This is a genomic window from Veillonella parvula (assembly GCF_040097785.1).
In the GTDB taxonomy this organism is placed as follows: domain Bacteria; phylum Bacillota; class Negativicutes; order Veillonellales; family Veillonellaceae; genus Veillonella; species Veillonella parvula_D.
The window spans coordinates 57,672-115,342 of the sequence record NZ_JBBNNS010000005.1 but is presented as its reverse complement, the minus strand read 5'-3'; the positions used below and the strand labels follow the sequence as shown (position 1 = coordinate 115,342).

48 protein-coding genes and 1 pseudogene (2 of these 49 cut by a window edge) are annotated in these 57,671 nt (G+C 39.1%); 3 read left to right on the top strand and 46 right to left on the bottom strand.

What is annotated here, in order from left to right; translation table 11 throughout:
- Together ffh and ylxM are read right to left on the bottom strand one after the other, a co-directional pair.
- Positions 1–931: the 5' portion of a signal recognition particle protein gene (gene ffh, locus AAA071_RS08750; protein ID WP_012864101.1), read on the bottom strand. Its footprint begins 422 nt before the window's first position; 931 of the gene's 1,353 nt are visible here — the first part of the coding sequence; its start codon is at positions 929–931; the stop codon falls past the left edge of the window.
- The gene (ylxM, locus tag AAA071_RS08745; RefSeq protein WP_004698456.1) at positions 921–1,256 is read right to left on the bottom strand and encodes a YlxM family DNA-binding protein; all 336 of its coding nucleotides are present in this window, start codon (positions 1,254–1,256) and stop codon (positions 921–923) included. The genes ffh and ylxM overlap by 11 nt, the downstream gene beginning before the upstream one ends.
- A 299-nt stretch (positions 1,257–1,555) precedes the next feature.
- Here ylxM and AAA071_RS08740 point away from each other — a divergent pair, with 299 nt between their 5' ends.
- Complete coding sequence (locus AAA071_RS08740) at positions 1,556–2,881, top strand: FAD-containing oxidoreductase (RefSeq protein WP_060919895.1); 1,326 nt, start codon at positions 1,556–1,558, stop codon at positions 2,879–2,881.
- A gap of 188 nt (positions 2,882–3,069) precedes the next feature.
- On the opposite strand, the gene AAA071_RS08735 is transcribed toward AAA071_RS08740, so the two are convergent.
- Together AAA071_RS08735 and AAA071_RS08730 are read right to left on the bottom strand one after the other, a co-directional pair.
- On the bottom strand, positions 3,070–3,597 hold the full coding sequence (locus AAA071_RS08735; protein ID WP_008603416.1) for an ECF transporter S component: 528 nt from the start codon (positions 3,595–3,597) through the stop codon (positions 3,070–3,072).
- 207 nt (positions 3,598–3,804) lie between these two features.
- Positions 3,805–5,979, bottom strand: coding sequence for a heavy metal translocating P-type ATPase (locus AAA071_RS08730; RefSeq protein ID WP_287518698.1), 2,175 nt, complete (start codon positions 5,977–5,979; stop codon positions 3,805–3,807).
- Between the two features lie 408 nt (positions 5,980–6,387).
- Here AAA071_RS08730 and AAA071_RS08725 point away from each other — a divergent pair, with 408 nt between their 5' ends.
- Positions 6,388–7,041, top strand: coding sequence for a YigZ family protein (locus AAA071_RS08725; RefSeq protein ID WP_287518695.1), 654 nt, complete (start codon positions 6,388–6,390; stop codon positions 7,039–7,041).
- A 23-nt stretch (positions 7,042–7,064) separates the two neighbouring features.
- On the opposite strand, the gene AAA071_RS08720 is transcribed toward AAA071_RS08725, so the two are convergent.
- Positions 7,065–7,250, bottom strand: a complete 186-nt coding sequence (locus AAA071_RS08720; RefSeq protein WP_004698441.1) for a hypothetical protein — start codon at positions 7,248–7,250, stop codon at positions 7,065–7,067.
- A gap of 195 nt (positions 7,251–7,445) precedes the next feature.
- On the opposite strand from AAA071_RS08720, the pseudogene AAA071_RS08715 reads away from it, so the two are divergent.
- A pseudogene (locus AAA071_RS08715) lies at positions 7,446–8,336 on the top strand (LysR family transcriptional regulator).
- A 188-nt stretch (positions 8,337–8,524) separates the two neighbouring features.
- Here the strand turns inward: AAA071_RS08715 and AAA071_RS08710 are convergent.
- From AAA071_RS08710 to AAA071_RS08510, 41 genes are all read right to left on the bottom strand, one after another.
- Entirely contained in the window at positions 8,525–9,475 is a 951-nt protein-coding gene (locus AAA071_RS08710; protein WP_004698485.1) for a dihydroorotate dehydrogenase, read from the bottom strand.
- A complete protein-coding gene (locus tag AAA071_RS08705; protein WP_287518231.1) occupies positions 9,475–10,242 on the bottom strand; it encodes a dihydroorotate dehydrogenase electron transfer subunit in 768 nt (255 codons plus the stop codon). The genes AAA071_RS08710 and AAA071_RS08705 overlap by 1 nt, the downstream gene beginning before the upstream one ends.
- A 4-nt stretch (positions 10,243–10,246) precedes the next feature.
- Positions 10,247–13,447 (bottom strand): carbamoyl-phosphate synthase large subunit, encoded by a 3,201-nt coding sequence (gene carB, locus AAA071_RS08700; protein WP_287518230.1) that lies wholly within the window; start codon positions 13,445–13,447, stop codon positions 10,247–10,249.
- A 1-nt stretch (position 13,448) separates the two neighbouring features.
- Entirely contained in the window at positions 13,449–14,516 is a 1,068-nt protein-coding gene (gene carA / locus AAA071_RS08695) for a glutamine-hydrolyzing carbamoyl-phosphate synthase small subunit (RefSeq protein WP_008715755.1), read from the bottom strand.
- Positions 14,516–15,802: a dihydroorotase gene (locus AAA071_RS08690; protein WP_123138508.1), complete on the bottom strand. Its 1,287-nt coding sequence runs from the start codon at positions 15,800–15,802 to the stop codon at positions 14,516–14,518. The genes carA and AAA071_RS08690 overlap by 1 nt, the downstream gene beginning before the upstream one ends.
- Positions 15,786–16,736, bottom strand: coding sequence for an aspartate carbamoyltransferase catalytic subunit (locus tag AAA071_RS08685; RefSeq protein WP_287518229.1), 951 nt, complete (start codon positions 16,734–16,736; stop codon positions 15,786–15,788). Before AAA071_RS08685 ends, AAA071_RS08690 begins: the two co-directional genes overlap by 17 nt.
- Positions 16,737–17,088: 352 nt before the next feature.
- Positions 17,089–20,136: an ATPase gene (locus AAA071_RS08680; protein WP_302132483.1), complete on the bottom strand. Its 3,048-nt coding sequence runs from the start codon at positions 20,134–20,136 to the stop codon at positions 17,089–17,091.
- A gap of 12 nt (positions 20,137–20,148) precedes the next feature.
- On the bottom strand, positions 20,149–21,096 hold the full coding sequence (gene whiA, locus AAA071_RS08675; protein ID WP_287518226.1) for a DNA-binding protein WhiA: 948 nt from the start codon (positions 21,094–21,096) through the stop codon (positions 20,149–20,151).
- A gap of 15 nt (positions 21,097–21,111) precedes the next feature.
- Positions 21,112–22,461: a gluconeogenesis factor YvcK family protein gene (locus AAA071_RS08670; RefSeq protein ID WP_287518224.1), complete on the bottom strand. Its 1,350-nt coding sequence runs from the start codon at positions 22,459–22,461 to the stop codon at positions 21,112–21,114.
- Between the two features lie 12 nt (positions 22,462–22,473).
- Positions 22,474–23,388 carry an RNase adapter RapZ gene (rapZ, locus tag AAA071_RS08665; protein ID WP_004695526.1) on the bottom strand — a complete coding sequence of 305 codons (915 nt, stop codon included), beginning with the start codon at positions 23,386–23,388 and terminating at the stop codon, positions 22,474–22,476.
- Positions 23,389–23,400: 12 nt separating this feature from the next.
- Positions 23,401–24,213 (bottom strand): Cof-type HAD-IIB family hydrolase, encoded by an 813-nt coding sequence (locus tag AAA071_RS08660; protein ID WP_349234139.1) that lies wholly within the window; start codon positions 24,211–24,213, stop codon positions 23,401–23,403.
- A gap of 286 nt (positions 24,214–24,499) precedes the next feature.
- Positions 24,500–25,741 carry a putative porin gene (locus tag AAA071_RS08655; RefSeq protein WP_004698453.1) on the bottom strand — a complete coding sequence of 414 codons (1,242 nt, stop codon included), beginning with the start codon at positions 25,739–25,741 and terminating at the stop codon, positions 24,500–24,502.
- A gap of 609 nt (positions 25,742–26,350) precedes the next feature.
- Entirely contained in the window at positions 26,351–27,613 is a 1,263-nt protein-coding gene (locus AAA071_RS08650; protein WP_004695518.1) for an S-layer homology domain-containing protein, read from the bottom strand.
- Between the two features lie 577 nt (positions 27,614–28,190).
- Complete coding sequence (gene lepB, locus AAA071_RS08645) at positions 28,191–28,775, bottom strand: signal peptidase I (RefSeq protein WP_004695516.1); 585 nt, start codon at positions 28,773–28,775, stop codon at positions 28,191–28,193.
- 9 nt (positions 28,776–28,784) lie between these two features.
- A complete protein-coding gene (locus AAA071_RS08640) occupies positions 28,785–29,654 on the bottom strand; it encodes a YitT family protein (RefSeq protein WP_039965494.1) in 870 nt (289 codons plus the stop codon).
- On the bottom strand, positions 29,644–30,171 hold the full coding sequence (locus AAA071_RS08635) for a RuvC family protein (RefSeq protein WP_008603431.1): 528 nt from the start codon (positions 30,169–30,171) through the stop codon (positions 29,644–29,646). The genes AAA071_RS08640 and AAA071_RS08635 overlap by 11 nt, the downstream gene beginning before the upstream one ends.
- A gap of 117 nt (positions 30,172–30,288) precedes the next feature.
- A complete protein-coding gene (locus AAA071_RS08630) occupies positions 30,289–31,503 on the bottom strand; it encodes a DUF3084 family protein (RefSeq protein WP_039965495.1) in 1,215 nt (404 codons plus the stop codon).
- Between the two features lie 33 nt (positions 31,504–31,536).
- Entirely contained in the window at positions 31,537–32,628 is a 1,092-nt protein-coding gene (locus AAA071_RS08625) for an LptF/LptG family permease (RefSeq protein ID WP_008603435.1), read from the bottom strand.
- 8 nt (positions 32,629–32,636) lie between these two features.
- Positions 32,637–33,356 carry an LPS export ABC transporter ATP-binding protein gene (gene lptB, locus AAA071_RS08620; RefSeq protein WP_008603437.1) on the bottom strand — a complete coding sequence of 240 codons (720 nt, stop codon included), beginning with the start codon at positions 33,354–33,356 and terminating at the stop codon, positions 32,637–32,639.
- 9 nt (positions 33,357–33,365) lie between these two features.
- A complete protein-coding gene (locus AAA071_RS08615; protein ID WP_008603439.1) occupies positions 33,366–34,088 on the bottom strand; it encodes an LptA/OstA family protein in 723 nt (240 codons plus the stop codon).
- A 12-nt stretch (positions 34,089–34,100) separates the two neighbouring features.
- The gene (gene lptC / locus AAA071_RS08610; RefSeq protein ID WP_004698432.1) at positions 34,101–34,637 is read right to left on the bottom strand and encodes an LPS export ABC transporter periplasmic protein LptC; all 537 of its coding nucleotides are present in this window, start codon (positions 34,635–34,637) and stop codon (positions 34,101–34,103) included.
- The gene (locus AAA071_RS08605; protein ID WP_004698446.1) at positions 34,624–35,556 is read right to left on the bottom strand and encodes a lysophospholipid acyltransferase family protein; all 933 of its coding nucleotides are present in this window, start codon (positions 35,554–35,556) and stop codon (positions 34,624–34,626) included. The genes lptC and AAA071_RS08605 overlap by 14 nt, the downstream gene beginning before the upstream one ends.
- Positions 35,557–35,570: 14 nt before the next feature.
- Complete coding sequence (locus tag AAA071_RS08600) at positions 35,571–36,092, bottom strand: KdsC family phosphatase (RefSeq protein WP_008603441.1); 522 nt, start codon at positions 36,090–36,092, stop codon at positions 35,571–35,573.
- The gene (locus tag AAA071_RS08595; protein WP_004695498.1) at positions 36,092–37,063 is read right to left on the bottom strand and encodes a KpsF/GutQ family sugar-phosphate isomerase; all 972 of its coding nucleotides are present in this window, start codon (positions 37,061–37,063) and stop codon (positions 36,092–36,094) included. The genes AAA071_RS08600 and AAA071_RS08595 overlap by 1 nt, the downstream gene beginning before the upstream one ends.
- A gap of 11 nt (positions 37,064–37,074) precedes the next feature.
- The gene (gene kdsA / locus AAA071_RS08590; RefSeq protein ID WP_004695496.1) at positions 37,075–37,893 is read right to left on the bottom strand and encodes a 3-deoxy-8-phosphooctulonate synthase; all 819 of its coding nucleotides are present in this window, start codon (positions 37,891–37,893) and stop codon (positions 37,075–37,077) included.
- Positions 37,894–38,625, bottom strand: a complete 732-nt coding sequence (gene kdsB / locus AAA071_RS08585; protein WP_004695494.1) for a 3-deoxy-manno-octulosonate cytidylyltransferase — start codon at positions 38,623–38,625, stop codon at positions 37,894–37,896.
- Between the two features lie 44 nt (positions 38,626–38,669).
- Positions 38,670–39,782 (bottom strand): tetraacyldisaccharide 4'-kinase, encoded by a 1,113-nt coding sequence (gene lpxK / locus AAA071_RS08580; protein WP_118091617.1) that lies wholly within the window; start codon positions 39,780–39,782, stop codon positions 38,670–38,672.
- A 54-nt stretch (positions 39,783–39,836) separates the two neighbouring features.
- Positions 39,837–41,141 (bottom strand): 3-deoxy-D-manno-octulosonic acid transferase, encoded by a 1,305-nt coding sequence (locus AAA071_RS08575; protein ID WP_118091616.1) that lies wholly within the window; start codon positions 41,139–41,141, stop codon positions 39,837–39,839.
- 2 nt (positions 41,142–41,143) lie between these two features.
- On the bottom strand, positions 41,144–42,874 hold the full coding sequence (locus tag AAA071_RS08570; protein WP_024061012.1) for an ABC transporter ATP-binding protein: 1,731 nt from the start codon (positions 42,872–42,874) through the stop codon (positions 41,144–41,146).
- The gene (lpxB, locus tag AAA071_RS08565; RefSeq protein ID WP_021147885.1) at positions 42,867–44,009 is read right to left on the bottom strand and encodes a lipid-A-disaccharide synthase; all 1,143 of its coding nucleotides are present in this window, start codon (positions 44,007–44,009) and stop codon (positions 42,867–42,869) included. The genes AAA071_RS08570 and lpxB overlap by 8 nt, the downstream gene beginning before the upstream one ends.
- Positions 44,009–44,845 (bottom strand): LpxI family protein, encoded by an 837-nt coding sequence (locus AAA071_RS08560; protein ID WP_118091615.1) that lies wholly within the window; start codon positions 44,843–44,845, stop codon positions 44,009–44,011. Before AAA071_RS08560 ends, lpxB begins: the two co-directional genes overlap by 1 nt.
- Before the next feature lie 329 nt (positions 44,846–45,174).
- Positions 45,175–45,987 carry an acyl-ACP--UDP-N-acetylglucosamine O-acyltransferase gene (gene lpxA / locus AAA071_RS08555; protein WP_349234138.1) on the bottom strand — a complete coding sequence of 271 codons (813 nt, stop codon included), beginning with the start codon at positions 45,985–45,987 and terminating at the stop codon, positions 45,175–45,177.
- A 20-nt stretch (positions 45,988–46,007) separates the two neighbouring features.
- On the bottom strand, positions 46,008–46,433 hold the full coding sequence (gene fabZ / locus AAA071_RS08550) for a 3-hydroxyacyl-ACP dehydratase FabZ (RefSeq protein ID WP_004695477.1): 426 nt from the start codon (positions 46,431–46,433) through the stop codon (positions 46,008–46,010).
- A complete protein-coding gene (gene lpxC, locus AAA071_RS08545; protein WP_118091614.1) occupies positions 46,430–47,269 on the bottom strand; it encodes a UDP-3-O-acyl-N-acetylglucosamine deacetylase in 840 nt (279 codons plus the stop codon). Before lpxC ends, fabZ begins: the two co-directional genes overlap by 4 nt.
- Before the next feature lie 263 nt (positions 47,270–47,532).
- The gene (locus AAA071_RS08540; protein ID WP_118091613.1) at positions 47,533–48,435 is read right to left on the bottom strand and encodes a lysophospholipid acyltransferase family protein; all 903 of its coding nucleotides are present in this window, start codon (positions 48,433–48,435) and stop codon (positions 47,533–47,535) included.
- Positions 48,436–48,441: 6 nt separating this feature from the next.
- Entirely contained in the window at positions 48,442–49,473 is a 1,032-nt protein-coding gene (gene lpxD, locus AAA071_RS08535; protein WP_004695469.1) for a UDP-3-O-(3-hydroxymyristoyl)glucosamine N-acyltransferase, read from the bottom strand.
- Between the two features lie 31 nt (positions 49,474–49,504).
- Positions 49,505–50,032, bottom strand: a complete 528-nt coding sequence (locus tag AAA071_RS08530; RefSeq protein ID WP_004695467.1) for an OmpH/Skp family outer membrane protein — start codon at positions 50,030–50,032, stop codon at positions 49,505–49,507.
- 11 nt (positions 50,033–50,043) lie between these two features.
- Positions 50,044–51,015, bottom strand: a complete 972-nt coding sequence (locus AAA071_RS08525) for a coiled-coil domain-containing protein (protein WP_215675947.1) — start codon at positions 51,013–51,015, stop codon at positions 50,044–50,046.
- A 29-nt stretch (positions 51,016–51,044) separates the two neighbouring features.
- The gene (locus AAA071_RS08520; protein ID WP_004695463.1) at positions 51,045–51,533 is read right to left on the bottom strand and encodes an OmpH/Skp family outer membrane protein; all 489 of its coding nucleotides are present in this window, start codon (positions 51,531–51,533) and stop codon (positions 51,045–51,047) included.
- 106 nt (positions 51,534–51,639) lie between these two features.
- Positions 51,640–53,808: a BamA/OMP85 family outer membrane protein gene (locus AAA071_RS08515; protein ID WP_118091611.1), complete on the bottom strand. Its 2,169-nt coding sequence runs from the start codon at positions 53,806–53,808 to the stop codon at positions 51,640–51,642.
- A gap of 176 nt (positions 53,809–53,984) precedes the next feature.
- Positions 53,985–57,671: the 3' portion of a translocation/assembly module TamB domain-containing protein gene (locus AAA071_RS08510; protein ID WP_118091610.1), read on the bottom strand. 603 nt of this gene lie beyond the right edge of the window; 3,687 of the gene's 4,290 nt are visible here — the last part of the coding sequence; the start codon falls outside the window, past its right edge; the stop codon is at positions 53,985–53,987.

The window sequence follows — 57,671 nt, the reverse complement described above, 5'->3', positions numbered from 1 at the left end:
CACCTTGAACATTTTCAATCAACGTTTTAAAGTCGCCCAAATCTAGGATACGAGAAGCCATGCGATCTGGATAGAATACATCGAAACCATCCATTTTTTCGCTCACACCAGTGAACTTGATTGGCAAGCCTGTTACAGCTTTGATAGATAATGCAGCACCACCGCGCGCATCACCATCAAGTTTAGTAAGGATAACACCATCAACACCTAATTTTTCATTAAATGTTTGCGCTGTTGTTACCGCATCTTGACCGATCATAGAATCTACAACGAGTAGAATTTCATGAGGTCGAACAGCAGCTTTGATATTGGACAACTCATCCATGAGGACTTCATCAATTGCCAAACGACCTGCTGTATCGATAATAACAACATCTTTCAACATATGCGTGCTTTGCTCTACGGCACGACGCGCAATATCTACTGGATTTGCACCAGGTGTTTCATCCGAAAATACTGGAATATCAATTTGCTTACCTACAACTTGCAACTGAGTAATCGCAGCTGGACGATATACGTCGGCAGCGACAAGCATCGGACGTTTACCTTGTTTGCGTAAGTATACAGCTAGTTTACCAGCTGTTGTGGTTTTACCAGCACCTTGCAAACCAACGAGCATAATAATTGTTGGTGGCTTGCTAGAAATCATGATACGACTTTGTGTACCACCTAAGAGAGCCGTTAACTCATCATTTACGATTTTAATAACCGTTTGAGCTGGATTCAAGGAACCGAACACCTCTTCACCGAGGGCCTTTTCCTTAATGGACTTAACAAAGTCCTTCGCTACCATAAAATTAACGTCCGCTTCTAATAGAGCCGTACGTACCTGACGCAACGCAAGATTGACATCATCTTCTGTAATTTTGCCCTTCCCCTTTAAGGATTGAAAGGCTTCTTGCAGTTTTTCTGACAAGCTATCAAATGCCATAATATCCCTCCATTTGCGCCAATACTTGTTGCACCTTAGTTTCGGACAACACCTCTTTAGGCAATGTTGCTTTCAACTGTGAAAGCAAGCCTTCCCGTTGTTCATATTGTGCCACCAAGTGCAATTTTGATTCGTAATCATTTAAAATGTGTCGAGCACGCTGTAAATTATCGTGTACAGCCTGTCGTGATACGCCTAATTCCTCAGCAATCTCGCCAAGGGACATATCATCTTCGTGGTGAAGTTGTAAGGACATGCGTTGCTTGTCCGTCAACAATGGCCCATAGAAATCTAAGAGCAAACTTATGAGCACTCGTTCTTCCATTTCGCCACCTCCATCACTGTCAAGTCATATTACTTTACATATACTACCGTACATAAAGAAATGTGTCAAGTAGAAATACTTAACACACTTAATTTATTGATATAATCACAGATATACAAGCTATCTCATCCCCTTTAACAAAAAACCAATAAACTAATTGACTACCTTAACATAATCATTCTAGACAAATTTAATTCATAATCAATGCTAATTAATTCTAATTTCTACTTTTATATTTATAATAATATGCTATAATATCAATATCTAATATTTTCAATATAAAAGATAGGAGGTATTGTATGAATACCAAACAATATGACATTATCGTCTTAGGTTTCGGCAAAGCTGGTAAAACCTTAGCCGCAAAATTTGGCTCTATGGGCAAATCTGTAGCCATGATTGAAGAAAATCCTCTAATGTACGGTGGTACATGTATTAATATCGCATGTATCCCTACTAAGACGATGATCATTGCCGCATCAAAAGGCTTATCATACGATCAAGTATTAAACCAACGTGAAGTTGTCACATCTCGCTTACGCAATAAAAACTTCGGTATGTTAGATACAAATGAACATGTCGATGTCTATACTGGGCATGGTGCATTTATTAGCAATAAAGAAATCGCCGTTACCGCTGGCGAGGATAAGATTATATTATCTGCTGACACTATCGTTATAAACACTGGTGCTGTAGCGATTAAACCTAATATTTCTGGCATTGATACGGCTATAGGTTTCTATAATAGTACAGAAATTCAACAATTACCTACTCAACCTAGTACATTAGGTGTTATCGGCGCTGGTCCTATCGGTCTTGAATTTGCCAGCCTATATGCAAAACTTGGTGCTAAGGTAACTGTATTCAACATCGAATCTAGCATCTTAAAACGCGAAGAACCTATCGTTCAAGAACTAGCTAACGAGTACTTAACTGAACAAGGCATTACCATTCTTAATAATGTAACATTAGAATCTGTATCCAATGATGGAGACAAACCAGTTATCACCGCTAATAATCAAAACTACACTTTTGATGCTGTTCTATACGCTACAGGTCGCAAAGCCAATACGGCTAATATTGGTTTAGAACATACGGACATCGCTACTAACGAACGCGGTGCTATTGTAGTTAATGATACTTGTGAAAGCTCCGTCCCTGGTGTATACGCAGTCGGTGATGTAAACGGTGGTCCTCAATTCACATATATATCTCTTGATGACTTCCGTATCGTATTTGGCGCACTTACTGGTAACAGCCAGTATACCTTAAAAGATCGTAAAAATATTCCTTATACTACCTTCTTAACACCTCCACTTTCTCGTGTAGGTCTTACAGAAGAAGATGCAATCAACCAAGGATATACGGTTAAAACGAAAGAAATGCTCGTAGCTACCATGCCTAGAGCACATGTAAACGACTATTTAAAAGGCGCCTTTAAAATTGTTGTGGATGCGGATAACGACTTAATCCTGGGCGCTACACTCTATTCCCAAGGCGCAGAAGAATTGATTAACTTAATTAAAATGGCTATGGATAATAACATTCCATATACATATTTCAAAAATCAAATCTTCACACACCCTACAATGGCAGAAAACTTAAACGACCTTTGTAATTTCTAATAATTTAATAGCTAATACAATCACTAATTATAAAATAATAACCTAACCAAAAAGCCTTTAGACGCTAAACTAATTTAGCAACTAAAGGCTTTTGTATTTATCGATATGATAGTTTATTTATCAATGTATCAGATTATTATAGCTTTTTTAGAAGTGCCTAACTAAAACATGCTAAGACATTGTAGCAATTAATTTTTAGTAAACAATCTGCGCACTATCGTTTGTAATTTAGGGGTTAATACAATAGCAACCACAATTCCTGCGGCACTTGTAATCAAAGAGTATTGAATTTTACTAGCCGCCACGACCGCACTTTCAAGAACGAACCACCACGCAAGGAAGTAGCCAAAAGCGGTCCAAACAGCACCAATAATAAGGGCTACTAAAATACGACCAAAGGATGCAGTTGGTTTTGTAATAGAGGGTGGCAAATAGCCTGCAGTCATACCACCTACGATAAGTCCTGCAATTCCTTTAATAAAGAAAGAGAATACGATGTACTGTGTATGACCACCAAAGAGATCAAATAGTGCAGATCCAATTGCCGCACCCAAGCCTCCATATAATCCACCAAAAAGTATAGATGTTGTAAAGAGTGCAGCCGATCCTAAATGAACCATAGCGCCACCTGGTATTTCAATGCGAATTGTAGTAGCCACTGCACATAACGCGGCAATAAAACCAATATAGACAATGTCTCGAGTACTTAATTTCATAATCATGAACCTCTCTTTTAAATCAATTACTATATTCAGTATAACAAATCATAAGCCGTCTAAAAACACCATTATCGTAGGAATTAAATATTCATTTCACGTCTCAATATAAGATATAAATATATACTTAACTATATGTCTGTAGATATAATAAAGCACCTATACCTCTGTATAGGTGCTTTATAGTATTCAATTATATGTATAATCTTAAATTTTAGCTCGTTTCAAACGAAGTGAATTACTTACAACTGTAACAGAGCTAAATGCCATGGCTGTACCAGCAATCATAGGATTTAACGCACCAATAGCGGCCAAAGGAATGCCAATACAGTTAAAGATCAATGCCCAAAATAGGTTTTGTTTAATATTGGTCATTGTCTTACGGCTGAGTCGTACTGCTTGTACCAAGGTATGTAAATCATTTCGTACAAGGACGATGTCGGCTGCTTCTACCGCAATATCTGTACCACTACCGATGGCAAAACCAATATCTGCTGTAACAAGAGCCGGAGCATCATTGATACCGTCACCAACCATCCCCACTACAAGACCTTTATCTTGCAATTCTTTTACCTTGCTAGCCTTATCTTGAGGCAATACTTCAGCTATAACATGAGAGATACCCGCTTGTTTAGCAATATATTGAGCAGTTCGACGATTATCACCAGTAAGCATCCATACATCAATACCTTGAGCATGTAACTCTTTTACAACCTCGATAGTTTCTGGACGTAATTCGTCTTCTACAGCCCACAAAGCACTAACAACGCCATCTACAGCTAGAACAGATACGGAAGCACCTTGTTCTTCAAAGCGTAAAATATCTTCTTGAACCGCCGTTAAATCATAACCTAGTTCATTCATCCAACGACTGTGCCCAAGTTGTACGGATACGCCTTGGTATGCACCTTGTAACCCTTTACCTGGTACATCAGCAAAACTTTCAAGTTCAACAGCTTTACCTTTATAGCCATGATCTTCACCATAGTAAACCATGGCCTTTGCAATCGGATGAGATGTACCACTTTCAAGAGCCATCATAATAGACATATTAGTACTTTCATCACCATTATAATTTTTAAAAGCCGTCACATCCAATACACCCTGTGTAAGGGTACCGGTTTTATCCATAACAATGGCATCGAGTTTACCCGCTTTTTCAAGATATTCTGCACTCTTGATGAGCACACCGTGTTCCGCACCAAGGCCAGACCCAACCATGATAGATGTTGGTGTAGCAAGGCCAAGCGCACAAGGACATGCGATAACCAGTACCGCTGTTGCATTAATGAGAGCAACGTTAATAGAATCTCCCATAATGAAGTACCACACAAGACCTGTCAAAACAGCAAGGCCAATAACGGTCGGTACAAAATATTGAGCCACGATATCTGCAATACGTTGAATACTAGCCTTGGAGGTTTGTGCCTCTTCGACAACCTTGATAATTTGAGACAACATCGTATCGGAACCGATACGCTTGGCTTCCATGGTAAAAGCACCACTTAGGTTTATAGTAGCACCAATAACTTCAGAACCAACTTGTTTTTCTACCGGTAAGCTTTCACCGGTCAGCATAGCCTCATCTACTGTGGAATATCCCTCAGTAATCGTGCCATCAACAGGGATCTTTTCACCTGCACGAACTTGTAAAATATCACCGGCTACCACCTTAGATGTAGGGATATCAATAAATCCTCCATCACGCAACACATGAGCCGTTGCAGGTTGTAAGGCAATCAATTTTTGAAGTGCTTCGGAGGTACGCCCTTTTGCAATCTCTTCTAAGAGTTTACCAAGAAGGATAAAAGTAATGAGCCACGCAGAGGTTTCAAAATATATTCCATGAGGGCCTAATTCAGGGTGAAATTGCCAGTTATAGATACTGAATAGATAAGCTACCGTCGTGCCCATTACAACGAGCACATCCATCGTAAGCGCCCCATTTTTCACTGCACTCCAGGCGCTCTTATAGAACATGAGACCAGGACCGAACTGAGCAATAGTAGCAAGAACAAACTCTACCCATACAGGCAATGCCTGAATACCAAATCGATGTAAGGTCATATTAATCATCATCGGTACCGCCATACAGGCGGCAATAATAAGGCGTGTAATATGAGGTTTTAAGTTAACCTTTTCTATTTCTTGCTTTGTTTCGTCTGCTTCTGCAGCACCAAAACCAATATTTGTAATGGCATCAATAATCTGTTGTGAATCTATAGTAGCGCCATCTTTATATTCAACGCTCCCCTTTCTAGTTAAGAGGTTGACCTTAACAGATTCTACGCCATCAACTTTAGAAACGACATTTTCAACGCGTTTTACACAGGCTGCACAGTGCATACCTGTAATATCAAATTCTTGTTTTTTTACGCTCATATTCACAGGCCTTTCTACTCTGTAGATATATCTTATCTTACAACTTACTATATTATTACAAATTCGTACTATATTTTGTATTTATGTACTTAAATATACGTCTAAACATCTATCTATAAAAAGCTATATATCCTATTGTAAATAAAATAGCCATAAACAGGTTCACTAAGAATGTTTCAATATATTCTAAAACTTCAATATATGAACATATTACATGACTAACTACTCATATATCTATATTTAATGATAACATAAATTCTCATTACGTCAATATCCTACCAAATATAGAGGGTTATTTCTTTTTTATAAGGGAATTAACCTCTTTTACCTATACATAGCATTCATAAATAGATTATAATAAAGTGATGATGAATAAACATAAACTTTGATTCCAAAGGAGGTGAATATATGTCTGAATCAATAAGCCCTACGGTAGAATTTACTTCGGTAGCGAAAGAATTTCGCCATGAATATGTTGTTGAAAAATCACGGTTTATAACAACTGTATATCCTTGCAAGACTGAAGAGGAAGCCCAAACCTTTATAAGCCGCATCAATAAAGAATTCTGGGATGCACGTCATAACTGCACAGCCTATACATTAGGACCACAGCAAGAACAACAACGATTTTCCGATAATGGAGAACCATCAGGTACAGCAGGTAAACCAATGCTAGAAGTACTCAAAAAGACTGGCATTACCAATGTAGCCGTCGTCGTAACGCGTTATTTTGGAGGTATTAAATTGGGCGCTGGTGGCTTGATTCGGGCCTATTCACACTCTGTTGCGGAAACCTTACGTCTTGCGCCTAAAGAACTACATACAACACGAACCCGACTACAAGCAAAGATTGACTATTCGCTGTATGGAGCAGTAGAAAGATATTTACAGGACGAAAATTTACATTATGAAGCAAGCTTTGGTGAATATGTAGACATAACAATCCTAATACCACCTACGGATGTAGAGCGCATACAAAAAGAGCTCCAAGACATAAGTCATGGAGCTGCTACTTGTAATGTATTAGATTCTATTGAGGTGGTACTACCACTAGATAAATAATCTAGTTAGTAGATTCCAAACTTTTAATTGCCGTTATTAACTAAACCGGCTATACCTTGACCGAGTTCACGACGTTTTTCCTTAGTCATAGGATAAGGCCATACTCGTTCTAATTGTTTTTTCCGGCTAATTTTATTACGAGCCGTCATTAATCTACGTGCTTCCCAATTACGAATTGCTCGACTTAATGTTCTTTTTACCACGCCCATAGTAGTACCTACTTTCTTAACTATTGTTATATATCAAAATTTGTGATAAGTATAGAAAGATAATTTAAAACTTAATTTACTTTCTATTACTTTGTTGAATTTAGTATATATAGCATTTTATTAAATGTGAAATGACCGTTACTTAGTTCGTTATAATTTTTATTTATCATATTATGTGTATAATAGGGAGATTCTATGGATACATCTTACTACCACAATTTTATTACCCTTGTTCAAACGGGCAATATGACACAGGCCGCAGAGATTCTTCATATTACACAACCAGCGTTAAGTAAGCAGTTGAAATATTTAGAGGCTGAATTTGGGGCTCAATTAATCAACATTAAACGCGGCCAACGAGGATCAAACTTGCAATTAACAGATGCTGGTAAAATCTTCTATGAAAAAGCACAACAACTCTGCTCTATTGAAGAATCTACATATAATGCTGTACAACAATTGAATTCACGCATTGAAGGTACTTTACGCATTGCGACATCTGCATCTCGTTCAACGCCAATCGTACAGCAATATTTACCAGCTTTTTCCATGAAATATCCATCTGTCCATTTTGAAATTTATGAAGGACTTATGACAAATGTAGTGACCCAACTCATCAACGGTAGCGCCGAATTAGGTATCGCCAATATTCAAATGGTAGATATCGATAAATTCGATATCCTGCTTACCCAAGAAGAGCATTTATACGCTATTTTCCGCCGTGATGTATTCTGGACAGATCGTGAGCATGATACCATCACGTGGGAAGACATAAAAAAATGTCCCCTTTCCCTTTCTGGTGGCTCTGTCCGAATGATTATGCAATCTAGCTTAACAGATATGGATCAACTTAATGCGGTAGCTATCACCACCACAAAAAGCTCAGCTATTGAATGAGCCTCTTCTGGACGTACAGTTTCTTTAGTCCCAATGGACGCTAAGGAGCTCATCAATCATCGCAAAATGGCCCGCATCAAATTGCCTGAATTCTCGGGGGATTTCAAAAAAGCTTTTATCACACTTAAAGGCCATGCACTTTCCCCAGTAGCACAGCAATTTATTGACTTCTACAAAGCATATGTATAATCATAATTATACATATTATTACCATACTATGACATTAACAGTCTATATAATTGGCATCTATGTAATTATAGACCCCAATTCAATACATAAGAAAAGACCTAGTACTAAATGTACTAGGTCTTTTTGTATCATATCCTATATAACGACAATTCTTATGGTTGTTTAAGCTCGCCGTATATATGATTCTGTTATACTTGATGAACAGCACCTACAATATCAGTGATGCTGTTAAGATTATATTGTTCTACATATTCGCTCATTTCACGGGCAATACGTGAAATTGCTGTTGGATCTACCATCGTAGCTGTACCAACTTGAACGGCTTGCGCCCCTGCCATCATAAATTCGATAGCATCTGTGCCAGTCATGATACCACCAAGACCAATAATAGGAATAGTTACCCCTTTATAAACTTGGTGCACCATGCGAAGAGCCACGGGTTTTACGGCTGGGCCGGATAATCCACCATAAGTGTTCCCCAATACAGGCTTGCGACGGTGAATATCTATAGCCATGCCCAACAAGGTATTAATTAGACTTACTCCATTACCACCGCCTGCTTCAACAGCCTTTGCGATTTCTACAATGTCTGTTACATTTGGTGAAAGCTTAACGATAACAGGTTTATCCGTTACCTTACGAACCGCTTTAGTTACCGATTCAACAACCTTTGGATCTACACCAAAAGCCATGCCTTCACATTCTACATTTGGGCAAGATACGTTGACTTCTAACCCTGCAATGCCATCTACAGATAATGTCTCTGCCATCCAAGCAAACTCATCAATTGTGCCCGCAGACATATTCGCTAGCAATGGTACATCATATTTCTTAAGCTCTGGTAGAATTTCTCTAACAAAATGTTCAGCTCCAGGATTTTCAAGGCCAATGCAGTTCAATACGCCAGATGGTGTTTCTGCAATACGAGTTCCAGGGTTTCCGTGACGCCCCTTAGGTGTTAAACCTTTTACGGAGATAGCTCCTATCTCATTGCTAAGATCTAAATACCCAGCATACTCAGGGCCATTGCCAAAGGTGCCAGATGCGGCGATAATAGGATTTTTCATCTTAATCCCGCAATAATCAATGGCAAGCTTTGGATTTGGCGTAACGGTGTTATTTAAATCGCGTTCATGCATTAAAAGAACACCTCCTCAGCGGAGAATACAGGACCATCCTTACAAACTTTATAACGTTTGCCACCGGCACCATCACAAGCGCAACCTAAGCAACCGCCCGTACCACATCCCATGCGCTCTTCTAAAGATACTTGGCATGGCACATTGAGTTCTTTAGCCACTTGTGCTACGCCTTTCATCATAGGCATAGGACCACAAGTCATAACAGAGGTAAACGAATTAGCATTAATTAGGTCAGGCATGATTGCTGTAGGGAAGCCTTTTGTACCTACGCTACCATCATCAGTAGTGATGTGGACTTGAACAGGCGTATCTTTAAATAAATCAGCCCAGAAGGTTTCGCTTTCATTTCTAAAACCAAGAATAACTTGTGCTTCTTCATCTTTTTGCAAATGGGATGCGATACATAGCATCGGTGCAATACCAACGCCACCGCCAACGAGAAGCATATTATTAGATGTTACAAACGGTTCGCCCAAAGGACCTAAACAATCTAATGTATCACCAGGCACGAGACGTGTCATAATTTCAGTCCCCTTGCCTACGACGCGATACAAAAGGGTAATCGTACCCTTTCGGGCATCAAATCCAGCATAGCTAATAGGGCGGCGCAACAATGGTGCCGTAGAATCCGCTACGCGAACATTACAAAACTGTCCTACCTTTGCTTCTGCTGCTTGTTTTGGTGCGTGAACATCCATAATCCACACATCAGAGCCTATTTGCTCATTGCGAACGACTTCGCCCTGTTCTACATAGCCACTCATGATTTTACTCCAATTCAAAATCTTGTAATGCTTCTACAGTGTAGTTCGCATCATCTTTACGATTCGCCACAACACGCAATACTTCCCGTGCTGTATCGAGACTTGTTAAGCATGGTGTACCCATTTCTACAGCAAGACGACGCAATTGGAAGCCTTCGCGTTCAGGTCGTTTACCTGCAGTCAATGTATTAAGTACAAGATCGACTTTGTCTTGACGAATGTGGTCAGCACAGTTATCATCGCCTTCAGAGATTTTGTTAACTACCTTGCAGTCAACGCCATGTTCCTTGAAGTATTTACCAGTACCACCAGTTGCTTCAATGTGATAACCCAAATCAATAAAGCCTTTTGCTAATTGACTAGCTTCCTCTTTATCGCGGTCTGCAACAGTCATAAGGATTGTACCATCCTCTGGGATACGCATGTTGGCACCATTGATAGCTTTGAATAAAGCTTCAGAATATGTGCGACCAATCCCCATAACCTCACCAGTAGACTTCATTTCAGGTCCAAGAGCGATTTCTACAAGGCCCATTTTAGAGAAGGAGAATACAGGTGCTTTTACAGCTACATATGGTTTATTAGGTACAAGACCAAGTGGTAAGCTTAAGTCTTTTAAGCTTTCACCAAGGGCAATGCGTGTTGCACATTCTACCATATTGATACCTGTAACCTTAGAAATGAATGGTACAGTACGGCTAGAACGAGGGTTAACTTCGATAACGTTAAGTTCACCATCAGCCACGATATATTGAATATTAAGTACACCTTTAACATTAAGGCCTACTGCAATACGACGTGTATAATCAACGATTTGATCAATCAATTCTTGGCTCAAATGTTGAGCTGGATAAACAGCCATGGAGTCACCAGAGTGAACACCGGCGCGTTCGATTTGTTCCATAATACCAGGGATACATACATCGGTACCGTCAGAAATAGCGTCAACCTCTACCTCCATACCAACCATGTAACGGTCGATAAGAACAGGATGCTCCTTAGATGCTACTACGGCTTCCTTCATGTATACATCAAGCTCTTTATCGTTGTATACGATTTCCATCGCACGACCGCCCAATACATAAGAAGGGCGAACGATTAACGGGTATTTCAACTTTTTAGCTGCTTCTTGTGCTTCTTCATCAGAGGTTACCAAAGCACCTACTGGGCGAGGGATACCAAGCTTCGCCAACAATTCATCAAAGCGTTCACGGTCTTCCGCCATATCGATGCTATCTACGGATGTACCGAGGATTTTGACGCCACGTTCTGCCAATGGGCCTGCCAAATTGATAGCCGTTTGACCACCAAATTGAGCAATGACGCCAGCTGGCTGTTCTTTATTGATAATTTCCATTACATCGTCCACAGTCAATGGCTCAAAGTATAAAGAGTCAGAAATATCAAAGTCAGTAGACACTGTTTCTGGGTTGTTATTAATCATAATAGATTGATAACCCGCTTTACGAAGGGCCCATGAGGAATGTACGGAGCAGTAATCGAACTCTACGCCTTGACCAATACGAATCGGGCCAGAACCAAGTACCACTACGGATTTTTCGCCTAGTGGTTTAACTTCGTCTTCTTGTGCATAAGCACTGTAATAGTACGGTGTTTTAGATTCAAATTCAGCCGCACATGTATCTACGTATTTATATGTTGGAAGAATGTTCCATTCTTTACGTTTTGCGCGAACTTCTTCTACAGTTGTATTAGCATAGCGAGCAATAACAGAATCGGTGAAGGAATAGCGTTTTGCTTTGCGCAATACATCTTCTGTTAAGCCCTGTTCAGCCAATGCTTTTTCTACATTAACAATGTTTTTGATTTTTTCAATAAAGAATGTATCAATTTTTGTAATATAGTGGATTTTTTCTACACTAATCCCCTTGCGAAGAGCTTCTGCCACAACATAGATACGTTCATCATCTACTAAGTGTAAACGTTCGATAAGCTGTTCCATGGATTCATGGGCGATTTTCTTAAGCTCAATATGGTCTAAACCGATCTCCAAGGAACGAATTGCTTTTAACAAAGACCCTTCTAAAGAGCGGTCGATAGCCATAACTTCGCCAGTAGCCTTCATTTGAGTGCCCAATGTGCGGTCCGCCAAATTGAATTTTTCAAATGGCCAACGTGGGAACTTCGTTACTACATAGTCGAGTGTAGGCTCGAAGCATGCTTTTGTTTCGCCTGTTACAGCATTTGTAATTTGATCCAATGTCATGCCTACTGCAATTTTTGCTGCTACCTTCGCAATTGGGTACCCAGTTGCTTTAGATGCCAATGCAGAGGAACGAGATACGCGAGGGTTTACTTCGATAACAATATATTCGTTGCTATTTGGATTCAAAGCGTATTGTACGTTACAACCGCCTTCGATTTTTAAATAACGGATAATCTCTACAGATGCGGTACGCAGCATTTGGTATTGAATATCGTTCAAGGTTTGGCTTGGTGCCACAACGATAGAATCCCCAGTATGCACACCAACAGGGTCAATATTTTCCATATTACATACGATGATGCAGTTATCTGCACTATCGCGCATTACTTCGTATTCAATCTCTTTCCAGCCTGCAACGGAACGTTCTGCTAGAATTTGGTGAATTGGTGAAAGTTTCAAACCACGACGTGTGATTTCATACATTTCATCTTCATTATGGGCAATACCTCCACCAGTACCGCCTAATGTGTATGCAGGACGGATGATAATAGGATACCCAATACGATTAGCAAAGGCTACTGCTTCTTCAAGATCGTTAAAGATATCGGATTCAGGGACCGGTTGGTTGATTTCCTTCATCGCTTCTTTGAAGAGTTCACGGTCTTCGGCTTGTTTAATGGCTTCAAGAGTTGTACCAAGAAGTTTTACACCATATTCTTCTAATACGCCAGCTTCAGACAATTGTACCGCCATATTAAGACCTACTTGACCACCTAATGTAGCCAACAAACCCCAAGGGCGTTCTTTTTTTATAACTTCTGTTACGAATTCAAGACTAATTGGTTCTACATATACGCGGTCTGCAATATCTGTATCAGTCATAATAGTAGCAGGGTTGGAGTTAACTAATACTACTTTATAACCCTCTTCTCGAAGGGAACGGCATGCTTGTGTACCAGCATAATCAAACTCTGCAGCTTGACCGATAATAATTGGACCAGAACCAATTACAAGTACTTTTTTTGCTTCTGAGGTCATATTATTTTCCCTTTCTCATTAAGTCTTCAAATTCGTCAAATAAATATAGGTTATCAGTAGGTCCTGGGGATGCTTCTGGATGGTATTGTACGGAGAAGATTGGCAATTCTTTATGACGCATACCTTCTACGGTACCATCATTTACGCTACGATGTGTAATTTCTACGAAATCTGGCAAAGAAGTATCATCTACCGCATAACCATGGTTTTGAGATGTAATATATACCCGACCAGTACGTAAATCTTGTACAGGATGGTTAGAACCACGGTGACCAAATTTCAATTTGAATGTGGTGCCACCATAAGCTTGTGCCAATACTTGATGCCCCATACAGATGCCAAAGATTGGTTTCTTACCAAACATTTTCTTTACTTCTTCTACTGCATAGCCAAGATCTTGAGGGTCTCCAGGGCCATTAGATAAAAAAATACCATCTGGATTTGCTGCCAACACATCTTCAGCCTTAGCATCTGCAGGAAATACAGTAAGACGACAGCCTGCAGCTTCTAGAGAGCGAAGGATATTTTCCTTTACACCATAATCCATTACCGCTACGTGGAATTCAGCATTTTTATCGCCACGCATACCTTGCCATTTTGTAGTTACACGCATAACTTGATCTGTTGGCAAGTCTTGTTTAAACAATTTTTGAATATCTTCCATAGGGTAATCAGAGCGTACGAGTACGCCCTTCATTACACCATGGTTACGAAGAACACGTGTAATCGCACGTGTATCTACATCATAAAGGCAAGGGATGCCGTGCAAACGAAGATACTCACTAAATAACCCCTCATTTTGCCAGTTAGATGGGAAGTCACACAGTTCACCTACAATAAAACCTTTACAATATGGTTTAGGACCTTGAGTGATAGAATTTAAAGTACCATAATTACCAATTAAAGGATAGGTTAATGTAATAATTTGATCCGCATAGGATGGGTCAGTCAAGATTTCTTGATACCCGGTCATACCTGTGTTAAATACAACTTCCCCTACCGTTGGGGCGCCACCTAATAAGGAACCTTCAAACACGGAACCATCTTCAAGAACTAACTTGCCTTTCATTATAAGACTACGCCCTCCTTCATAACAATTTTGCCATCAACTACTGTGAGTTTAGCTTTACCTGTAACAGTCATACCATCAAATGGGCTAACTTTACCTTTTGTATAAAATTTATTTCTATCTACTGTCCACTTTTCAGTTGTAGAGAATACAGTAATATCCGCTGGCTTACCAACTTCAAGAACACCTGCATCAAGGTGCATCAACTCAGCTGGTCGAGTACTCATATAGTACACAACTTGATCAATGCTAAGTTTATCAGGACCATATGCATTTGTAATAACCGCTGCCAAAGATGTTTCGAGGCCGCTGAAACCATTTGGTGCACAGCAGAATTCATGGTCTTTTTCTTCGTATGCATGTGGTGCATGGTCTGTAATAATCGCATCGATTGTGCCATCTTTCAAGCCTTCTAATAATGCTTGGCGATGATCTTCTGAGCGAATTGGAGGAGCCATTTTAAATGCTGGATTATATTCGCGTAAGTATTCATCTGTGAAAGACAAATGTTGGCTTGTAACTTCACAGGTTACATTAAGACCTTTAGCCTTCGCACGGCGCACCATATCTACAGTATTTTTACTACTTACGTGAGCAATATGGATATGACCACCTGTCATTTCAGATAACAAGATATCACGAGCAACAGCCAAATCTTCAGCTACTGCAGGACGACCAATAACACCTAATTCATAAGAAACAATACCTTCATGCATATGACCATTTTTAGTCAATGTAATATCTTCTGCATGGTCGATAACCATCTTATTAAACATGGACGAGTATTCTAAAGCACGACGCATAAATGCAGCATTTTCTACATAGTGGCCATCATCGGAGAAAGCTACTACACCAGCTTCTGCCATATCCCCCATTTCAGCAAGTTCCTTACCTTCAAGACCTTTTGATACAGCACCAATAAATTCTACCTTAACAACACCAGTAAGTTCGGCTTGCTTTTGCAACCCTCTTACGAGCGCAGCATTATCTACTACAGGATTTGTATTAGCCATAGTTACAACACGTGTGAAACCACCTGCAGCAGCGGCTTGTGTACCGGAGTGGAAATCTTCTTTCGCTTCTTGACCTGGCTCACGCAAATGTGTGTGAATATCGATAAGGCCTGGTGCTACAATAAGACCTGTTGCATCATATATCTCAGCACCTTCAGCATTTAAGTTTTGACCGATGGCTGCAATTTTACCATCTTTTACGAGAATGTCTGCTACTTCGTTTTGTTTTTTCGCCGGATTTACTACCGTACCATTTTTAATAAGCAAGCTCACTACCGTCACCTCCGATAATAGTTAAGTACAATACAGCCATACGTATAGCTACGCCATTACGCACTTGCTCTTGAATTACTGATTGATCAGAATACGCAACATCTGGTGCGATTTCTAGGCCACGGTTCATTGGACCTGGATGCATGACCATTACATCGTCTTTAGCTAATTTCAATACATCGCTATTGATACCAAAGATACGTGCATATTCTCTGTTTGTAGGATATAGTGCAGAGTGAATGCGTTCTAATTGAATGCGAAGTACGTTTACCACATCTGCATCAGCAACAGCTTCACGAATATCATGGTGTACGGTAACACCTAATTTTTCAAATTCTGGATATACCATTGTACGAGGACCAGCTAGATGTACATCAGCCCCCATTTTTGTAAGGCCATAAATGTTGGAGCGTGCTACGCGACTATGCATTATATCCCCAAGGATAACCACCTTTAGGCCTTCAATAGATTTCTTTTTCTCTAAGATAGAATACATATCTAGTAATGCTTGTGTTGGATGCTCATGAGCGCCATCGCCTGCGTTAATGATAATAGGATCTACGGCTTTCGTAGCATATAAAGGTGCACCTTCTGCGCTGTGTCGCATTACGATAGCATCTGTGCCCATGTAGGACATAGTTAACAATGTATCGCGGAAGCTTTCACCTTTACCCATGGAAGATCCACTAGGAGAAAGATTGATCACGTCAGCCCCTAAGTATTTGCCGGCTAACTCAAAGGAACTACGGGTACGAGTACTTGGCTCCATAAAAAGGTTAATAATGGATTTCCCCTTTAAAAGTGGAACCTTCTTGTCATCAGAAAGAACAATCTTCTTCATTTTCTTTGCCACATCTAAAATCAATTTGATTTCTTCAGGTGACACATTTTGCAAACCCAATAAATCTTTGCCTTTTAGGCTAACTTGTCCCATGATTTCCTCCTAACTCACGTAACAAAAAAGACCTTTTGCCCAGGGCAAAAGGTCAAATAGTTTGCACAAAGAAGCCCCTATGGGCACTTCAACTATATTCCTTTCTCAGCCTCTCTGGACTAAATTAAAAGGTATTGTATTATGCAATGGTCTCTCGTACCATATATGCATTTTCTTTATTTATTGTACTGAATCCACCTTTGAAAGTCAATGTAAAACACAAAATTCATATGGATTTTAAAAAGAGGACAAGCATATAAAATTGCTTATCCTCTCTATATTTAAACAGCTATTAAGCCACTACCATATCTTAAACTTTAATCTAACATTTCTTTTTTAGAAATTAAGAACCTTAACCTAGTGGATATAGTCTTGGTGGATTTTCTTCATCATTTTGCTGTTCATTTTGTGTAGTATACGGCATTTGATCTTGTTGCGACTCATTCGCTACAGGATTTATCTGCACATTTTGCTGATTTGGCAACAATTGAGGCTGACGTTGCTCACGACGACGTGTATTTTGGGATGCCGTCGGTCTAGGTTTTGTTAACTCATCAATGGATACAGCATTTGGAATAGTTACATTTGATGTATCCCCATGAATATCATCAAGTTCACTGAAGGAAGGAGTCCTCTTAGATGCTTGAGCAGCCTTACGTTCGGCTTCAAGTTGTTGACGGGCAAGTTCTGCACGACGACGAGCACTTTCTTGTTGATCTCGAACACGTTGAATCGCTTCAGCACGCTCTTTTGCTTTACGCTCTATTTCAGCTTGAGCCAACGCTTGTTGACGAGCAGCTTCAGCTTTACGTTCGGCCTCTAGTTGCGCTTTATATCGTTCCTCAGCAAGGCGTCGTGCCTCGGCTGCTTGACGTTCTGCTTCAGCTCGTTCTGCAGCAAGTCGCTCTTGCTCTGCCTTACGAGCTTCCGCCGCTATGCGAGCCGCCTCTGCTTTACGAGCCTCTTCGGCACGTCTTGCTTCTTCTATGCGACGAGCTTCTTCGGCTCTACGCACTTCTTCGGCACGTTTAGCCTCTGCAGCAATACGAGCTTCTTCAGCACGGCGCGCTGCTTCGAGTCGTTCCTGTTCAGCTCTACGTTGTGCCTCAAGTCTAGCTGCTTCTGCTTTACGAGCTTCTTCTGCTCTACGTGCTTCTGCTTCTAAACGAGCTTGTTCAGCTTTACGCGCCGCTTCAATTCTCGCAGCTTCAGCTTTGCGTGCTTCCTCTGCTCGTTTTCCTTCTGCTGCTACACGAGCGGCCTCAGCTTTACGTTCCGCTTCAATTCGAGCTTCTTCTGCTCTACGCGCTTCCTCCGCACGACGAGCCTCTTCTGCTTTTCTTGCTGCTTCCATTTGTTGTGCTTCCAAAGCAGCCTTAGCCTCTGCCGCTCTACGAGCATCTTCTTGACGCTTCGCTTCAAGAGCGGCTTGCTCAGCAGCACGTTGTGCTTCTAAAGCAGCTTTCGCTTCTGCTGCTTTACGAGCTTCTTCGGCACGTCTTGCTTCCAATGCTTCCTGCTCAGCTTTACGTTGTGCTTCTAAACGAGCTCTAGCCTCAGCAGCCAAGCGTTCCTCTTCGGCCTTTTTGGCCTCTAAAGCAGCTTTTTCTGCTGCTCTTTGCGCTTCAAAGCGTGCCTTAGCTTCGGCCGCTTTTCTTTCTTCCTCCGCTTTGCGTGCAGCCTCAATACGAGCAGCTTCAATTCTACTTTCTTCTTCAAGACGTTTTGCTTCCGCTGCTAGTCGAGCTTCTTCTGCTTTACGAGCCGCCTCTAGCCGATCTGCTTCCGCTTTTCTCGCTGCCTCGATACGTGCCATTTCAGCTTTACGAGCCGCTTCCGCCTTGCGAGCTTCCTCTGCTTTACGCTCTGCTTCGGCTTTTTCAGCCATCTTACGCTCAATTTCAGCATGCTTGGCCTCTGCAGCCTTTCGCAACATTTCGGCTTTTTCTGCAGCTAGTCGAGCCTCTTCAGCTTTTTTACGAGCTAATGCTTCTTTCTCATCTTTTGCCTTTTTAAGTTGCGCTTCTTTTTTTACATCTGCTACAGCTTTATCGCTCAACTTTTTAGTTTCTTCATGAGCAATTGTTTCTGCCCGCTTAGCTGGACTTTCAATAGTAGATTTTTTAGTATCTACTGCTCCTTTATCTCCATCTTTACCACCTACAGGGCCTACAGGTATTTGTGTGCCTCCTTGAGTTGGATGCCCTAAAATGTCTTTAACATCTTTCGGCACATTAACAGCAATAGTTTGATGTTTTTGTGGATTTGCAAGAGATTCAGGAATTAACAAGAAACGAATTGGCAAATTCGATGCACCGGCTGGCATAAAGTTTAATGTTAATAAATCGCCCGCATTATAATTCCCTAATAGACGACTATCTAATATAGTACCTTCCCCTAATGCGGAAATACCATCTTCACCACCAATGTGATAAGTTCGTGTATCGGTCTGTCCCCGTCTAGCACCTTGTTGATGCAATGCTTTTACCATAAAGGAACCAGAATAAGGTCCCCCAAGAGGGTTAAAATACAGTCTAAACGGTTCATTCCCCTTTGTAGGAATTTTTAACGTATACGATACGCCATAGTTACCACGGTCACGAACAAATGCTTTATTTTGCATTTCGTCTACACCATTGATAAACGTATCCTCTCGGTCATTACCAATTTCTACAAAGGCACCGCCTAAAGCGGTGTCGAATGGTGTAGTAACCTCCATATTACGTTTAGCACCAGTATAAGTACCGCGTAATTGTATTTCATCAATAGGAAGATTTTTCACCCAATGTGACGCATCAACAGGGTCCATACCCATAGGCAACATCATGACACGCGCAAATATAGGCCCTTCTGTTTTAATATCTACAATACCCGTAAATAATGCATCTCGATTTACCGGTGTATTTTCTAAGTCACTAAAGATTAATTGACGCCCTTGTGGTGGGATGCTAAGAGAGTATAACGGTCTTGCATCTGGGCTTTCATTAAGAGGTTGCTCCAAATCCTTTCGCGACAAATCACGACCTGCTGCAAAATAGTTAGGTGTAGCTACAGATTTTAATTGTCTCATGACATGTACTGAAGTTGGATAAGCCGTTTGGTTTTCTAAGACGATAGCAATCTTGTGAGGTAAATCCATTTCATTTACATGATAGAAATAGATACGACCATTGCCATTAATTGTACCTGCACTTAACGTACCTCCTACAGGTCCTACATATTCAGGACTATCCGATAGGAGCAATGTATCCGTTTGAGACACCAACGATGGTGGTAACGGAGAAAACTGAAAATATCCAATTGATTGTAAATCTATATCACGAGCTTCTACATGGCCTGTAAGGGCAGCCATGGCAGCCATAGCCGCAGCTACACAATATCTTGATTTATAGGAAAACATATATTATTACCTCTATATTTCTTCGAGCCCCAACGGGTCATACGTAAGTGCTAATGCTTCAATCTTCTTTAGTCGATGGCCAATTCCAGATTTAGATAGTTCCCCCTCCATCAACTCTTCAAGCTCTTTTAAACTCGCTTCAGGATTCTCCCACCGAAGTCTTGCAACGACGCGCAACTTTTCAGGTAATTCTTCAATGCCGATTTCTCTATCAATAATACGAATTGCTTTTACCTGACGAACTGCTGCATCCACAACCTTCTGTAAATTTGCCGTCTCACAGTTGACTTGACGATTTATTTGATTCCGTACGGTTTTCATAATCCGCACGTTTTCAAATTCCATAAGCGCCGATTGAGCCCCCATGATTTGCAAACAATTTGTTACTGCATCCCCTTCTTTAAGATATACTACATACTCTTCCTTCCGCTCTGTTAAGCCTGCATGAATGTGAAAAAGCCGTAATACATGGATAATTTCCCTCGCAAAAATCTCGTTTCCCGTCATAAACTCAAGATGGTAATCACTTTGTGGTTTATTGACAGAGCCTCCCCCTAAAAAAGCTCCCCTTAAAAAGGCTCGTCGTGCTTCCATTGATTTGAGCCAACTGCGAGGAATTTGTTCGGTTACAGGCCATAAAGCAAGATCCTCTAAAGCCTGTCTCCCCTCTATAGAAGGTTCCACAGAGAGCGTATACATATTTTTTTTACGCAGGTTTAAACCTTGTCGTACTAATACATTTGTAGGTAATTCGTATTGCTTTTTCAAAATACCAAGCAACCGACGAGCTACTGCATTATTAGCCGTAGCTAAACGAATGCCAACGGCACCTTTCATCCCCAAAATGATAGATCCGCTCATACGCAATAAGCAAGACGCTTCAATTTTCATGGCCACATCCGCATCACTAGAGACTTCATATTGGCATAATTCATTTTTTACATCTTCTGCAAATGACATGGACATCCCTTCTCATTAATGATCATCTCGTTGAAGATAATATTCTAAGATATGCGGTTCAGTATTAGATTGCATAGCATGAATGATATCCATAATAACTTTACCTAACCGTTCAGGATCGTGAACAGCTGGTTTTTGAGGGTTAATTAAGGTAGCTCGTATAGTGCGGATTCCTTTGTCTTGTAACTTTTTAGTATCTAATACCAATGGTTCAGATCCTACAGCACTATATTGTTCAACCATTTGAATTGGCAACGGCCCATCATTGGCAAGAACAGTATCTATAATTCCTTCTCCGCCATGAGCAATTAAAGCCTCTACATGGTCATTTAATGTGTAGCCTGTGGTTTCACCCGGTTGTGTCATAACATTAGCAATATAGATTTTATTAGCCTTACTGGCACGTACATGAGAGGCCAACTTATCAGTTAGTAAATTTGGGATAATGCTTGTATATAAGCTACCAGGACCTAAAATAATTACATCCGCTTCATCAATGGCACGTAATGCAGCCCCCTCTGGCTTAGGCAATGCTGGATCACTATAGATATGGCGAATTCGTTTACCCGAGTGTGGTATATTACTTTCACCTTCTACAATAGTGCCATCTGTCATCTCTGCACGCAATTTAATGAACTCTGTAGAGGAAGGAATTACACGACCACGGACACGCAACAATTTACTAGCCGCTTCAAGAGCTTCTTCAATATCTCCATCATAAACTTGAGCAAGCGCAGTGATAAAGAGATTACCAAAACTGTGCCCAGAAAGCTCATTTTCACCATCGAAACGATAACGGAATAAGTTCTCCATTACTCCTTCTTGTTCAGCTAGTGATACTAAACAGTTTCGCAAATCACCAGGAGCTATCATTTGAAAGTCTTCTCTCAAGCGACCAGAAGAACCTCCATCATCAGCAACTGTTACAATCGCAGATAGGTTTGATGTATGTGATTTCAAACCACGCAATAAATTTGATAAGCCCGTACCACCACCGATTACTACAATTTTTGGGCCCTTATCGAGTCGGATATTTTGAAAAATAATATCCGATACTTTGCTGTCAGGATTAGGTAGTACCGCACGAATAATCGTTTTAATAACTTTACTCGTACCGATGAGCATTAATACAGCACCAATCGATAATAGTACAGCCCCTACAGCAATGAGTACATTATAATTGTAAAAGCCCGTCATATTATAGGAAAAGGCAAGTACAATATCTTCAAGAACCGCAAGCCATTGATAGTTAAAAATCAAAGAAATACCAATAATTAAAAGACCTACACCACAACTAAATAGGGCAAGCCAACGTTTTATATTTAGACCCGGAATTAGCCACCGGAACCATCCTTTTCGCAACATAATCCCCCCTATCTAGTTATCAAGTGTTATAATTTCATGAGGATTATAATCTTCTTCTACATTATTTTTCATCATATCTCTATGTTCAACAGTTACACGATATCCTTTTTCTAACAAGTGCGAGTATAGAGCCTCTGCCATAGCTACAGATCTATGCATACCACCTGTGCAACCTACTGCCACAATAAACTGAGATTTCCCTTCTTGTTCATAATTTGGTACAAGGAAGTCCATGGTATCAAAGTAACGTTTTTTAAATTCCTCTGTTACTTCAAAGGAATGAATATATTCATTCACTGCTTTTACACGACCTGTTTTATGACGAAACTCAGGAATATAAAATGGATTAGGTAGAAAACGAACATCCCATACCATATCTGCATCGAGAGGAATACCATACTTAAAACCAAAGCTCACTACAGTAATAGCCATACCATGAGCTTCATCAACTTGAGCAAAGCGCGTTTTTAAATACTCTTTCAAGCTGGCTGTTTTCATATTAGTGGTATCAATAATAAAATCTGCTTTATGGCGCACAGAGTTAAGAATTTGGCGTTCCTTTTTTAGCCCTGTTGTAATTAGCCCATTAGGAGCCAATGGATGACTCCGTCGACTTTCCTTATATCGACGAATCAAAGTCTCATCTGTAGCATCCATAAATACAATTTCAAAATCTACCTTCATATCTTTTAATGTATCTAAAGATGAAGAAAGAGCTTCAAAAAATTCGCCCCCCCGAATATCTACAACAAGAGCAACGCGATTAGTCCGTTCTCCACCTTGTCGGCAAATTTCACTTAATTTAGGAATCAGCACAGGGGGAATATTATCAATACATAAATACCCCATATCTTCTAAAGCTTGCAATACTTGAGTTTTGCCGGCACCTGACATACCTGTAACTATTAACAAACGAAATGCTTCCATAGTTTTACTCCATTATAAAAGATTATCTTCAATCCAATGGGCTACTCCATCGTCATTATGATGGCCACAAATTGTATAAGCCACAGATTTTACATGATCTGTAGCGTTTTCAACAGCTACAGAGTAACCTGTTTTACGTAGCATAGAAATATCATTTTCTGCATTACCAAAAGAAACGATATGTTCTAAACTAATATGATTATCTAAAGCTAGTTGTGTCAAAGCACGCCCCTTTGACACATTAAGGGCAACGATTTCTAAAAAGTCTTTTTGGCTACGAACTAGATTAACCAAATCGCCCACTTCAGGAGTCAAAGTATCAATAATTTGATCAATCCCCTCTACTGTATCAATAGCGATTAGCTTATTTGGTTCAGACTCTAAAGTATATAACCCATCACCTAAAAACTCTGCTTTCGCTCCCGTTTGAACTTCATAGAGATCGGACTGCCATGTTTTATGATGACATAGCAAATGATCATCTATATAGGATTGTATATGCCAATCATATTGTTTTGCTAATTCATAAATACGCTGTACAGCCTCAACAGAAACGGTCTGCTCAAATAGTTTACACCCTGTTTCTAATTCTTGAATGAGTCCTCCAGAGAACAAAATCATGGGTACATTACCAAGCTTTAAAGCAGAACCAATAGGCTTTGCCGTTTGATACATCCGTCCCGTAGCAATGGTAACAACGATGCCCCTTTGCTGTAAACGATGTAACACATCTACTGTATAGTCAGATACAGTATTATCACTGCGTACCAAGGTTTCATCACAATCAATGGCAACCATTTTAATATGAGAAAAAGAAGGATTCATGTTTGCCTCCTTTATAAAAATTTTAAATACTCTTTATTATACCATTAATAGTGGCTATATAGATAGAAATTAGCGGTAAGAACTCTAATAATGATTAGAAAGTATAGTCATAAAACTTTCATTAAATGCAAAATCCTCTATTATCAATTAATTATTATTTCTTAATCAATTGTATAATATTAATAAAACACTATAATAAACACTTCATATAATTTTCATTTAACTTTATATTAAACACAAAAAAGAGACTCCCGAAGAAGTCTCTTTCATATAATTAACTATCAAATTAGAATTTGTAGTTAAGGTCTGCACGGTAAAAGTCACCTTTGTCAGTACCATCTTGAGTTTTCCAGTCGAAACCATAGTTAGCAGATAAACCAACGTTATTTTGCAATGCATAGTCAACGGAAGCCATCCAACCTTTAGCATCTGTAGTGTAGAATTGATTATAAGTAGTATCTACAATTGGTGCATTTTTCTTTTGGTTGAAGTATTGACCTTTTACGCCCCAAGTACCTGCTTTTTTGATGTCGTAGTTACCAAAGCCAAGACCTGCAGTCCAAGCTTGAGAGTCGTCTACATGGGAATCTTTCAACCATTCGCCACCAACCCAAACTTTGTCGAAGTTAGCATCAGCATTGAAGCCATAGATGTTTTTGTAACCATTATCAGTATCTTGATTTACACGGTCGTAGAAACCGCCTACCATAGTGTGTTTACCTACTTTACCAGTTAAACCAATATATGTGTTAGTTACATTTTGATCTTTTGTTAATTCGTTACCATTGGTATTATTGGCAACAATTCTACCATTATCACCGGATACCATGTAACCGTATGCAGCTTGTACATTAATTTTATCGTTGCCAACATTCAATTGAGCACCGTCGAATGTGCCGTCGAACATCAAGCCGCCACCGAAGGATTGACCGAAACGACCAGCTTTAGCGGATACGCGTTCGCCGAATTTATGGTTTACATAAGCGCGGTCAATTGTAGCATCTGCTTTATCTTCATTTTCAGAATTGCCTAATTCGAAGTTACCAGAAGTCAAACGAACTACAGCGTCTGTACGATCGTTTACTTTTGCGTTGAATTGTACACGTGCACGAGCGTCAAATTTGGATTTAGCATGTTCAGCATCTTTGTAACGAAGACGAGCATCACCAGTAACTTTTACATTACCAACGCGGTCTTCCAAGCGAGCTACACGAACGCCCAAGTTGTTCAATTCGTTGGAGAATTCATCAGCCAAACGGTTGATCATAGCTTGTTGTTCAGCGTTAGCGCGGTCTTGATTAGCCATAGCTTTAGCTACCATTTGAGCCATTTCGTAACGAGTGATGTTATTTTGGCCTTTGAAAGTACCATCTGGGTAACCATTGATAACACCAGCGTTAGCCAATTGAGAAACTGCTTGGTATGCCCAAGAATCTGGAGTTACGTCGGAGAATGGGTTAGCTGCGAATGCAGTAGTTACACCCAATACTGCTGTTGCTGCAAAGATTGCTGCGAATTGTTTTTTCATAGTTAAATTCCTTCTTTCTGAAAAAAATAGAAAATAAAATGTTACAAGTCATAACATTCACATTCTACTCAGTTCTTCAGATTAAGAATCTTTGGGAGTGTCCACGTTTCCTCGCCACATTCTACATCGAAGTTCTTCATTTCATGTGTTTGCTACTTCTCGTACGGTGATATTAGCACAACCACTTTTTCGTGTAAACCCTTTTTTCTCAATTGTGTTCTCATTATCTTGTTTTTATAACTTAAAATGCTTGCTAAGTTAGATTTTATCTAGTTTTATAGGATATAATTTTTTTCATAAAAAAATTTAATTTTATATCCTTTTCTATTAATTGAGAATTTTTATTATATTTTTCATTAAGTTAAACTTATTAATATATATATAATTAATAAGAAATTTATCTTTCTATACAGAAAGATTTTATAAATATATCCTACAATATAAGGGATATAATTCTTGATAACCACTAAATTATTCGATTACTTTTAATATTATGTATTTATAAAACATTTTACTATATATATATACTATTATATATAAAATAATTCATAATACTTTTATGCAACAAAAAAAGACTTCCGAAGAAGTCTTTTTTTGTTTGTGAGGGAATTAGAATTTGTAATTTAATTCTGCACGATAGAAATCGGAAAGATCATTACCGCTTTGGTCTTTAGAGTTGAAGCCATAACCTGCGGATAAACCTACGTTATCTTGTACTGCGTAGTCTACGCTAGCCATGTAACCTTTGTAACCATTAGATGTATTTGTTAAATCATATGCTTGATCCCAAGTGGAACTTACGATTGGTGCATTAGCTTTTTGGTTGAAGTATTGACCTTTCACATCCCATGTACCTTTTTTAGCGATGTCGTAGTTACCATAGCCAAGACCTGCTGTCCAAGCTTGAGAATTATCTACGTTGGAAGCTTTCAACCATTCACCGCCAGCCCACAATTTATTTTTACGGAAGTCCGCATTGAAACCGTAAACATCTTGTTTATCGGAATTAACTGTTACACCATTATGGTTCAAGTTGCCGCTAGATAATCTGGAGTAGAAACCACCAACGGAGGATTCTTTACCAACTTTACCTTTTAAGCCTACATAGGATACAGATGGGTTATCAGATTTGGAGTTGCCATCAGCAGCACCATCAATCATATAACCATACGCACCTTGTACTTGAACTTTATCATTACCTACGTTCAATTGTGCACCATCAAATGTATCATCGTACATCAAACCGCCACCAATTGTTTGTTGGAAACGACCAGCTTTAGCAGATACGTTGCTACCAAATTTGTGATCTACGTAAGCACGATCGATTGTTGCTTGAGAACCTTTAGTAGAGTCACCAAATTCGTAATTACCTTTTACACGAACAACTGCTTGTGTTTTATCATTTACATTAGCATTGAATTGTACACGTGCACGGCCGTCAGTTAAAGATTTACTATTAGCTTTGTAAACACCTTTGTCTTCAGAACCTTGATAACGGATACGAGCATCACCAGTTACCTTTACATTACCTACACGGTCTTCTAAGCGAGATACTCGAACTCCGAGGTTGTTCAACTCGTTAGAGAACTCATCTGCCAAGCGGTTAATCATAGCTTGTTGTTCAGCGTTAGCACGATCTTGGTTAGCCATAGCTTTAGCTACCATTTGAGCCATTTCATAACGAGTGATATTGTTTTGGCCTTTGAAAGTGCCATCTGGATAACCATTAACGATACCAGCTTGTGCTAATTGGGATACTGCTTGGTATGCCCAACTATCTGGAGTTACATCGGAGAATGGATTTGCAGCAAATGCTGTTGTTACACCTAACACTGCTGTTGCTGCTAACATTGTTGCGAATTGTTTTTTCATAATGAATTCCTTCTTTCTTATAAATAAGAATTTATATTTGCAGAAGACATTCACTACATAAGTAGTATCACTATGAAAGATGTATTAGGAGTGTCCATGTTTCCTCAACTAAATTATCTATCTTAGCTCCACTTCTTTGTAGCGTAGCCTTTCTGTTGATGTGAATATACCACCACCCCAAAACTTTGTAAAGCATTTTACACAACTAAATTTTATGAAATTTCTTTCATGAATAAAAATTATATCAAAAACATAGATTATTACTGCATTTTTAAAAATTTAATTTTACAAAATTTCATTTTATAGTCTAAAAAAATAGATAATTTTATTATCTACAGCCACAATTTTAATAATTATTACTTATTAAATTTAGCTACACTTATAATTTATATTAATTCATTTGTTTGAATTGTTTATTTTCTATAAGCTTGATAAGTGATATATTTAGATTCGACCTAGCCGTCTTGCTAAATTTTATTTAGTATACATTTCACAAGATACAACATAACTTAATCCTTCTTAACTTATAAAAAACCTATCTACGATGAAATTTATCGTAGATAGGCTTTCACGATTATTAAATTGCGTAAGAAACAAATCCTAGAATATGATCAACAGGAACTGGGCCGATAAAACGACTATCACTAGAATGATTGCGATTATCCCCCATCACAAATACATGACCTTCAGGAACTGTTACAGGTGTAGACCGAGTATAATTCATTTTTGTATCTTTTGTATATGGTTCTTGTAATTTTTCTCCATTACGCCATACATAACCATCTTTAAACTCTAGTACATCACCAGGTCTACCTATTACACGTTTTACCCATACATCATTTGTTTGAGCGGATTTATTAAAAACAGATGCATAGTTCATCAGTGGTTCTTTTACATCATCCACCCATGTACGAACACGATTAACACGACTATCAATAATAACGATTTGTCCATATTCGGGCATATCATTCATAATATGATGCCATTTGGTAACAATCAAATATTGTCCATTGTGTAATGTATCATCCATTGATTCCCCAGACACTCTAGTAGGTTGAATCAAGAAAATATGAATTACCATAGCAATGATTAATGCCAATGCAATAGCATAAATCCAATCTAATATTTCTTTTACTATTGTATTACCTAACTTATTACTCATAGTTTCCTCTTAATGACCACCTTTCGTAAATCTCCCACCAAAGACATCATGTACGTCTTGGATCGTAATAAATGCTGTAGGATCTACTTCATAAACGGTATCCTTTAATCTTGTAATTTCTAGCCGCGTTACTACAGAATATAATACATGTTTCGGTTGTTTTAAATACCCGCCTTCTCCGTACATAATAGTAACACCACGATTAAGATTAGCATTTAATGCATCAGCAATAATCTTGGAATTATCTGCATCGGTAATAATCATAACCCCTTTAGATTCTTCAAGTCCAGTAATGGTCACATCAATCATCTTATAAGCAATAAAATAAGCAATTAAGGAATACATGGCACTATTCCAACTATATACAAAGCCCGCTGCTCCAAGAATAACTAAATTCATGGCCATTACAATTTCGCCTACAGAAAAGGTGGACCGTTTATCAAAGATAATAGCTACGATTTCAGATCCATCTAATGAGCCACCATTACGAATAATAAGCCCTACTCCAATACCTAAGATTATACCACCAAAGATTGCCCCTAAAAATGGGTCAGTTGTAATAGGTGTAAAGCGGTGTGCAATGGTAGAAAATATTGCCATCCATATAATAGAGAACAAAGTAGACAAGGTAAATCCTTTACCAATTACTTTATAGCCTAAATATAAAAAGGGTAAGTTGAAAAGTACTACGAAAATACTAAAGGAAATACCTGATAGTTCCGCAGCCATCAAAGAGATACCAACTATACCGCCGTCGATGATGCTATTTGGTACTAAAAACAAATCTAAGCCCACCGTATATATTAGGGCGCCTAGAATCATCATTACACAGCGCATAATAAGATTTGACCAGTTACGCGTTGAAGTTTCACTTGTCATGATTATCTCCTTTTCCGTATAACTGCTCCATAGCATGTAATCTTTTCTCTTCTAACTCACTTGAACTCATAGTTTCTTCTTTGATTGCCGCTTCGTTCTGAGCTAACTGCTTCGTATAGCGCAATCCAATAACGAGAGCCGTCAAATCATCTACAGGTTCTGGTGGAAATTGCATAGATGTAGGAATAATCTTGCGCCACCCTGTAGGAGGATTATATTGCCAATATAATTTACGGGCCTCCTCTGTACTATGAGATTCGTCGATTAAACTAGTTGTAATTTTATGATTACGTCCAATTTGTTGAAGCGAAGGATACAAATGTTTATGATTTGTACCATTTCCACAAACAATATGAACAATACCATAATATTCAGTTAAAATACGCTCAATATCTTTATTGAAAGTATTTGAAGAAATAATTTTACGGCATATCATCTCACCGGAAGGTGAGAGTATAGCTACGCCAGTTTTCTCATTTCCTGGATCCACTGCTAAAATATATGTATTTTCAGTCATTTGATTATCCCCTTTGTAAGTACAGTAGTTATATTTTAACATAAAAAGAAGGTCTTATGTTGAAAATTACATAAGACCTTCTTTTATAATGTATGAAAACAGCATACCTTCATTATATTAATTAGTTTGCATTTTTGCCTTATCATTGAAATCTGGCATTTGAGTAATACGCAACTTGAGGTGAACAGGACCAGATGAATATGTATCTCCATCAGTATAAGCTTCCACATGAACCTTGCCACGCATAGTACTTATTCTTTTAATAGCTGTAAACAAATCATCACCAGGTATCGTTCCAATATCACCTGATAAGGAATCAGGAATAATCCCCTTTGCCTTAGCACGCTCATTTACTTGTTTCAAGAATTGAAGCATAGACGATTGAGCATTAGTACCCCCATCAATTACCGTAGAGTGAATTACCTCTCCATTTTTATAGATAAACTGTTGTGGATATACTTGAATAACTGCAACTGCAGGTTCACCTGAAATAATATTTCCGGCTGCCACAACTTGAACCACCATAGGAGTCTTGGAATTGATTAGCTTTTGAGTAGCTACCTCAACATTTTGTCGATCTACATACACAACGGATTGACCATTATCTTCTATACCTAAGCGACGTAAAACAAGTTTATTTGTATCATCGATAATATGTTTAATAGCATTATTACTATCTTCTTCACTTAAACCAGGTCGTACAACAGCTTGTGCTAATAGCTGATCTACTTGGAAGAGAATGGTTCCTTCCCGTAAATGAATGATGCCATTCTGCAATTGTTCTTGTGTATTTTGTAGATTCTTAATATGCGCTTCCATCTTAGCACGTGTTGCTTCAAGCTCAGCTACCTTTTGAGACACCTCTGCATAAGAGGCTTGTAAAGATGCCAATTCGGCTTCTGTTGCGTCTTTAGCAGCTTGTGCACTCGCCAATTCAGCTTTTGTAGCCTCTACTTCACGGCGAATTTGTTCGATCTCAGCCATCCGTTCTTCAAGCTCTTGTTTATTTTGTTCTAACAAAGCCTGCCCACGAATCAGTTCTTGCGTCTTTGCAGCAACCTCATTATTCAGCTGCTTTATATCAGCTCGCAACTGATCCATACCGAACAATGCGGTTCGCACACTTTGAGACGTAAAGGTTAATACCCCAACTGTAGCTGCTGCAACCAAAAGGCCTGTCACAATAGTAACTATAATAGATGTGTGCTTAGGTCGTAATCCAAAGAGGGACATACGACGTTTACCAATTTTAGTGCCTAGCTTATCCCCCATGTAAGCAATGAGACCACCCATAAGAGCGATAATTATTAAGATTTTGACACCTACTAACATCATGTCCCTCCTTTCTCCTAAGAATACAATCTGTTATTTCGATACGCGCCAATTCAAATACAACCCTGCAATAATACCTAATGTATCCGGTATTAATGCAGCTAATACGGTTGGCAATGCTCCACCTTTCCCTAAGGCACCAGCAAAGGTCATCACCCCATAATAAATAAAGATGATAAGAATACTAATACCAAAGCCGATAGATGAACTAGAACGTTGTTTTTGAAGGCCTAAAGGTGCACCTACAAGAGCAAATACAAAACTTGCCAACGGAATTGTAAAACGTTGGTACATTTCCATTTCAAGTTTATTAGCATTAGTATAAGCAGCCTTATAAGCTCTGATTTGATGACGTAACTCCTTAATCGTTAATTCCTCAGGTTTACGTTGATCTTGTTGAATATCTTTTGGGGCAGACTTAATCGGCAAGGATTGCTCCTTAAATTTCATGGTACGTTCAACACCATTACCAGCTGATAGATCATAGATGATACCATTCTGCATCACCCAATATTGACCATTCCAGATAGCTGTATCAGCATTTTCAACTTGTTGTAACTTGCCGCCCTCCCCAAATTGTTGAACCGTAATCATGGACAACTGTTTGGTTTCAGCATCATAGCTCTTAGCATACAGCAATGTGCCTAGCTCGTCACCATTCATCGTTTTTAACACAATATGATTTTGTGTTTGAGGTGATGCATTTTTCATAATTTGTTCGCGCACAATCGTTTGATACATATGATTTGTACGAGGCACAACAAATTCATTAAATGCTACAGCCCCAATGGAAATGATGAGTGCAATGATATATACGGGCATGGCCAAGCGTAAAAAGCTTAGTCCACCAGCACGCATAACAACGATTTCACTAGTGCTACTCAAACGACTAAAGGTCATAAGAGAAGCCAATAAAACCGACATTGGGAATGTTAAGATAACAATACTTGGTAAAGCCAAGACAAATGCTTGCATGACAAGCAACAATGGCGCTCCATATTCAGTAATATATTGAGCAATCCTAAACAATGTGCCTGTACCAATAAAAATACTAGTAAAAGCAAAAACCCCAAATAGGAATGGGCCTACAAAAGCTTTTAAAATATATTTATCTAATAATCGCATAGCCCCTCCTATAATTTAAAGTTATCCCCTAAATAATGTTCACGAGCGATTGGATCATTCGCAATTTCATCAGGGGTACCCTCTAGGAGGATTTTACCATTACTCAAAATATAAGCCTTATCTACAATCCCCAATGTTTCGCGAACATTATGGTCTGTAATCAAGATACCAATACCGCGGTTCTTAACGTGTAAGATAATTTGCTGAATATCAGCAACCGCAATTGGATCGACACCTGCAAAAGGTTCATCAAGAAGGATGAAATTAGGTTCTAAGGCGAGGCAACGCGCAATTTCTACACGGCGTCGTTCACCACCAGATAATTGCATCCCCATACGGTCACGGACATGTCCAATATGAAATTCTTCAATCAATGATTCCACGATAGCTTCAATCTCATCAGGCTTTTTTGCCGTAGTCTGTAGCATGGCACGAATATTGTCCTCTACAGACATGGAACGAAAGATTGATGCCTCTTGCGGTAAGTATCCAATACCTTCAGCCGCCCGCTTATACATAGGAATATTTGTTATATCCTTGCCATCAACGGTAATGATACCAGAACTTGGTCTTTCAATGCCTACAATCATATAAAATGACGTAGTTTTACCGGCCCCATTAGGCCCTAATAGACCTACAACTTGGCCTTTATCAACGCGTAGACTTACACCATCTACCACATTGCGTCCGCTAAAGGTTTTAACTAAGTTTTTGGTTTCTATATACATATATTATCCTTATTTATTCGGAACAATGACGAGTGTACTACGTCCACCTAATGTTTCAGCAGAATCATCAGCTAAACGAATTTTCAGTTCCGGTGCATTCAGTACATTACCATTTTGAACGGCATGCGCAGAACCAGATAAGAGTACCACTCCATCATTTTGGTTTGGCGTTTGTGTATATGTAGCTCGGTCAGCAGAACCAGACACGTTTCGTTCGGGATTAGAGAAAGTAACATTACCTTGCGCTACAGCACGAACTTCCTTCATCCATCCTTCTACCTTATCACCGGTTAAGGTTGTCCCTTCAGCAATCAAACGGGCATTGCCTGTAACAAGACCGTATTCAGAGTCAGTATTATACTCAACACTGTCACCAAAGATTTGGCGATCAGCACGTTGTAAATGAACGCTACCATTAGCAGTGAATTTATTATTATTGTAACTGTGAACCGCTTGAGCAGACATGGCCATATCAGAACCAATCATAGATACACCACCATCAAGATTTGCTTCTTGAGTTTTTGTATTGTACCAACCCTTGGCACCAGTCATAGTTTTATCCGCTTGGGTAATAACAACATTACCTGTTGCATCTGCACGACCTGAATTGCCATCATAAGACAATGTATCAGCGCTGATAGTCAACGGATCATTTGCAGCCCAAACTGTAACAGATGCAGTCATGAGTACAGCTAATATAGCCATACCAATCTGTTTTTTCTTATTCATCATATTTCCTCTCAATTACTTCTTTGTTAATTTCGCATGTCCAATGGCTTTAATAATTTTTAAAGACATATTGCCCTCAAGCTTGTCCCCTGTGAGGGTTACATCCTTACTGTTATAAGTGAAAGCCGTTTTAGATGTCAATGTTTTCGTTTTGTTATCAAAATGAAGGGCCTCAGTTTTAAATTCTGCACCTTCCGTATTAGTAGCAGTAACGCCTTGATCAATATCAAGAGAATTTCGATCGCCCGTCAGGACAGCATGAGGCGCTGTAATCGTAGTAGTCACATCATCTTGATAGAACAGACCTTTCAAATTGGTCAGAACGATAGCTTTTGTACGCGGGTCATATTCAATCTTCTCAGCCGATAATGCCCATACTAGCTTGCCATCTTTTTCCTCTTGCAAGTCCGCACCTTGGAAATTAACGAGTTGTCCACTTTGATTTTGAGTGGAATTAGCCTCATTAGAGTCTTTCATAATAAATACAATAAGACCGATTAGAGCTAATACTATAGCGACCACAATGGCAATTAACTTTTTATTGTTTTTCATGCGCTCTCTCCCGTATAGCTATCTTCTTATCGTAATCAATAATTTGATCCATCTTAGTCATCCAACGGTGTTGGAACCAAAGCCACTCATCTGGATGTTCACGAATAAATTCTTCCGTAACACGTACACAGGCTTCAGTTAGACGATACATATCAACATCTTCATCGCCAGTTTCCTCATAATGTAATGCTGGCAAGATATGAACGATATGTCCTCCTTCAGGCTTACGAGATGCAAAAATAGGTACTACAGGAGAGCCAAATTTCTTTGCAAATGTTGCTGGTCCCATAACAGCTGATGAATCTTGTCCCAAAAACGGAACTGGTAAACCATTTATATATCCATCTTGGTCAGCTAAGAATCCAAGTAGTTTTTTCTTTTTTAAAGCCTTAGCAGCAGAAACGATTTCGTTGCCACCACTAGCAAATACGTCAAGCCCCACCATCTCACGATATTCATTCATAAGGCGTGTGAATTGAGCATTAGGTTGTTTCTTAACAATTGTAGTGGAAGGATATCCATGAGCTGCCATAGCAGCCCCCATCCATTCCCAGTTGCCTACATGGCCAGTAAGAACGATAACTCCCTTATCTTCAGCAATGGCCTTTTCTAAATGTTCAACACCACGCATCTCTATGTGTTTATTGATAAAGGATTTCGTCAGGTTTGGCATGTATAATACTTCCATAACACTTCGACCAAGATTCTTGAACAACTTATTAATTAATTGTTCCGCCTCTTGATCGTTCATATTCATACCAATTTTAATATTATTTATGCCTCTAAGCTTTTGCTTCTTCGCTATTAGCCCATATACAGGACCTAAACAAGCGCCTATGAGCAAAATGAGCTTGTATGGTAGTCGACAAACAAGCCAACTAATGCCTTTAACTAAATGGTATTGCCATTCGTTATTCATTCTGCCCACCTCCTTTATTGTCCATGAGCATGGGCCTCTTGCGCATAATCTGCAACAACAGAATCCCATAAACCTTGATTCTTCAAGATATATTCTACAGCCTCTCTAACAGCACCATGTCCACCATTGACGGTAGAAATAAATTTAGCTATTGATTTAACCTCTAATACCGCATTATTTGGTGCCATCGGCAAACCTACGAGTTGAAGAGCTCCTAAATCATTAAGATCATCCCCCATGTAAGCAATCGAGTCTAAGTCGATTTGATGTTTTTTACAAAGAGTTCTTAATGCTTCAGTTTTATTAGCATGCCCCATAAGAAGTTCATCAAAATGCAACTCCTTCGCACGGCGCTCTACCATCGGAGATACACGAGCCGTAATAATTGCTAGCTTTATCCCTGATTTACGAGCTGCAGTCAGGCCTAAACCATCTTTTACAGAAAAGGCTTTGAGCTCTTCTCCAGTCGATGTATAAATTAGAGTGCCATCTGATAAAACTCCATCAACATCGAGAACAATCCATTGAATATTCATTATACAATGCCTCTACGCAATAAATCGGTAATGTGAACAATGCCAAGACATACATTATTAGTATCAACCACTGGTAATACGGTGATAGGGCGAGGTTGATTTTTCTCCATTAAATGAAGCGCTTCTGCGGCCAATTTATCCTTGGTAATCGTACGCGGCATAGACGTCATCATATCCTCTACGGGCCATTCTAAAAAATTGCTACCAGAATCAAGTCCACGTCGAACATCACCATCAGTCACTAGACCTAACAAATGTCCTTCTTCATCAATTACATTTGTTGCACCTAACCCTTTTTCTGTCATTACAAAGAGTGCATCACGAACGGTAGCCCCTTTAAATACTGTTGGATTATCCTCGCCACCATGCATGATATTTTCTACAGTCAACAATAATTTGCGACCTAAGGAACCACCTGGATGGAATACAGCAAAGTTTTCTGGAGTAAAATGATGGCGTTCCAATAAACATACTGCTAACGCATCACCTAGTGCTAGGGCAACAGTAGTACTTGTAGTAGGTGCTAAACCTAATGGGCAAGCTTCTCGTTCTACCTCTGCCAACAATACAATATCAGAATTTTTTGCTAATGTAGACTCTGGTTTCCCTACAACACAGATTAATTTAGCCCCTATGCGGCGCAGAGACGGCAAAATACTTATAATTTCTCCTGTTTCACCACTATTAGAAAAGGCTAACACTACATCATCTTCAGTAATCATACCAAGATCACCATGCACGCCTTCACCAGGATGCATAAAAAGTGCCGGTGTCCCTGTACTAGCCAAGGTAGCCGCAATTTTACGACCAATATGACCAGATTTTCCCATTCCTGTACATACTACACGGCCCTTACAAGCCAAAATCATATTTACAGCATTTACAAAATTGTGATCCAAACGAGAACTTAATTCTTCAATAGCACGAGCTTCCTCATGAAGCACCTGTGCCGCTTGTTCTAAAATAGTCACAAATACCGCCCCTAACCTTTTACGATTTTATCAATAGCTACTAAATCACGAAGCACATCTTCGAATTGGTCTAAATACAACATATTAGGACCATCAGACAATGCTTCCTCAGGATTATCATGCACTTCAAAGAATAGTCCATCTACACCACTAGCCACAGCCGCACGTGCCAAATTTGGTACAAATTCACGGTTACCACTAGATTTAGTCCCTGCACCACCTGGTAATTGAACGCTATGAGTAGCATCAAAGATTACTGGATAGTCGAAAGAACGCATAATTGGGAACGATCTCATGTCAACTACGAGGTTGTTATAACCAAAACTAAAACCACGTTCGGTAAGCATAAGATTTTCATTACCTGTTTCTTTCATTTTATTAAGAACATTTTCCATGTCCTTAGGAGCCATGAATTGACCTTTTTTAACATTTACGCATTTACCAGTTTTAGCAGCGCCGTAAACAAGATCAGTTTGACGGCATAAAAAAGCTGGAATTTGTAGAATATCTAATACTTCAGCTGCAGGTTCAATTTGCTCGATAGAGTGAATGTCACTGACAACAGGTACATTGAGTTCCTTCTTAATAGAAGCAAGCATTTTTAACCCTTCCTCAAGACCTGGTCCACGGAAGGAGTTAAAGCTAGAGCGATTAGCTTTATCAAAGGAAGCTTTAAAGATATAAGGAACACCTAAACGTTCGCATATCTCTTTTGCTCGTTTACCGATAGCTAATGTGCGGTCATAGTCCTCAATAACACATGGACCTGCAAGGACAAATAAACCCTTGCCGCCACCCACAGTAATATCTTTAATTTGAACTGTTTTCATTTATTTCTCCTCTTGCTCGTAAATTGCATTAACACGAGCTAAGTCTTCAGGTGTATCAACACCGATAAATCGTTTATTTGTTAGAATAACACGAATTGTATAACCGTTTTCTAGAGCACGTAATTGTTCTAGAGATTCTGTTTGCTCCGCCGGAGTTGGCTCCATCTTAGCGTAGTTTAATAAGAACTCTCTACGATATGCATAGATGCCAATATGTTTTAGTGGCGGACGCACAAAGTCATGACGAGGATATGGGATTAAAGATCTAGAAAAATACATCGCATCATTACGATTATTTAAAATGACCTTTACCGCTGATGGCTCCTCGTACTCTTCCTCTAATAAAGGAGTAGCTACTGTGGCCATCTGCAAGTTTGGATCTTCCTCAAATAGACGTGCCAAGTCATCAATAAGATTTGGATCAATCATCGGTTCATCACCTTGGACATTGATAACAACATCTAAGTCTGTATAATGACTAGCAACCTCTGCTAATCGATCCGTCCCTGTAGGGTGATTAGGATCTGTCATCATAACAGTTCCCCCAAACTGTTGTACTGCAGAATATACGCGGTTATCATCAGTGGCTACAATTGTACATACTGTCTTTGTAGCTTGTGATACCCTTGCATAAACCCGTTCAATCATAGGTTTACCTGCAATATCAGCTAATGGTTTGCCCGGTAATCTTGTAGAACCATAACGCGCAGGAATAACACATCCAAACTTCACGATAAAACCCCATTTCTGTTATTCGTGTATCTTATTATTATACACTAAATCTCTAAATTTTCTATGAATTCTTGTTTTCCAGAAACAAATTCAATCCCTATAGATAGCACCAGAATCGGTATTTTCAAGTCTTCAATTGCATGCAACTGACTTAACTTAACTGCATCCTTTTCTGTAATGCAAATAGCATCAGCTTGATGAGCAAATGCTTGTTTCCAAATCTCAACTACATCATCATTTGAAAAGTCATGATGATCTCCAAATGACAAGGTATGAACAACGTTATACCCTACATCAGTTAACGTTTGTGTAAAGGATTGAGGGTTTCCAATTCCACTTACAGCCATAATACGTTGTTCCTTGTAAGCATCTACAGAAGCCCCAACAGAACCATTAGCCCACTCATCTAAGGTGTACATAAATTGCGGTTTATGTGTTGTTTCATAGACAGGTATATTGGGAATCATCTGAGTTAATCGCTTTCGAATGCCGGATACAATACCTGGTGCTACTTGATCAACCTTAGTAAGAACGATAATATCCGCGCGCTGTAAACCACTAAGGGGTTCACGTAATAGTCCCCGTGGCAACACATGTTCATAGCCAAACGGATTGGATGCATCAATTAGTACAATATCAATATCTCTTGCTAGTGCACGATGTTGAAATCCATCATCCATAATAAGACAATCGGCACCTAGCTCATTAATAGCGATTTCTGCAGATTTAGAACGTTCACGTCCAATAATTACATTGGATTTTTGTAAAACTTTAGCCAGTAACCAAGCCTCATCACCACTGATAGATGGCTCTACAAGCATTGTTCCGTCTTTAGAAATAATAATATTTTTGTTATTATCTTCTGCACGGTACCCACGACTAAGAACAGTAGGATGAAGGCCCTTCTGAGTAAGCACATCACAAATAAATCGCACCATCGGTGTTTTTCCAGTACCACCAGCCGTAATGTTGCCAACGCTGATTACAGGCACTGTAACTTTCGTAACGCCTTTACCCTCATCAAATCGAGCATTGCGTATTGATACAGCTTTCTCATAACCTTTACTCAAAAGGCCTAAACTGGAGCGAGCTATATCACCTAATACGGATTGATCTTCACCACTAACGATGGATTTGAATAATGCTTCCCCACTCATAGGTGACGCCTCCTATTATGTAATACAGTAAACTAATCTACAAATTTAGTCTTACTACGGAATAATTTGATGTTTCTCAAATAGCAAACGCAACTCTTGTGTATTACGTCGCGTAGCACCACGATTTTCTTTAATGATATCCATGCAATTTTGCCCCATCTTTTTAGCCAAGTCTCTATCATTACATAACCGCAAGACCATAGCGGTTAACTCTTTTCCATTCTTCACTTGCTCACAAGCATTTCGAGAGTTTAATAAGGCGAAAATTTCTTTAAAGTTAAACATATGAGGCCCAACCAAAATTGGCTTACCATGTGCAGCTGGTTCCAAAATATTATGGCCTCCAGTTTTAACAAGGGAACCACCAACAAAGATAATATCGCCTAAGCTATACAGTCGTCCAAGTTCACCAATGGTATCTAAAACAACAACGGGAATGCCTTCGTGAACAGGCTCCTTCATATCGCTACGACAAATAGCACTCAATTCATAACGCTTTGCAATATTTTGCACATCATGACCGCGATAAATCTCACGAGGTGCAATCAATAAACGAGCTTGTGGATACTCTTTCAATACTTGCTTGAAGGTTTCAAAAATAGCCTCTTCTTCACCTTTGTGAGTACTACCTGCAATAATGATAGGATGATTATTCCCAAAGCCAAATTCATCGAGAAGAGCTTGTTTTTCTTCATATGATACGGTGGCATATGTTTGATCGTATTTCATATTACCTGTTACGGTAATATCAGGTGTATGAGCACCTAAACTTTCAATATACGCCGCATCAAATTTGGACTGCATGCAAAAACGCTCAATAGAACGTAACATTTCACGTGTAAAAGCACTGATATACTTATAACGTTTCATACTGCGATCTGAAATGCGTCCATTAACCATCATAACTGGAATATTTTCCGATTCGGCGATACGTAAGAAGTTTGGCCAGATTTCAGTTTCTACAAGTAAAATAGTAATCGGCTTAATAATATGTAAAATTTTACGAGTTAAATATGGTAAATCAAGGGGAAAGAATATAATTCCTTCTGCTTCAGGAATGATACGATGAGCCATAGCATGACCAGTAGCAGTAACTACAGACACAACTACAACAGCTTCTGGAAACTCCTTTTTGACTTCTTTTACCAATGGACTGGTAGCCACAATTTCCCCTACAGAAGCGGCGTGAATCCAAATAGCACGACGCCCTTCAATTTTCTTTAATAGTGAAGCTGGCATATAGCCTGCACTCTGTTTGATACGCTCATAAAATCCATCTTCAAAGGCAAGTCGGTATAAAATAACCGGAATCAAGCCAATCCAATAGAATATGAGCAATACGTTATATATCCAGTACATGGTTATCCTTTATTGGAGAATTGAACGGAATAAAGATGGTTGTACAATCCGCCGTCAATAGCTAATAGCTCTTGGTGAGTCCCCTGCTCTACCAAGCGGCCTTGATTGAGTACAACAATTTGATGAGCATTTTGAACAGTGCTCAATCGATGGGCAATAACAAATGCCGTACGCCCTTTCATAAGGCGATCTAACGCCTCTTGTACAAGTTTTTCACTCTCTGTATCTAAAGCAGATGTAGCTTCATCTAGAATTAAAATACGAGGGTCTTTTAAAATAGCGCGTGCGATGGCAACGCGTTGACGTTGTCCACCAGATAATGAACTGCCTCGTTCGCCTACAATTGTATCGAGACCATCAGGCATCTTCTCAACGAACTCAAGTACGTTAGCCGCTTTAGCCGCTTCATACACGTCTTCATCAGTAGCATCTAAACGGCCATACAAGATATTCTCTTTAATTGTAGCATTGAATAATACGGTTTCCTGTGGTACAAGACCAATTTGTTCACGCAAGGATTTAAAAGTAACATCTTTTATATCGTAACCATCAATTGTAATAGAACCACCTGTTACATCATAGAAACGAGGTAGTAAGTTCGCGAGAGTTGTCTTACCTGCACCAGATGGACCAACGAGGGCCACACTTTCACCAGCCTTAACAGACAAGGTAAAATGTTCTAAGGCAGCCTTTTCTCCATCATAGGAGAAAGAAACATCATTAAACTCCACATTGCCGGTAATAGCAGGCAATGTAATAGCATCAGGTTTCTCCACAACATCTGTTTTAGTATCTAAAATTTCAAATACACGATCAGCAGCAGCCAACGCCTTTTGAATATTACCATATACTTGACTCAAACGTTTTACGGGATTCGACAAGTTAATAGCATAAATCAAGAAGGCAATCAAAGAACCTGCAGTAATAGCACCTGTTACTACGGAGTAACCACCGTACCAAAGGATGACCGCTACAGCGATTGCCGCAGAAAACTCAACCATTGGGCTTAACAAGCTAGTCAATTTAGTAGCTTTGATAACTGCTTTAAAATTGCGATCATTTTCATCTTCAAAGCGCTTACGCTCAAAATCTTCACGAGCAAAGGATTTTACAACGCGAACTGCACTAATTACCTCTTGTAAAAGTGCCGTAATATCAGCTACACGCCCTTGGACATCATGCCCCGCCACGCGAAGCTTCTTACCAAAAACATTGATAATCACTAAAACTACGGGAACCGTAATAAAAGTAACTAACGTCAATTTCCAGTCAATGAGAAGCATGGACACCAAGGAACCGATAAGTGTTACAGATTCAGTGATAAAAGAAATCAAGTTATCTACCACGGCCGTTTGCAATGCAGCTACGTCATTTGTAAGATTACTCATGATAACGCCCGTCTTACGACGATCGAAATAGGATAAGCTTAATTTTTGTAGATGATTAAAAATAGCCTCGCGTACATCGATAATCACGCGCTGTCCGATGTAGGACATGTTATAAGTTTGACCATAGGTAGCAAAGCCACGAATTAGGAAAATGAGTATAATAGCACCTACAATGAGGTTCAACATAAACATATTCTTTTCATCTAATACTTGGTCTACTACATTCTTAATTAGCCAAGGTACTACCAAATAGGCAGCAGCAGCGACAATCATGCAGAACACTGCAAAAAGCATTCGCTTATAATAAGGCTTTACAAAGTATAAGAGCCTAGAATAACTATTCATTACATTTCTCCTTACCGAGATTATATACAAGATGTGCTACCCGTTTTACTGCACCCGGCTCACCTAATTTATGACGTACTTCGCGCAATTCACTGCGCATAGCTTCATTTTTGTCTACATCTCTGAGCAATGGTTCTACCAAAGACACAATTGCGTCTGGAGTGACAGCATCTTGTAATAATTCGGGAATGACTTCTTTACCCGCTACAATATTAGGCAAGCCCACATGTGTTACATTCACAACCATCTTACCAATACCATACGTAATTGGAGATACACGATACAATAATACCGTTGGCAATTCCATCATCGCCGTTTCTAATGTAGCCGTTCCTGATGCAGCAAGGCACACATCACAAATCTGCATCAAGTCATATGTATGGTCTTCCGTAATCGTAACAGGCACCTTATGAGAATCGATAAACGCTTCTAGCTCACTTCGATCAATTGTATGTGCTCGAGGCAAGAAGAATTGAATATCGTCATGCTTCGCCATCAATTGCTCACCACTTTTTAACATCGTATCAAGTAAGGATAAAACCTCTTGTTTACGACTGCCAGGCATGAGCAATACCTTTTTAGCCTCTTTGCGAGCCCCAAAGTATGCTTCGGCCGCATCCTTAGTCATCGTAGGATGTACGATGTCGAGTAAAGGATGCCCTACAAAATCTACATTACATTTATACTTGCGATATGCTTCAGCTTCAAATGGAAAGATAGATGCTACCTTAGTTACATACTTACGGATTGTATTACCTCGACTACTATGCCATGCCCAAATCGTTGGAGCAATATAATACAAAACAGGAATCCCCAGTTCATGAGCCACCGCAGCTAATTTCATATTAAAACCTGGGTAATCTACACAAACGAGAATATCCGGTTTCTCCTTCATCATGACGCGTTTCAAATACGTGCGCAACTTAAAGAATTTTGGCAATGATTTCACAATCTCTACAATACCAATGACACCAAGATTCTTAATATCATACACGATACGAACACCAGCACGCTCCATCAAGGTGCCACCCATACCAAACATTTCTACAGAAGGATCTATTTCTCTCAATGCATTGGCTACACTTGCCGCATGAGTATCGCCGGAAGCTTCACCGGCGGAAAACATGACTTTCATTATGCATCCTTTCTGGAATTTACAAATTCTTGGTCAACAGCACAGATAACAATACCATGACGATCTGCCATATCAAGCACGTCTTGTTGTTGTACGAAAATAGTCTTTTCCGCTTCTACAGCTAGTACCTTACAACCACTATCAATCATAGACATGAGCGTTTTTATGCCTACTGCCGGCACATCAAAGCGTACATCTTGATTTGGTTTTTCGGTTTTAACGACAACCGCATCCCCACGGCCGAGCTCGCCACCTCGTAAAATACACTTATCAGTACCTTCAATAGCTTCAATAGCCATGGTCGCCTTATGCTTAACAACAACAGTTTGACCTATATCAAGGGCACCCATTTGTTTAGCTAGTTCAAAACCAAAACAAATATCAGCCCATTGCTCATCTGTAGGTTGTGCTTTTGAAAGCACTCCAACCTTTGGCATAAATGGTTTTAAGTATACGGTTTGATCTAATACTTTAAATCCTTCTCGTTCTATTTCATCAACGATAGCAAGCATAATCGTATCATCTTTACGATTTTTAAGACGCTTTAAAACACCTAATGTTTTTAAATCAGGAAACGTAAGACCTTTAAAAAGAATCTCTTTAGTAACTTTCCCAAGCATGGTTAACTCTTCAACCTCTTCTTTTTTCAAGGTTTTGAAGATTTTACCTAGTTTAGCAACACCAATATCGTAGAAAGCATCAGCCTCAGCCTTTAGAGCCGGGTCTATATCAGGTACCACACCGATAACAACCACCTCGTGGCCCAATACATGAGCGGCACGCATGAATTCTACAGGCAAAACACCTATGCCCGCAATTAATCCTACCTTTGCCAAGACTATACCTCCTAGATGGCCTCACGGCCTATATATCAATTAGTAATTTCAAGTTCCCTATGAAAAGGCCTAAAAATAGACATAATCATATACAATATATTGTACTATAAATAGCTACTTTTTACCATTAAAAAGCCATGGTTTATGCCCTTTTCTTCATCATTTTATTATAATTCCCTTATTCCTTTTAAGCACTAAAAAATCTACGATTATATCTATCAAAACTTTTCTATAAATATAAAAATATAATGTAAATTATCATTGATATAAAACTCAACTAGTAATAATGCACACAAAAAGACCTCGTACATTGTACGAGGTCCTCATAATTAGTCGCGACGAGTACGCATAATTCCCCTATCAGCATTGCGTAGGAAGCGTAATAAATTTTCAATTTCTACGGAAGAATCCAATTGTAATTCCATTTCTTCAATCGCCTTAGATAAGCTGAATCCAGAACGATAAATAATACAGAATGCCTGTTTCAAATCACGTCGTACATCTTCGGAAATCCCTGCACGAGATAGGCCTACAGAGTTTAGACCGATAACACGTGCCGGTTGACCATCAGCAATTACGTAAGGTGGGATATCTTGTACCACCTTAGCCATCCCGCCAACCATTGCATTACGACCAATTTTAACAAATTGATGAATACCTGCAAGGCCACCAATAACAACGCGATCTTCAACGATAGCGTGCCCTGCAAGACCAGCACAATTACTCATTATTACATTATTACCAACGATACAGTTATGAGCCACATGTGTACAGGCTTGAAGTAAACAATTATTGCCTACACGTGTTTCTTCACCTTCACCAGTAGCGCGGCTAATAGTTACGAATTCACGAATAACCGTTTCATCGCCAATATTACAATAGCTTTTTTCGCCTTTAAATTTTAAATCTTGCGGTTCCAACCCAATAGATGCGTTAGGATAAATTTCACAACGCTTACCAATGGTTGTCCAACCACCAATTACAACATGTGCACCGATTTGTGTGCCATCGCCAATCTCGACATGTTCGCCGATAACAGCGCCAGGACCTACGATTACATCTTTGCCCAATTTAGCATTTGGATGGACTATGGCTGTACTATGGATGTTGGATTTCGCATTTTCCATGCCTACAACTATCACTACAATCACTCCTCATTCTATTATACAAGGGCAAACATGTATTCACCGCTAGCGCACAATTTGTCGCCAACATAGGCACGGCCTTCAACCTTGCCCATTTTACCTTTAATTTTAACAATATCTACCTCCATGCGAACTTGATCGCCAGGTTTTACAGGATGGCGGAAACGCACTTTATCAATACCTGTAAACATAGGAGTAAGACCACGATTTTCCTCAGGGTATAATAATGCAATACCACCGACTTGAGCAATAGCTTCAGTCAATAATACACCTGGCATAACTGGGTTCCCTGGAAAGTGACCTTGGAAGAACAATTCGTTGAATGTAGCATTTTTAATACCCACAGCACGTTTCATAGGTTCTAACTCAACAATGCGATCAACCAAAAGCATTGGGTAACGATGAGGTAAAATTTCTAAAATATCTTCGTGATTAAGAATCATGGCTGTGTCTCCCTTATTTCTTCCATTATACTGCGAGCCAATCTTGAATTTAATTCATGACTCGATTTCAAAGCAATTACATGGCCTTCAATCGGTCCTAACAAGAATAAATCCCCTATAACATCTAATGCTTTATGGCGAACTAATTCATCCTCAAAGCGTGGTATAGATAGACATTTCTCATCATCATAGACTAATGCATTATCTAGGCTACCGCCTTTTGCAAGCCCCATGGCCTGTAATTGTTCCAATTCCTTCATAAATCCGATAGTCCTAGCCGATCCAATGTGTGCTTTGAAATACTCAGGCGATACTTCAAAATCACATTGTTGCGTACCAAGCAACGGATGGCTGTTAATTGATGTAAAAGTCATGCGATAGCCATCATATGGCAAAATCACAATAAAACGATCCCCATCATAAACAGCATGAGATCGAGTCACTTTGTATAGATGACGCGATGCTATTTGTTCTTCAATGCCAGCCTCTTCAATAAGATTGACAAAAATAGCACTACTACCATCACCTACAGGAGGTTCTGGAGAATCCATTTCAATATAACAGTTATCAATATTCATAGCACTGAACGCTGCCATCACATGTTCAACAGTAAATACCTTTGCTTCACCATTTTCCAGCGTGGTAGCGCGCATAGTGTTCGTCACATTATCAATGTGTGCTCGCACAGAAGGATGCCCTTCAATGTCCGTGCGGACAAACACAATTCCTGTATCTTCAGGTGCAGGCTTAAAAACCATATGTACTGGTTCACCGCTATGAAGGCCAATCCCTTGATATGAAACAGCCTTTTTTATTGTTTGTTGTGGCTTACTCATAAGAATGTCCTTTCATAATCCGAATTCACGTTTACTATACACCAATATGTATTATACCCTATTTGCATAGGCGTTACAAGAAATTTACCATATATTACGCTAATTGGAAAGACTATTCTTAGTCTTTAAAATTTTAATAGACTATTTTTAAACACTAAGTTATAAGTTATAAAATAAAAAGAGATTTCATCCATGCTAGTAGGAATCAGTTTCATCTTGAAGATTCCACAATCGCATAAACAAAATCTCTTTAAAATTATTAACTATTGAAAAACATCAGGTGGTGTATCTATTTGTTCACCATAAAAACGACGAGTCCATTTCCAACGGTTATGAAGCCAGAACCACTCTTCAGGATATCGTCGAATATAATCTTCAATAAACTCATTTAGACGAGTTGTTGTTACCGCTATATCACGCTTTTTATCATCTGTACGTTCCACATAAATTGGTGGATGTGCTTCAATCTCATATTTCTCAGAAAACGGGCTATAATGTATGGTTACAAAAATAATAGGCACATCTTGCATACGAGCCAGTACAGCTGGCCCAGCAGCCGTCAATGTTTCATAGCCAAAGAATGGTACAAGAACGCCATCATCACCAGGGTCCTGATCCATAATAAGGCCTAAAAATGCACCTTTTTTTAGTTCATTAATCATTTCACGAACACCTGTTTTATAGGTCACATGTTGATGCATAATCCGACGATATTCATTGATAAACTTATCGGCATCACCATTCTGTTTCATAGCCACAGAAATCAATGGATATCCTTCAGAAGCAAGAACGCCACCTAAAAGTTCCCAGTTACCACTATGAACAGCAGCTAAAATTGCACCTCGACCATTTTCTAAGGCATCATCTAAGTACTCTCGATTAATAAACTCCACCATATCTTTGTATGCGCCATCTTTAATTTCAGGATAGCGCAATACATCAATAATCATACGGCCAAAGCGTGTAGTACTAGCTTTCGCAATACGTCGAGCTTCTTTAGGATCATCTGTAATATTACAGAATAAAATTTGGCCTATCGCCAGGCGCTTGCGTTTAGGTGGCACCACTAACCACGCAATTTCACCAAGCAATGTACCAATAGCATATTGCAAACCTTTAGGTAATAAGCAAATAAAGGCACTAAAGATTTTCATAAACCTATACATGGATTATTAGCTCTCCTTAAGCTGTGCTTTCAAAGCGTCAATTTCTTTTTGTAATTGTTTTACAGTTTTCACCATTTCTGGCAAACGATTCTCGTAAGCAGCCAATTTTAGCCACTCTTTATGAGGTCTCATTGGATACCCAGCCATAACAGAATTAGAAGGCACATTGCCAGTAATTCCTGTTTTACCTGCAAATTGTACATTATCTCCAATTGTAATATGACCTGTACAGCCTGTTTGTCCTGCAAAGATTACATGGTTACCACATTTTGTACTACCTGCAATCCCAACCTGTGCGATTAAGAAACAATCTTCTCCAATCTCAACATTGTGGCCAAGGTGAACAAGATTGTCAATTTTGGTACCGCGGCGTACCAAGGTAGATCCCATTGTAGCATTGTCGATAGTAGTGCAAGAGCCAATTTCTACATCATCTTCAAGAATAACATTGCCTACTTGAGGAATATGCGTATGAATACCATTTTCTGTGGCAAAACCAAAACCTTCACCACCGATAACTGCTTTAGCACGCAATACAACGCGTTTACCCAAAATACAGTTCTCATGTACGATAGCACCCGCATAGATGTCAGAATCTTCCCCAATTCGTACATTATGACCAATATATACATAAGGTCGAATCGTTACATTATCACCGATAACAGCATTATCATTAATAACACAATAGGCACCAATAGCTACATTTTTACCAAGTGTAACATTCTTGCCAATAATAGCAGTACTATGCACTTCACGGGGAACTACAACAGGTGGATGGAATACTTCTAGCACTTGGGCAAATGCAGATTTTGCATTATCAACTACGATTTGCGCCATCGGTGCATTTTTTACTTCTGATTCAACGATAACAGCACCCGCTTGGCATAACGCAATATGTTCAACATATTCACCAATTGCAAAAGTTATGGATTGTTTTACCGCTTGTTCAAAGCTACGTGTCTCAGTAATGACAATAGACTCATCCCCTATAAGTTGACCGCCTACTAAATTTGCGAGTTCCTGTAAAGTTTTTTCCAAGGCAAACTCCTCCCCCTGTGGTAATCCTCAATTATTGTGCAGCTTCAGTTGTACTTGTTGTAGCTTGATCTGCTTGCTGTGCATTTTGCTGAGCATCTTGTTGCTCTTGAGCTTTAGCTGCGTTTTCAACTTCTTTGATTTGATCGTCAGAAGCCTTACCCATTTTTGTGATCAAATCATCGGTTACATCAGAGCCACCACCAACAACAGCGCCTTTTTCAATAATAACATCAAGTTTTTTTTCTTTCACAAGTTCATTGATTTTTTGTTCTTGATATTGACGGTATTCTTGTGCTTTTGCATTTGCAAAGGCATTTAATTCTTGATTCGCTTGGTTAAATACATTTTGTTTAGATGCTTCATCAGCAGCAGCAATTTTAGCATCTAATTCCGCTTTTTTAGCGTTAATCTCTTTAGTAATTTCAATACCTTTTTCAGTACTATTTGCTACTTTCACGCTATCCACATAGCCAACATTGTTAGAACCACAACCACCTAAGATAGCCATAGAAGCTACTAAAGCTGCACTTAATACTAAAGATTTAATACGTTTATTCATAATATAACTCCTTATTGAACTCGATAGGACGCCTTCACTGCATCAGTAATATCAAGCCCTTTAATATTACCACCATCATCGATGATGACTAAATCTAAATGTTGTTCCTCAGCAATAATTGTTACACGCATACGAACATCTTCTAAAATAGCCTCATGAAGTGCACTCACTTCAGCTTCTTTATCTGAAAGTTTTTTTGCCCATGTATCATTCCAATCTTGCGCCACAGGCAGATTATTATTAGCAATGATGGCTTGTGCTTGTTGTTGCACCATGGAGTCTCGTTTCTCAGCTAATTCCTTCTGTAGGGATGCAGCGTATTGATTGAGCTCTTCCTGCCCTTTTTGTTGCATTGGAGCAAGCTCAGCCTGTACCTTTGCTTTAATTGAATCCACATCGAAATCCGACGGCTTTCTCTTAGCTAATAATTCTTTTAACCTTTCTTCTTTTTTAGCCTTTTCAGCCATAGCCGCTGCTCTTTGTGCATCATCTATATATACACGTGCATCATAGGCATATAAGTCTAATTGAAGGTTTACGATTTCCAGATCATATTCATTAGTACTAACCTTTAACTCAGCTAAATACTTTTGAGTCAATTCATTGCGCTTCGAATTTAATTGCTGATTTAGTTCATTTTCTTTTGTTGCAATACGAGTTTGCAATTCTACCGTAAGAGCATCTGACAAGGTTGAATCCAATGCAAGTGTTTTCAACTGTTCATCTTGTGTCTCTGACTTGGCATTTAAGGCTTGTTGTTCAAGTTCATATTGACGTTGTAAAAGTTCCAGTTCATTCTTGGCTTGTTTATAATCCGCATAGGATGGATTAAACGCTAGTACATCATCAATGCGTACAACACCTATTGACATGCCATCAGGACCCTGTTGGCGATTTGTTACAAAACCATAGGCCCAAACCATAGCACTTATTGCAGCAACGAGAAATATGACTAGTCCTATATATCGTTGTTTCCCGTTCATTGTCGTTCTCCCTTACATAGAACTACAGTTTATTTTTTTGCATCAGTAGCTAGTTTTTTCAATACTTGATCTGTAATGTCAACACCGCCATATAGTACAGTATCTTTAGTCATAACAACGCTAAGACCCTTAGCATCACCAACTGCTTTTGCAGCCTCCATAGCTTTATCTTGAACGGATTTAGCAATTTCTTGATCTTTTTTTGCTAGGTTTTGACGCGCTTCTTCAGCGATTTTTTGTTTAGTAGCATCATCTTGTGCTGCATCAATTTTAGCTTGCGTTTCTTGTTGTAATTGGCTTTGATAGCTCATATATTCTTGAGCTGCAGAGATATAAATTGGATTATCTTGAGACAACATACGAGATGTATCAATAACCCCAATAGTACTAGTCCCACTATTACTACTAGGCGAAGCCATTTGCGTATAAGCTAACGCACCAATACCAACAATAAAAATTGCAGCAATGACGATGGAAAAAATCTTTACATTCGCCTTGTTGTTCATCATTCGCATCATAATAGAGTGCCCTCATTTCTTTAAATCACTGCATCAAAGGATGCCATATAGAGATATTGGTGAAAGCCTCTTTAAAAAGAGGCCTTCACCATATACATTTACTATATTAGAATTGTGTACCGAAGCTGAAGTGGAATTTATTTTTGTGTTTACCCACGCCATAGTCAAGTTTAACTGGACCAATTGGAGTCGTAATACGAACACCAGCACCAACGCCATAGTTAAAGGTTTTCTTGCTATTATACCATGTAACATTTGGTGCATCCCATGCATCACCGATATCAGTAAACAATACGCCACTAACCTTTTTAACGATTGGGAAACGGAATTCCAATGTAGCATTGTACATATACTTGCCACGGAATTGATCATCTTCATAACCACGTAAGGAATCAGCACCACCCAATGTGAACAATTGGCTATAAGGAGCATCACCTTGAATAAAGCCACCACGTGCACGGAATGCCAATACATTCTTAGCACCAAGTTTTTTATACATGCGTGCTTCAGCTGTGAATTTATAGAAGTCGAAGTCACCGCCTAAACCATGACCAGCCCATTGTGTAGTATAGGAAATACGACGACCACGAGTTGGTTCATAGATATTATCACGAGAATCGTATACTTTTTGCCATGTTACGGAGTTAATGCGACCGAAGTTATTTTTTACATAGTTGTCAGATGCAAAGTTATAGGAACCATTATCCCAGTTTGTACCTTTACCCGCATTTTTATCATAACGGAAACCAGAGCTATCATCATCATCCCATTTATAAGTATCTTTACGAGATTCTAATGTCAAGTAATCACGAGTATATTCCCCAGTTTGACGACCGAAGGAAATATTGAAACCACGAGATTTCTTATTGTATTCTGCTACTTCACTACCATCTTCATTGTAATCTGTGTATTCATCTTCGCGGTTGAAGAAGGAGAAGCCAAGGGATGTACCTTTGCTATCAATCCAAGGTTTCAAATAGGAGATTTGGTAGTTCTTATATTTTTTCTTACCACCGATTTCCCAGTGAACTTTAAATTTATCGCCAGTACCACGTAAATTATCTTCACCAAATTCAACAATACCCATCAATCCATCAGATTTAGAGTAACCAGCGCCTAATGTGATGGTACCAGTCTTATGTTCCAATACATCGATTTCAATAATTACATTATTTGGATCTTGTTCACCTGGCAACATACGAACGTTTACGTCATCAAAGAAACCTAAGTTATATACGCGTTCTACAGAACGACGTACCAAGAATTTATTAAAAGGTTTTCCTTTCTTTTGAACAAATTCACGAGTAATAACTTTATTGCGGGTTTTCTTGTTACCTGCTGGAATGATATCTTCTACGACACCTTCAACAATGTGTATATGAAGTATGCCTTGGTCATCTACACGGATACCATCAACGTGTGCTAACATATAGCCATCGCGAGCATATGCAGCATTAATGCCTTGAACTTTTTGCCCTACGGATACAGAGTTAAGAACTTGACCTGGTTGAATGTCCATGAACTTAGTCAATACTTCGGAGGAATATACAGTATTACCTTCAAAGGAAACGCCAGTGGTAACTGGATTTACGGTTACAGCAAAGTCCAATTTTACGCCTTCAGGCACGGAAGTGAATACAGGATTTACTTCAGAGAAGTACCCAGTATTACCAAGATTAGTTACATCTTTAAATACACCATCAACAGATACGGCATCGCCAACTTTTTCAGTTAAAATTGGCAATAAATTTGCTTGTTGTTCAGCTGTAACCCCAGATATAGACAAACCGGTAATCAATTTACCTACGTAAGGATTAACAGATTCTGCACTAGCAGATGTAACATATTGTGCTTCTACTGTTGTAACAGCTTGAGTTTGGCCATTTTCAGCAGCCTTATCAAGATCAGTACCACCAGTAGTTTTAGATACCATTTTTACTTGTTTATCATCAGTTTTTAAAGCAGCATTATTGACTGTAACAGTTCCATCAGAACCTTTTACTACAGTGCCGTCACTAGATATAGTCGTATCACCACGAGCAGCTAAGATAGCTGCATCAGTTTCATCTTGTATAGTTGTAGTAGTTGCATCAGCATTATAAACAGCTTGTGTAGTAGCTGCATCATTTGTTGTAGCAGCATTAGTCGTCGTTGTGCTATTTAAATCTGGAGTATAGCCAGCTTGTACCTCAGCAGCAAATACACTGCCTGTCCCCATGACAGCGGTCAACACGGACGCTGCAAGCATACTTTTATAAGCTTTTGGTTTAAACATAAATTCCTCCTAGAACTCATCCCCATAAAGAGTTTACATCTTATTTATAAAGACTAATAAATCTTTATCATTATAGCATAAATTGCTTGGAATGAGTACTATATTAAACAAATTTTATGAAATTAATATGACTAGAATGTGCATACCTAAGGGGTTTACACATTCTAGTCATACTCTTAAAAGCTACGTGTCCAACGACCACCTATATAATTGTTCCCTTTTGATGTATGCCATCCCGTGAACTTAAGGTTTCGTTTAACAGAATATTCTATACCATATTTATTTTGTTTATTATTAATACCTTGAGAATAAGTCAACATGACTCTCGGTAATACATATTTACCGATTTCAATATTATAATTACTTGCCGTATCCCTATTGGTTGGCTCATCGGGATCAATTGACCCTGTTGTAATATTGATGCGGTCTAACCCAAGTGTATTTTGTAATGCATCTTGTACATAGCCAAAAGCAAACATTTGAAGCCCTGCTGTAGCCACAGCATTCACATCTTCATTTGTCAAAGTACTACTATTTGAATCTGCACCGCGGCCGAAGGTCAACATGGAAATGATTTGCTTTCTAGACAATGTAGGATTAGAGGACAATGATAAGTCCATATGATCCACTGTCCCTTTTACGCCAAGCATAATAGTGTAATTACTTACATTTGTTTCAGCCTCTAATTGTAAGTTTGGTAAATAAGAGCCACCTACGAAATGGGCATTCCCTTTTGTAATATTAAATACATGGCTCAAATACTTAAACGTGCCATTTCTAACATCGAATTGACCACTAGCAGTTGGATTTTGTAAGGATCCACCAAAATGAACATCGCCACTGATAAACATGTTGTATAAGGTGCGATCATATAAACGTACACCTTTACCCGCATGAACAGTAACATCCACCCCCATATCTTTGGTACTTTCACTAGATTGTAAGGAAAGAGGAATTTTGAATTGAATCTTTTCAAGATTTAAAGTACCAATAAGGGTCGGCAATCCATCTCGGTCAGCAATATAAAGTTCACCATTCAACGGTCCTCTTACATATTCACTGCGAACCTCTAAATCTTCTAGCTGAACTGCCGCCTTGTAATTAGTAAGAGTATGTCCGGACCAATTTACTTTAGCAGCCAAACCAGCTGAGCCTTTGCCCATATTAATACGGGATTGGAAATCACCTTGTTGACCAGAGAAAATTAAGTCACCATCAATACCAGTAATTTGATTTTCTACACTTGCCAATTTCATCGTACCATTACGTACCGATACAGTTCCATATGCTTCAGGCTGATCAATAGTGCCTGTAATGTGAACCGTGCCTTTTAACGGACCTGTTGCCTCCTTAACACTAGTTGTAAGAAGAGGAATAACAGCCATATCTGCTTCGTTAAAATCAATAGTTACATCCATAGATTTGCTATCATTTGCTGGAATATACCCAGACGTAAAGATTGCCGCTAATGGAATCTTACCATAGACACTTAGCTTATACCCACTTTTGGCACCTTGAATTCGTTGAATCTGAATAACTTGATCTTGCATTGTAGCCAATACAAAACCTTCATCAATACCAACACCATTAAAGGACCCCGACTCTACAGCACCGGATAATTCTACTTTAGGATTCTTAGTTTCCCCAGTGATATTTACAACGCCAGTCACCCAACCAGTAGCTTGAATATCCTTACCCATAAGTGGCAAGAACGGTACTATATCAACATCCTTTAATGCAACCTGTAAGTCCGCTTGACCATCAAGATCCATCGTACCGCCTATTGCAATGAGACCTTCATCAACAGGCAGTTTCAAAGTTGTAACTTTGAATTTACGATTAGCAAGACTTGCATCGATAGTTGCATCACCAACAATCTTTTCATCAATACTTACATCATTAATCTTGCCTGTTACATTAACGCTTGGATTGTCGCGTGTACCTCCGATTTCAACAGAACCATTTAATTTGCCATCAATGTGTTCATTGGACCGGTCTAGCAAGGTTAGCAAATTCTTTACGCTACCATTAGTAACATCTAATACACCAAATAGTTGTCTACTATCATCAAACTTCATACCACCTTTAGCAGTGTAGCGACCACCATCGGCTTCAGCAAAGGTGAAATCTTGCACATTTACAACCGATTTATCTGCATAAACACGACCATGAATATCGTTCAATAATTCCCCATTAACTGATAAGGCATCGGATGAAATATAGCCATTGAATTGAGGGTTATCCACAGATCCAGTAATTTGTCCTCGACCAGATAGCAAACCATCAACTTTGTAATCCGTATTAATGAGCAATCTGCCCATATCAATTTTTTTGCCTTCAAAATCAATATTAATTGCTTCTTTAGATACTGTACCGCCACCTGTGATAGTTGCACCATAACCTTCAATATCAAATCTATAAAGCTCTAATGTATCATTCTGATAGTTATATTTTGCAAACGCATTGGTCACGAGTTTGCCATAAGCAGAACCATCCCACAAATGAGCACGACCTTCTATAATCGGATTTGCAGCCGTCCCTGTAATATGATTGTCTGTTTCAAACCAACCTGTAATAGGAACATCTGTAACAGTACGAATCACATTTTCAATACGAGCAGCCCGAGCCTTGGCATTTAGATCTAACACATCTGTATTAAGATTATACCAACCATTAACATCATAGCCCCCATCGCCATCACCAATATGTCCATTGGTGATAGTGAGAATATGGTTATCTAGCTTAATATCTCCATGGATATTATTGAATCGAGCCCCTTTATAATGTACCTCTTGCCCCCATACAGTGCCCATTACATTTGGATTATCCAATGTACCTTGTATCGCAAAAGAGGTATTCAAGGTGCCATCAACATCTTGACCAATAATAGGACTTAGTGCGGTCAATGGCAATGCATTACCGGAAATAGTGGCATCTATATTACCATTTTGGATATAGCCATATCCGCTTAGCGCCCCATCTCCTATAGTGCCTACAACGGTCATATTTGTACTATTATCAGCATGCGTAAAGTTAGCTTTTGCAGTATCAACTACAACACCGCGAATGCCTATTTGGCGACCTTCAACAGAGCCTACAACATCTGTAACTTGATTATTTTTTCCTAAGATACGCATCTCACCATCGATATTACCTGTAACCGGTGAGATCATATCTTTTGTGAAAGTGCCTAAAGGTAAATTTTGAATCTTTATAGTAGCATCAAAATCCCCTGTATCAACCACATATTGGCCCTTAACCTTTGCACTACCTTCGCCTACTGATAGGCGCACATCATCCGTACGAACTAAACCGTTATCATATACAATATCACCTTGTAAACGATCAATATAGTAACCATTATAAGAAATACCATCACTAGCAATCGTTGCATCTACACGAGGAGCTACTGTCGTACCACCAATATGTGCACGCCCACCTACAATACCAGAAACACCGACGTCTGTTATCGCCTCTAAATCTACTTTATCGGCCACAACATTAAGATTTAAATACTCTTCATCTTTGCCTAGTGTAACTAAGCCATTGATCTTTGTTACTTGATCATTTACCCTCCAAGAACTACGACTAATAACGATTTGATCATTATTAAGCATAATGCGACCCGTGCCATCGGTAATATTATAAATTGTATTACCCCGTTTATAAGTGCCTGTTAAACCTTTAAAGCCTACATTACCACTCATAATGTATTTGCCATCTTCACTTTTAAGATTTAAATGTAAATCTTGTAACTTACCACTCGTTACAGATAGATCCTTACGAAGTGGAACAAAACTCATAATACCAGCAGTATCAATTTCATCAGCTTGTACAAAGAGATCAAAATTAGATACATTGTT

Bases quoted from the DNA above. Each gene is read 5' to 3' on its own strand.
- AAA071_RS08600 (WP_008603441.1), bottom strand. From the start codon at position 36,092: ATGAATATTCAATGGATTGTTCTCGATGTTGATGGAGTTTTATCAGAT.
- AAA071_RS08720 (WP_004698441.1), bottom strand. From the start codon at position 7,250: ATGGGCGTGGTAAAAAGAACATTAAGTCGAGCAATTCGTAATTGGGAA.
- carB (WP_287518230.1), bottom strand. From the start codon at position 13,447: ATGACCTCAGAAGCAAAAAAAGTACTTGTAATTGGTTCTGGTCCAATT.
- AAA071_RS08730 (WP_287518698.1), bottom strand. From the start codon at position 5,979: ATGAGCGTAAAAAAACAAGAATTTGATATTACAGGTATGCACTGTGCA.
- AAA071_RS08575 (WP_118091616.1), bottom strand. From the start codon at position 41,141: ATGTACTGGATATATAACGTATTGCTCATATTCTATTGGATTGGCTTG.
- AAA071_RS08670 (WP_287518224.1), bottom strand. From the start codon at position 22,461: ATGTTGCGAAAAGGATGGTTCCGGTGGCTAATTCCGGGTCTAAATATA.
- carA (WP_008715755.1), bottom strand. From the start codon at position 14,516: ATGAAAGGCAAGTTAGTTCTTGAAGATGGTTCCGTGTTTGAAGGTTCC.
- AAA071_RS08685 (WP_287518229.1), bottom strand. From the start codon at position 16,736: ATGGGACAAGTTAGCCTAAAAGGCAAAGATTTATTGGGTTTGCAAAAT.
- AAA071_RS08525 (WP_215675947.1), bottom strand. From the start codon at position 51,015: ATGAACGGGAAACAACGATATATAGGACTAGTCATATTTCTCGTTGCT.
- ylxM (WP_004698456.1), bottom strand. From the start codon at position 1,256: ATGGAAGAACGAGTGCTCATAAGTTTGCTCTTAGATTTCTATGGGCCA.
- AAA071_RS08635 (WP_008603431.1), bottom strand. From the start codon at position 30,171: ATGACTGAAAATACATATATTTTAGCAGTGGATCCAGGAAATGAGAAA.
- AAA071_RS08735 (WP_008603416.1), bottom strand. From the start codon at position 3,597: ATGAAATTAAGTACTCGAGACATTGTCTATATTGGTTTTATTGCCGCG.
- AAA071_RS08605 (WP_004698446.1), bottom strand. From the start codon at position 35,556: ATGAATAACGAATGGCAATACCATTTAGTTAAAGGCATTAGTTGGCTT.
- lpxB (WP_021147885.1), bottom strand. From the start codon at position 44,009: ATGAAAGTCATGTTTTCCGCCGGTGAAGCTTCCGGCGATACTCATGCG.
- AAA071_RS08725 (WP_287518695.1), top strand. From the start codon at position 6,388: ATGTCTGAATCAATAAGCCCTACGGTAGAATTTACTTCGGTAGCGAAA.
- AAA071_RS08710 (WP_004698485.1), bottom strand. From the start codon at position 9,475: ATGCATGAACGCGATTTAAATAACACCGTTACGCCAAATCCAAAGCTT.
- AAA071_RS08655 (WP_004698453.1), bottom strand. From the start codon at position 25,741: ATGAAAAAACAATTCGCAGCAATCTTTGCAGCAACAGCAGTATTGGGT.
- lepB (WP_004695516.1), bottom strand. From the start codon at position 28,775: ATGAGTAATAAGTTAGGTAATACAATAGTAAAAGAAATATTAGATTGG.
- whiA (WP_287518226.1), bottom strand. From the start codon at position 21,096: ATGTCATTTGCAGAAGATGTAAAAAATGAATTATGCCAATATGAAGTC.
- AAA071_RS08570 (WP_024061012.1), bottom strand. From the start codon at position 42,874: ATGAATAGTTATTCTAGGCTCTTATACTTTGTAAAGCCTTATTATAAG.
- lptB (WP_008603437.1), bottom strand. From the start codon at position 33,356: ATGTATATAGAAACCAAAAACTTAGTTAAAACCTTTAGCGGACGCAAT.
- AAA071_RS08530 (WP_004695467.1), bottom strand. From the start codon at position 50,032: ATGAATAAACGTATTAAATCTTTAGTATTAAGTGCAGCTTTAGTAGCT.
- rapZ (WP_004695526.1), bottom strand. From the start codon at position 23,388: ATGGAAGCATTTCGTTTGTTAATAGTTACAGGTATGTCAGGTGCCGGC.
- AAA071_RS08515 (WP_118091611.1), bottom strand. From the start codon at position 53,808: ATGTTTAAACCAAAAGCTTATAAAAGTATGCTTGCAGCGTCCGTGTTG.
- fabZ (WP_004695477.1), bottom strand. From the start codon at position 46,433: ATGATTCTTAATCACGAAGATATTTTAGAAATTTTACCTCATCGTTAC.
- AAA071_RS08625 (WP_008603435.1), bottom strand. From the start codon at position 32,628: ATGCGATTATTAGATAAATATATTTTAAAAGCTTTTGTAGGCCCATTC.
- lptC (WP_004698432.1), bottom strand. From the start codon at position 34,637: ATGAAAAACAATAAAAAGTTAATTGCCATTGTGGTCGCTATAGTATTA.
- lpxK (WP_118091617.1), bottom strand. From the start codon at position 39,782: ATGAGTGGGGAAGCATTATTCAAATCCATCGTTAGTGGTGAAGATCAA.
- AAA071_RS08740 (WP_060919895.1), top strand. From the start codon at position 1,556: ATGAATACCAAACAATATGACATTATCGTCTTAGGTTTCGGCAAAGCT.
- AAA071_RS08650 (WP_004695518.1), bottom strand. From the start codon at position 27,613: ATGAAAAAACAATTCGCAACAATGTTAGCAGCAACAGCAGTGTTAGGT.
- AAA071_RS08680 (WP_302132483.1), bottom strand. From the start codon at position 20,136: ATGTTTTCCTATAAATCAAGATATTGTGTAGCTGCGGCTATGGCTGCC.
- AAA071_RS08640 (WP_039965494.1), bottom strand. From the start codon at position 29,654: ATGACAAGTGAAACTTCAACGCGTAACTGGTCAAATCTTATTATGCGC.
- AAA071_RS08660 (WP_349234139.1), bottom strand. From the start codon at position 24,213: ATGAATCCTTCTTTTTCTCATATTAAAATGGTTGCCATTGATTGTGAT.
- AAA071_RS08630 (WP_039965495.1), bottom strand. From the start codon at position 31,503: ATGTTAGTAGGTGTCAAAATCTTAATAATTATCGCTCTTATGGGTGGT.
- AAA071_RS08520 (WP_004695463.1), bottom strand. From the start codon at position 51,533: ATGATGCGAATGATGAACAACAAGGCGAATGTAAAGATTTTTTCCATC.
- kdsA (WP_004695496.1), bottom strand. From the start codon at position 37,893: ATGAAAACAGTTCAAATTAAAGATATTACTGTGGGTGGCGGCAAGGGT.
- AAA071_RS08615 (WP_008603439.1), bottom strand. From the start codon at position 34,088: ATGATGAATAAGAAAAAACAGATTGGTATGGCTATATTAGCTGTACTC.
- lpxC (WP_118091614.1), bottom strand. From the start codon at position 47,269: ATGAGTAAGCCACAACAAACAATAAAAAAGGCTGTTTCATATCAAGGG.
- AAA071_RS08705 (WP_287518231.1), bottom strand. From the start codon at position 10,242: ATGAGTGGCTATGTAGAACAGGGCGAAGTCGTTCGCAATGAGCAAATA.
- AAA071_RS08540 (WP_118091613.1), bottom strand. From the start codon at position 48,435: ATGTATAGGTTTATGAAAATCTTTAGTGCCTTTATTTGCTTATTACCT.